Annotated in this window: 35 protein-coding genes and 1 riboswitch (1 of these 36 only partly in view); of the genes, 30 read left to right on the top strand and 5 right to left on the bottom strand. The window is 47.3% G+C overall.

What is annotated here, in order from left to right; all coding sequences use genetic code 11:
- From OB236_RS01845 to OB236_RS01790, 12 genes are all read left to right on the top strand, one after another.
- Positions 1-1,918 (top strand): cache domain-containing sensor histidine kinase (locus OB236_RS01845; protein WP_262682377.1); only part of this gene is annotated, 1,918 nt, incomplete at its 5' end.
- Complete coding sequence (locus tag OB236_RS01840) at positions 1,915-3,081, top strand: response regulator transcription factor (protein ID WP_262682375.1); 1,167 nt, start codon at positions 1,915-1,917, stop codon at positions 3,079-3,081. The genes OB236_RS01845 and OB236_RS01840, both read left to right, overlap by 4 nt.
- A gap of 193 nt (positions 3,082-3,274) precedes the next feature.
- Positions 3,275-5,116 (top strand): ABC transporter substrate-binding protein, encoded by a 1,842-nt coding sequence (locus OB236_RS01835; protein ID WP_262682374.1) that lies wholly within the window; start codon positions 3,275-3,277, stop codon positions 5,114-5,116.
- A 124-nt stretch (positions 5,117-5,240) separates the two neighbouring features.
- Positions 5,241-6,251, top strand: coding sequence for an ABC transporter permease (locus tag OB236_RS01830; protein WP_076229706.1), 1,011 nt, complete (start codon positions 5,241-5,243; stop codon positions 6,249-6,251).
- A 1-nt stretch (position 6,252) separates the two neighbouring features.
- Entirely contained in the window at positions 6,253-7,089 is an 837-nt protein-coding gene (locus OB236_RS01825; protein ID WP_076229707.1) for an ABC transporter permease, read from the top strand.
- Between the two features lie 6 nt (positions 7,090-7,095).
- Complete coding sequence (locus OB236_RS01820) at positions 7,096-8,124, top strand: ABC transporter ATP-binding protein (RefSeq protein WP_262682372.1); 1,029 nt, start codon at positions 7,096-7,098, stop codon at positions 8,122-8,124.
- Positions 8,124-8,924 (top strand): ABC transporter ATP-binding protein, encoded by an 801-nt coding sequence (locus OB236_RS01815; protein ID WP_262682371.1) that lies wholly within the window; start codon positions 8,124-8,126, stop codon positions 8,922-8,924. Before OB236_RS01820 ends, OB236_RS01815 begins: the two co-directional genes overlap by 1 nt.
- Before the next feature lie 573 nt (positions 8,925-9,497).
- The gene (locus OB236_RS01810; protein WP_262682369.1) at positions 9,498-11,141 is read left to right on the top strand and encodes a cohesin domain-containing protein; all 1,644 of its coding nucleotides are present in this window, start codon (positions 9,498-9,500) and stop codon (positions 11,139-11,141) included.
- A 1,269-nt stretch (positions 11,142-12,410) separates the two neighbouring features.
- Positions 12,411-13,490 (top strand): 3-isopropylmalate dehydrogenase, encoded by a 1,080-nt coding sequence (gene leuB, locus OB236_RS01805; RefSeq protein WP_076229710.1) that lies wholly within the window; start codon positions 12,411-12,413, stop codon positions 13,488-13,490.
- 117 nt (positions 13,491-13,607) lie between these two features.
- A complete protein-coding gene (locus tag OB236_RS01800) occupies positions 13,608-14,156 on the top strand; it encodes a peroxiredoxin (protein WP_076229711.1) in 549 nt (182 codons plus the stop codon).
- 258 nt (positions 14,157-14,414) lie between these two features.
- A complete protein-coding gene (gene gcvH, locus OB236_RS01795; protein WP_076229712.1) occupies positions 14,415-14,798 on the top strand; it encodes a glycine cleavage system protein GcvH in 384 nt (127 codons plus the stop codon).
- A gap of 55 nt (positions 14,799-14,853) precedes the next feature.
- A complete protein-coding gene (locus OB236_RS01790) occupies positions 14,854-15,819 on the top strand; it encodes an N-acetylglucosamine kinase (protein ID WP_262682368.1) in 966 nt (321 codons plus the stop codon).
- A gap of 63 nt (positions 15,820-15,882) precedes the next feature.
- On the opposite strand, the gene OB236_RS01785 is transcribed toward OB236_RS01790, so the two are convergent.
- Together OB236_RS01785 and OB236_RS01780 are read right to left on the bottom strand one after the other, a co-directional pair.
- Complete coding sequence (locus OB236_RS01785) at positions 15,883-17,847, bottom strand: glycoside hydrolase family 15 protein (RefSeq protein ID WP_076229714.1); 1,965 nt, start codon at positions 17,845-17,847, stop codon at positions 15,883-15,885.
- 200 nt (positions 17,848-18,047) lie between these two features.
- On the bottom strand, positions 18,048-18,260 hold the full coding sequence (locus OB236_RS01780) for a hypothetical protein (RefSeq protein WP_076229715.1): 213 nt from the start codon (positions 18,258-18,260) through the stop codon (positions 18,048-18,050).
- Positions 18,261-18,518: 258 nt separating this feature from the next.
- Here OB236_RS01780 and OB236_RS01775 point away from each other — a divergent pair, with 258 nt between their 5' ends.
- The 5 genes from OB236_RS01775 to OB236_RS01755 all read left to right on the top strand — a co-directional run bounded on the left by OB236_RS01775 (position 18,519) and on the right by OB236_RS01755 (position 24,662).
- A complete protein-coding gene (locus tag OB236_RS01775) occupies positions 18,519-18,947 on the top strand; it encodes a hypothetical protein (protein WP_076229716.1) in 429 nt (142 codons plus the stop codon).
- Positions 18,948-19,380: 433 nt separating this feature from the next.
- Complete coding sequence (gene sigI, locus OB236_RS01770) at positions 19,381-20,181, top strand: RNA polymerase sigma factor SigI (RefSeq protein ID WP_076229717.1); 801 nt, start codon at positions 19,381-19,383, stop codon at positions 20,179-20,181.
- Position 20,182: 1 nt separating this feature from the next.
- Positions 20,183-21,823, top strand: a complete 1,641-nt coding sequence (locus OB236_RS01765; RefSeq protein WP_262682367.1) for an anti-sigma-I factor RsgI family protein — start codon at positions 20,183-20,185, stop codon at positions 21,821-21,823.
- Between the two features lie 150 nt (positions 21,824-21,973).
- Positions 21,974-22,993, top strand: a complete 1,020-nt coding sequence (locus OB236_RS01760) for an aldo/keto reductase (protein ID WP_076229719.1) — start codon at positions 21,974-21,976, stop codon at positions 22,991-22,993.
- Between the two features lie 16 nt (positions 22,994-23,009).
- Positions 23,010-24,662 carry a leucyl aminopeptidase gene (locus OB236_RS01755; protein ID WP_317259307.1) on the top strand — a complete coding sequence of 551 codons (1,653 nt, stop codon included), beginning with the start codon at positions 23,010-23,012 and terminating at the stop codon, positions 24,660-24,662.
- A gap of 20 nt (positions 24,663-24,682) precedes the next feature.
- Here OB236_RS01755 and OB236_RS01750 read toward each other — a convergent pair whose 3' ends face one another.
- On the bottom strand, positions 24,683-25,264 hold the full coding sequence (locus tag OB236_RS01750) for a hypothetical protein (RefSeq protein WP_262682366.1): 582 nt from the start codon (positions 25,262-25,264) through the stop codon (positions 24,683-24,685).
- A 179-nt stretch (positions 25,265-25,443) separates the two neighbouring features.
- Here OB236_RS01750 and OB236_RS01745 point away from each other — a divergent pair, with 179 nt between their 5' ends.
- Entirely contained in the window at positions 25,444-26,430 is a 987-nt protein-coding gene (locus OB236_RS01745) for a Gfo/Idh/MocA family protein (protein ID WP_262682365.1), read from the top strand.
- Positions 26,431-26,496: 66 nt separating this feature from the next.
- On the top strand, positions 26,497-27,018 hold the full coding sequence (locus OB236_RS01740; protein WP_262682364.1) for a Crp/Fnr family transcriptional regulator: 522 nt from the start codon (positions 26,497-26,499) through the stop codon (positions 27,016-27,018).
- Here the strand turns inward: OB236_RS01740 and hmpA are convergent.
- Positions 26,985-28,190 (bottom strand): NO-inducible flavohemoprotein, encoded by a 1,206-nt coding sequence (gene hmpA, locus OB236_RS01735; protein ID WP_262682362.1) that lies wholly within the window; start codon positions 28,188-28,190, stop codon positions 26,985-26,987. The genes OB236_RS01740 and hmpA overlap by 34 nt on opposite strands.
- Before the next feature lie 390 nt (positions 28,191-28,580).
- On the opposite strand from hmpA, the gene OB236_RS01730 reads away from it, so the two are divergent.
- The 11 genes from OB236_RS01730 (at position 28,581) to OB236_RS01680 (ending at position 42,085) form a co-directional block, all read left to right on the top strand.
- Positions 28,581-29,501, top strand: coding sequence for an ABC transporter permease (locus tag OB236_RS01730; RefSeq protein ID WP_262682361.1), 921 nt, complete (start codon positions 28,581-28,583; stop codon positions 29,499-29,501).
- Between the two features lie 19 nt (positions 29,502-29,520).
- Positions 29,521-30,405, top strand: coding sequence for a carbohydrate ABC transporter permease (locus tag OB236_RS01725; protein WP_076229726.1), 885 nt, complete (start codon positions 29,521-29,523; stop codon positions 30,403-30,405).
- Positions 30,406-30,433: 28 nt separating this feature from the next.
- Complete coding sequence (locus tag OB236_RS01720) at positions 30,434-32,044, top strand: extracellular solute-binding protein (protein WP_262682360.1); 1,611 nt, start codon at positions 30,434-30,436, stop codon at positions 32,042-32,044.
- A 51-nt stretch (positions 32,045-32,095) separates the two neighbouring features.
- Positions 32,096-33,196, top strand: a complete 1,101-nt coding sequence (locus OB236_RS01715; RefSeq protein ID WP_262682359.1) for a sialidase family protein — start codon at positions 32,096-32,098, stop codon at positions 33,194-33,196.
- A gap of 93 nt (positions 33,197-33,289) precedes the next feature.
- Positions 33,290-35,650, top strand: coding sequence for an AraC family transcriptional regulator (locus tag OB236_RS01710; RefSeq protein WP_262682358.1), 2,361 nt, complete (start codon positions 33,290-33,292; stop codon positions 35,648-35,650).
- Positions 35,651-35,767: 117 nt separating this feature from the next.
- Positions 35,768-35,963, top strand: a riboswitch (cobalamin riboswitch).
- Positions 35,964-36,140: 177 nt separating this feature from the next.
- Positions 36,141-37,742 carry an ABC transporter substrate-binding protein gene (locus tag OB236_RS01705; protein WP_262682357.1) on the top strand — a complete coding sequence of 534 codons (1,602 nt, stop codon included), beginning with the start codon at positions 36,141-36,143 and terminating at the stop codon, positions 37,740-37,742.
- Position 37,743: 1 nt separating this feature from the next.
- The gene (nikB, locus tag OB236_RS01700) at positions 37,744-38,685 is read left to right on the top strand and encodes a nickel ABC transporter permease (RefSeq protein ID WP_262682356.1); all 942 of its coding nucleotides are present in this window, start codon (positions 37,744-37,746) and stop codon (positions 38,683-38,685) included.
- Positions 38,682-39,602 (top strand): ABC transporter permease, encoded by a 921-nt coding sequence (locus OB236_RS01695; protein WP_262682355.1) that lies wholly within the window; start codon positions 38,682-38,684, stop codon positions 39,600-39,602. The genes nikB and OB236_RS01695 overlap by 4 nt, the downstream gene beginning before the upstream one ends.
- 134 nt (positions 39,603-39,736) lie before the next feature.
- Complete coding sequence (locus tag OB236_RS01690; protein WP_262682353.1) at positions 39,737-40,633, top strand: ABC transporter ATP-binding protein; 897 nt, start codon at positions 39,737-39,739, stop codon at positions 40,631-40,633.
- Positions 40,596-41,363 carry an ATP-binding cassette domain-containing protein gene (locus tag OB236_RS01685; protein WP_262682352.1) on the top strand — a complete coding sequence of 256 codons (768 nt, stop codon included), beginning with the start codon at positions 40,596-40,598 and terminating at the stop codon, positions 41,361-41,363. Before OB236_RS01690 ends, OB236_RS01685 begins: the two co-directional genes overlap by 38 nt.
- 14 nt (positions 41,364-41,377) lie before the next feature.
- Positions 41,378-42,085 (top strand): class I SAM-dependent methyltransferase, encoded by a 708-nt coding sequence (locus OB236_RS01680; protein ID WP_262682351.1) that lies wholly within the window; start codon positions 41,378-41,380, stop codon positions 42,083-42,085.
- 126 nt (positions 42,086-42,211) lie between these two features.
- Here OB236_RS01680 and OB236_RS01675 read toward each other — a convergent pair whose 3' ends face one another.
- A protein-coding gene (locus tag OB236_RS01675; protein ID WP_262682348.1) for an aliphatic sulfonate ABC transporter substrate-binding protein crosses the window boundary here: on the bottom strand, positions 42,212-42,863 show its 3' portion. 1,274 nt of this gene lie beyond the right edge of the window; the window shows 652 of its 1,926 coding nt (coding positions 1,275-1,926); its start codon lies off the right edge, out of view; the stop codon is at positions 42,212-42,214.

The raw sequence follows: 42,863 nt of genomic DNA, 5'->3' as shown, positions 1-42,863 counted from the left end.
TTTTAGGGAGGGCCTTTCATTGAAAAAATTTCGCTGGAACACCATCAGCGTAAGATTGTTCATTTGGTTCCTCTTCTCAACGCTGTTTCTTGTCCTATTATTGGCTAGCATTTTTTATACATATAGCACGAATCAAATGAGCTTGAGAATTGCTGAGATCGCCAGGAAAAATGTATCTCAAGCTGCTGATAATTTCAATTTGCTGGCACAGGGCTACAACAGCTTGTCCAAATCAATTACAGCGAGCTCTGATGTGCAGCGGGTTCTTGCAGAGGACGAAACGACCCCAGCCCTGCAGCTGATCAACAACCGAACGATTATTAATTTGCTGGAAGCGGCATTTTACAGCAGGAATGATCTTGTTGGCATTCATATCATTACCAATTGGGGAAAGGTGTACAGCTACGAAGCGGCAACTCACCCTTATGTGACAAATCCCTTGGAAAGTACCTGGTATGATGAAATCCGGCATTCTCAGGGCGAGCTGCTGTGGTTTGGTATGAAGCAACCAACATTGACCGTGCAAGACCAGCCGGTCTTTTCGTTTGGTAGACTGATTTATGACCTGTATTCACGCGAGCCTATCGGAGTTCTGCTTATTGAAGCCAGTCCTCGTCCTATACTTTCGACCTTGAGCAATCTTCATATGGGAGCAGGCAGTCTGGCCTTCATCATGAAGCCGGCCGATACGCGCTATCCAGGGATGCCGAATAAAAACGAAATATTGGCTGAGTCCGGGCGAAGCAGTGAGCAATTTCCCGAAATCGATCTTTTGCTCAGTGACAGGGAAGCAGTGCGAATGTCCAAGCAGGTTGATACAGACCCGGAGCATTTGATCGTCATGGAGGAGCAGTCCAATTTGAAATGGTCGATTGTCAGTGTCACACCCAAATCTAATTTTCAGGTGCAGCTGCAGGAGGCGAATCGTTACTTTCTTATCGTTCTCTGCTTTTTGCTATTGGCCGCGGTCATCTTGGCAACGATCATGTCGCGGTCCATTTCAGCTCCTATTATTCGACTGGTTCGTGAGATGAAGGCGCTGGAGCGGGGCCAATTAAATACAATTGTCGAAATACGTTCCTTTGAAGAAATGAATTATTTGGTAGCGAATTTTAATCAAATGGTCAGTCGAATCAAGCAACTCGTTGACAGGGTGCGTATTGTGACAGCCAGTGAAAAAAATGCTCAGCTCTATGCGCTGCAATCTCAGGTAAATCCCCATTTTTTATATAACACGTTGGATATGATTTATTGGGAGCTGGATGATAGGAAAAATGATAAATTAGGGGATGTCATATTGGCGCTTTCGAAAATGTTTCGCTACAGCAGCGAATGGCATCATTCAGACGTCACTTTGCAGGAAGAATTGGACCAAACCCACAATTATTTGCACATCATTCAAGCCCGCTCGGGCGGACGTTTGCAAATTGATCTGAATATTCCTGATGAGTGGCTGCAGGTTCAAATTCCGAAAATGACGCTCCAGCCGTTGATTGAAAATGCCGTAGTCCACGGCCTATCGAAATTAGATCGATCGGGTTTGATATCTGTCCATATGGAAATTGGCGAACAAGACTTACAAATACGTATACAAGACAACGGGAGCGGCATATCCTATCCCAAGCTCGTCGATCTTCAAAAAACACTAGAAAAAGTCATGCTGCTTGAATTGCATCACTTCGAGGAGGAAGAGAAAAACTATCGGATTATGGAACAAGCCAATCCGGTCGGAACGGCTAGTGCCGGCATCGGCTTGGTGAACGTGCATCGCAGGCTTGTGCTGAAATTCGGAGCCTTATACGGTCTGCAAATCACAAGCGAACAAGGTAGCGGTACTACCATTACGATTACTCTCCCGAGAGATATTCCTGTTTCTTCGATGGTTCATGATCCTGTTAGGAGTGGAGGGGCATTATGAATATACTTGTTGTGGATGATGAAAGATCGATTCGTGATGGATTTAAGAGGACGCTCGACAAGGCGTACCCTCATATGAATGTTATGACTGCAGAGTCCTGCCAGGAAGCGATCATTGTGCTGCTGAGTGAACGTATTCATATCCTGCTGCTTGATATTATGATGCCGGCTATGGATGGGTTGGAGCTGCTGGCTGCCCTGCGGGAATCACACCTAAGCACCAAAGTGGTAATTATATCGGCCCATTCCAAGTTTGCGTACGCCCAGGAAGCACTGCGCTTAGGGGTCAAGGATTATGTGGTGAAACCGGTCGGCAAGGAGCCGTTGATCAAGATTATCTCTATGCTGGAAAACGAATGGATAGAAGAAATGAGAGATTTATCGGAAAAGGATTTGATTCATTTAAATTTGAACTATTTGAGGGAGGCTGTATTTCGCCGCTGGGTACGAGGGCTGGATATCGGCAGATTTGACGTATCGCGATTTGTTGAAAGCCATCCTCGTTTTCATCTTGTATTTGTTCAATTGGATACGAATCAGGATATATCTTTAAAGCATTTTGTGATCGAAAATGTATTGTCCGAATGGTTTGAAATGAATGGTAACGGCTTTATCGTCAGCCTGGAAGGCAATATCCTGGTGGGAGTCGTGACGCTGCGGGAGGATACGGGAATCTGCTCATTTGAAGAGGGTGCAAGAAAGCATCTTGATCAATGCTTAAAGGTCCCCTATCAGATGGTTGTCAGTCGGCTGCTGACCGATTTTCATTCCATTCCCGACGAAATTAAAAACCTGCAGCTAACCGGATTCTCAGCCTTGAAGAAAGACGTGCCAGCAAGCAAAAACGATGAGACCATCACTATTGCCCTTCAATATATTCGTGGGCACTTTCAGGATACATTATCACTTGAAAAAGTAGCCTCCATTGTCTATTTAAATCCGATTTATTTTAGCCAGCTGTTTAAACAAAAGACAGGAATCGGCTACAAGGATTACGTGACACAGCTGCGAATGGAAAGAGCCAAGGAGCTGCTGGCTAATCGGGGTCTAAGAGTCACGGATGTCGCCAGACTCGTTGGCTACGACGATCTTCGTCATTTTACACAAGTATTCCGCAAAAATTATCATTGTACGCCAACCGAATATCGAAACGAGCTTACATGAGGGGAAATATCCATTCAAGCCCGCTCGAATTAATGAACAATTTCATTGAAAAAACAAACCAAACTCCTTTAGTTTGTGTCCTATACCAGGTTGGAGGGGTCACGTACAATAACAGAGAAAGCAATAATATGACATTAAAAATCATATTTGGAATTAACAGCGCTTTCAAAACTTAGGTACGGAGGGGAAAACAATGAGGCTCAACAAAATGTCCAGCTTGATCTGTGCATTCGTACTCACGCCAGCTCTATTGGTAGGCTGTAGTTCGGTCACACCACCACCAGCGGCTACGAACCAGCCTGTCAAGCAGGAACCCGCTAAACCCGCAACACCGGCGGTCACACCACCTGCGCCTGCAGCAGCTGCTCCAAGCGGGGATGCCAAGGAAACGCCAAGAAATGAGACTTTGTACATTAATGGTCTGCAATGGGGGGCGCCAACCAACTTCAATTTATTGAGCGGTAATCCTGCCTTTCCGATCAACTACGGCAACTCCCGGGAACTGATCTACGAAACCTTGTTTATGATCAACATGCTTGATGGCAAGCTCGAGCCCTTGCTTGGAACCAAATATAGCTGGACGGATGATTTTACGATGAAGGTCGAGTTGAATAAGGATGCCAAGTGGAGCGACGGGAAGCCATTTACCTCCGATGACGCTGTCTATACGTATATGCTTGGCAAGAAGTATCAGGTGAACTGGAGCAGCTTTTGGACATTCTTGGAGGACGTTACTGCCGACGGTCCGAATGCTTTCAATATTAAGCTAAAGAAAGACAATCCTAACAAGCTTACGGTACTGGACAGTATTGATCTGATCCCGATGCTGCCTAAGCATATCTGGGAGGAGATTGAAAAGAAATCGAATAATGATCTGGCAACGATCCGGAAAGAATTCAATGCAAGCCCTGTAGGTACCGGACCTTATAAAATGTATTTCTACAACGACCAGAAGATCACTGTTGCCAGAGACGATAATTACTGGGGTAAGGCGCTGTTCGGCGGAAAGCTGGCTGCACCGAAGTATATCACTCACGTGATTTACAAGGATAATGCTGCAGGCGATCTGGCTTTCAAAAGCGGTCAGGTTGACGTATCCCAGCAGTTCATTCCTCAGGTTTGGAACATGTGGAAGGATGGGGCTCCCGTCAAAACCTACATGAAGGATGCTCCTTATTATTTGCCGGGCTCGATACCTTCGATTTTCTTCAATATGTCGAAAAAAGGTCTCGACAATGTGGATGTAAGAAAAGCCATTGCGATGGCAATCGACTATAAAAAGGTATCCGATCTGGCGATGAGTGGTTATTCTTCTGCCATGAAGCCATCGATCACATTGGATTCGGATGCCGAGAAGAAATATGTCGATCAGGACGCGATCAAGTCACTCCAATGGACAACGGATGTAGCTGGGGCGAATGCGCTGCTGGATAAAATCGGCGCCAAAAAAGGTGCGGACGGCATTCGTGTACTAGACGGAACCCGACTTGGACCGTACGATGTGGAGTGTCCTTACGGCTGGTCGGACTGGAACGCATCGCTCGAGATTGTCGCGCAAAATGCGAAAGCGATTGGTATTGAAATTAGAACCAAATTCCCGGAACAGCCTGTGTGGAATAACGATCTGCAAACGGGTAAATTCGATATTATCATGAATACACCAGCGGGTGGAATCAGCCCGAGCCAACCGTGGAACCGTGCAAGAACGATTATGTATTCCAAAGGTGTAGCAGCAGCTGGCGAAATGGCGTTCTGGAACTGGGGACGTTATAAAAACGAACAGGCGGATCAAATTATCGACAAAATCCCAACGATCTCGGATGAGGCTCAAGTCAAGGCTCTGTATACGGAGCTTACCAAGATCTGGCTCAAAGACATTCCATCGATTCCTTTGATGTACAGACCGTGGGTATTCCATACCGTTAACGAATCGATATGGAAAGGATTCCCTTCCCAAGGGGATGGTTCTAACATTCCTCCGCAAATCGCGATCGACGGGGCCGGTATCAAAGCGCTGTATCAAATTCACAACTAATCGTTGAATAGGTTTGTGGCAACATCATAAAACTGGGGGCCTATATTTGGTTGAACAACCCGAATATAGGCTTCTTTCTAACCGATCCCTATATGAATAACATCTGCTGAGGAGCGTGTAAAATGTGAACGCTTACACCAAGTATTTTATCAATAAGTTTTTCTGGTATTTTCTTACCCTGGTTATCGCGGTTACGTTGAATTTTGTTTTGCCAAGACTAGTACAGGGAAACCCGATCAGCAGCATCGCCTCACAAATGACGCAGGGCATGACGGACAGTGACAGCATCAAAAAGGTATATGAAACCTTTACGATTGAGTTCGGCATCGATAAGCCTCTGGGTACACAGTTTCTGATTTATGTTAAAAATCTGCTTACCGGTAATTTGGGCACCTCGTTTGGACTTTATCCGAAAAAAGTAACCGATATTTTGGCATCCGCCATTCCATGGACCTTGGCACTTCAGCTTCCGGCGATCCTGACTGGATGGATTATCGGCAATATTCTTGGAGCTGTTGCAGCTTATAAAAAAGGCGTTTTCGACAAAGCACTCTTTCCGATCGCGCTGTTTGTCAACTCGATTCCTTTCTTTACGCTGGCCATCATTATGCTCTATGTTTTTGCACTTAATCTCAAATGGTTTCCTTTATCGGGAGGATATGATTTCCAGATGATCCCTCGGTTGAGCTGGGATTTTATCGGCTCCGTGATTCGACATCACACGCTTCCTTTTCTGTCGATTGTATTGGTTACCATTGGCGGTCAAGCAATAGGTATGAGAGAAATGTCCATTTATGAGTTGAATGCTGATTATGTCCTTTATAGCAAATTATTAGGCATTCGCGATTCCAAAATCGCCCAATATGTATTCAAGAATGCGATGCTGCCCCAAATAACCGGATTGGCTCTGTCGATAGGAACGATGGTCGGCGGATCATTGATTTGTGAAATTGTGTTCAGCTATCCGGGCATTGGAACCTGGCTGTTTACTGCGATCCGGCAATTGGATTATCCGTTAATTTCCGGCTGTACCTTAATTATTGCCTTTACGGTCCTGGTGGCGAACTTCCTGATAGAGATCGTGTATGGTATTGTTGACCCCAGAATCAAGGCGGCTCAAATGGAGGAAAATTAAGATGAATCATTCTGTGAAAATATTGTTGAAGTCGCCTAAGTTTGTTTTTGGCACCAGTGCCCTGCTGTTGATGCTTGCTCTGGTCCTCATCTATCCCTTAATCAACAGAAACGATCCGTTGGAAATGATGGCTATGGCTTTCCAGCCTCCGGATTCCAAGCTGCTCCTTGGCTCGGATAATTTTGGGCGAGATTTATTTCTGGAGCTCATGTACGGTATTCGGACCTCTGTACGTGTGGGTCTGATCGCCGGTATCTGCGCTACGGTAATTGGGCTGATTATGGGATTGCTAGCGGGGTATATCGGTGGTTTGGTTGATAATATCCTCACAGCTGTCACCAATATTTTTATCGTAATTCCTTCTTTTATTATATTGATCCTGATTTCCGTAAGCATCAATTCACGAAGCTCGCTGGTCACCGCAATCATTATCGGGATTACGAGCTGGCCCTGGACAGCTAGAGCAGTTCGTGCGCAAACCAGCTCATTAAGAAATAGGGATCATGTGAATATAGCCAAAATTTCCGGTCATAGCACACCGCGGATTATCATTTTTGAAATTCTTCCTTATATCGCATCTTATGTGGTGATGGCTTTCGTCCTACAGACGGCATCCGGGATTTTGTCGGAGGCTTCCATCTCCATGCTGGGACTCGGACCCTACAATACGATTTCGCTTGGGATCATCATGAACTGGGCATTGACCTTTGAAGCTCCGGTGGCTGGAGCCTGGTGGGCGTTCATCCCGGCTGCTTTTTCCATTGCGATCATTACCTTTTCGCTTTTTATGATGAATACAGGGATGGACGAAATTTTCAATCCCAAGATAAGGAGCTGACGGGCCATGAATAACAATATTCTGGAGGTAAAGGGTCTCAAAACCTATTATAAAACCCGGCTTAAAGAAAATGTGTATGCGGTTGACGGAGTTGACTTCGTGCTGGAGGATGGTAAAACACTGGGAATCGCCGGGGAGTCAGGGTGCGGTAAATCGACCTTGGCCTTAAGCTTGATGGGTATGTATTTGCCACCGCTTAACTATAACAGCGGCTCGATTATTATCGATGGAACCGACATTACAAAGCTGAACACAAGCCAGCTGCGGACACAGGTATTGGGAAGAGAAATCGCTTATATCCCCCAAGCTGCTATGAATGCGTTGAATCCTACACTTAAGATTATTCGTTTCATTGAAGATATGATGAAGGTGCATCGGCCGGAATTATCCAAGAAGCAGGTTTGGGACATGGCTGCTGAACGATTCGAAACCTTGAATCTGACGTCCAAGGTGTTGAATTCGTATCCCAATGAATTGTCAGGTGGCATGAAGCAAAGAACCGTCATCGCTATTTCATCGATTCTCAATCCGAAGGTGCTCATTGCCGACGAACCGACCTCAGCGCTTGATGTAACGTCACAGAAGGCCGTCATCAAGTTGATGAAGGACTTGTTGGACAAAAAGTTTATTCGATCTCTCGTGTTCATCACCCATGAATTGCCCTTGTTGTATCATGTGACGGACGATATTGTTGTGATGTACGCTGGAGAAATCGTTGAGAGAGGTACAGCCAAGCAAATGGTGTTCGATCCTTTGCATCCCTATACGAAAAAGCTGATGGGCTCGATCATCGTTCCTGAAGAGGGCATGAAGGGTCATAAGCTTGAAGCGATTCCAGGAGCACCGCCGAATCTGAAAAATGTGCCCCCAGGCTGCCGGTTCGCTGAACGCTGCTCTTACGCAACAAGAGAATGCAAAGAAGGCAAGATTGACAATAAAATCGTGGATGAGCGGATTTATCGTTGTATATATGATGCCAAGACTTTGCGCAAGTGGTATGAAGACGAGCAGGAAGTCAAGGGAGTGATCGCATAATGATTCGGAATAAGGTCCTGATCAGTGGCACCCATATGAGCAAGGTGTTTGGCTACGGATTAAACAAGACAACGGCTGTCAATGACGTCAGCTTTAAATTCCATGAAGGTGAAATTATTTCCATCGTTGGGGAAAGCGGCAGCGGGAAAACGACATTGGCCAAGGTGATTATGGGTCTGTTGAAGGAAACCAACGGTGAAATCGAATATAAAGGCAAGCCAAGAAAGCTTAAAAGCCACAGGGACAGGAAAGAGTATTGGAAAGACATCCAGGCGATTTTCCAGGATCCGTTCTCTTCCTTCAATATTTTTCATAAAGTCGATAAATTATTAATGGACTGTATCAAATTGCAGGGGTTAAAGCTATCGAAGGATGAGCAATTTTTGAAAATGAAAGAGGCTTGTTCCTTCGTCAATCTGAAATTTGAGGAATTGTATAATAAATATCCGTTTGAGCTCTCAGGGGGTCAAATGCAGCGTCTCATGATCGCCAGGATTTTCATGATGCATCCCAAAGTGTTAATCGCCGACGAACCCACATCGATGGTGGACGCTTGTTCCCGCTCCACGATTCTCGATATGCTGATGAAGCTGCGTAATGAAAACAATATGACGATCATTTTCATTACCCACGACGTCGGACTGGCTTATTACGTAAGTGACACTATTTATATTATGGAGAAAGGTAAAATCGTGGAAAGCGGCAATGCGGAGAAGGTGATTCTGAATCCCCAGCATAAGTACACCCAACAGCTGATCTCGGATGTTCCCAAAATTCATGAGGCTTGGAATTTGGGATGAGAAGCAGAGGTGGCATTTGGTAGGATCATAGATCAATATGGAAACCAAACATCCTTGCGGTGTTTGGTATTTTTCCCTTTAAGTAGACACTCAAAAAAATCTTCATGTTAACATGAAGGGAACGAGTGAGCTTTGAGGGGATTTTTTATGGCTAAAAAGGAACAAGTATTTCAATAGTATACGAAAGAATTCAAAGCAGCAGCAGTCAAGGCTTACTTAGAGGGGACAGAGTGCTATAAAGCGGTGGCAGAAAAGAAGGAATAGAAATTTCATGCAATTAAAGGTTTGGGTAAGGAAATGGCGGGTATGGATTTATTCTGGTTAACAGAGGTTTAATCGCGGAACGGACCTCAAGGGTTTCAGTAGTAGGCAAAATTTTTCTGACCATAATCCCAAGCGCTGGGGATTACTAAGCAACTCCCTTAACCGAAGTGGTTTGTTTTACAAAATCGTTACAGTTTTGGATCCTTTAATTACAATAAAAGGGAATATAAGTTTTGACAATACATGGAATATATTGTAATCTATGTTTTGAATTTATATATAAAATTGGTTAATAAGGGAGAGATTTGATTGAGAAAAAGTTTGTCAGTTATATTGTTCGCAGTAATTATATTTTTAATGATTCCGGCTTTCTCAGCTCTAGCTGCTGACTATCCTCCATCTCAAGCAACTGGGGCAAAAGTTGATCCGGTAATTGTTAGTTATAACAACTATCTGGGCCAAACGGGGGCAGGGTTATTTGATGGAACAACAATTAATGATTGGATAACTAATCAGGTGTTCTATTTTTACCAAACCGATTATGTTGAAATTGAGCTTCCTGTTACTGTTAATTTATGGCGATATGGAACAACAACTTGGGCAGCCGACTACAACACCTTAAAAATTTTGAAAAAAGAGGGTTCTACTTACACAGATGTGACCTCAATTTATTCTGTTCCTACTTCGGCTATTACACAAAATCAATCTCAGAAGTTTGCTCAACATTTACCTCCAGGGGTATATAAATTCCAAGCGCCTGGCAACGGTATGTACCGTATGGATAGCGAGTGGTACGCAGAACAGGACGACACGCAACCACAAGTTCCAACTGGATTACTCGCAACCGCAGATGATTCACAAGTAAATCTTGTTTGGAACCCAATTCCGGGTGTTACAAGTTATTCTGTTAAGCGTTCTACAACTTCAAATGGTCCTTATTCAGTCATAGCGTCTGGTGTAACTACTGCTACATATACCGACATATCTGCAGTCAATGGCACGTCTTATTATTATGTGATTTCGGCAATGATTACTGGCGCTGAAAGTGCCAACTCTACTCAATCATCGGCTACACCACAAGCAGTATTGCCAACAGCACCGATACTGGCAGGCCAATCTGGAATCGGGCAGAATACATTGACTTGGAACACAGCGGCAGGAGCAACCAGTTATCAGGTAAAACGCTCCACAACCGCTGGTGGCCCCTACTCCGTTCTTTCTGCAAGTGTAACATTGACAACCTATGCTGATCCTAATATCGTCAATGGTACGACTTATTATTATGTAGTCTCTGCTTCTAATGCTGGAGGTACAAGCGGTAATTCCAATGAGGTCTCCATCACATCACAAGCACTAGAACCTACCTTGAATGTAGTAATCGCCCAAGAAAAAATAAGTGTTGGCCAAGAATTTATAGCTGATATCGTATTAAAGAACGTGGCCAACATTTATGCAGAAGACTTTACGGTAAAATACGATAATACGCGTTTTGATTATTTGGGATTCGAAACGGTTACAGGCCACCAAATCTACAATCAACCAACAGACCAAAACGGTAGCCTTCGCTTTATTGTCGCGAGCCAAGGCGCAAATTACGGGATTACAGGTGAGAAGGTTTTTGTTAAGCTCAAGCTTCGGGCTAAAGCGGTAGGTACAGGTAAAGTGGACGCACTCAAATGCCGAATTGCGGATACAAATAGCGAGTTTGATTTAGGAGCACTGGCATGCGGAGAAGATACCGTTACCGTTGAAAACCAGGACGTTAATAGGTCCGGCGAGTACACTCTTTTAGATTTAGCCATTGATGGATACTATTATGGACAGCTTGCTTCAAGCGCCAACCCAACCGTATACACAGCAGACCAAGCTGGTGACGAATATGTAAGCAATGATGACCTTGTGTTTATTGTGAATCAAATGCTGCTGAACACCAATTACGCACCTAACTTTTAATTCAAACAATTGGGCTCACTGAGTATACACCAGAACCATAGACGGAAAGAGCCGCATAAGCTGCGGCTCTTTTTTGAGAACAATCTATGTAAGGGCCCAACTCAGAGTGGTTTTCCTCGACGGCTCCTTCAAGATGAAGAAACGCTTTCGTCTGCTTCCACGGAAGACTATCAGGTGGCATGTCATTTAATGAAGAGCAATGCAAGGATTATCAAACTGATTACAAACGAAGCAATTGGCATTGAATGACCCCGTTACGATACATTACGCTTGAGACCGTTCTTTACGCTTTTCATGTGCAACTTTTCTTAGTATCCTGATATAGCATTTCTCGTGAATGGTAGATATACTCTTTCAAGGCTCCCACTCAGTCGTAATGGCTTTAAAATTCGCTGTACTTTCCTATGATAGGCTAGGTTACCTCCATCAAACCATAGGCAATAGAATGGTTGGTCAATTAATTTCAAATAAATACGATTCAACAGACTCTGTTCGATTGTTTTGGATTTAGAAGCCGACTCGCCGAGTCTTCCACGGAGGAGAGCCATCGGCATGTGAATCAACAAGAGGTCATTTGTGTCTAATTAGCCGAAGACGAAGAAGGAATTATTGAGGACAAAGGATGGTCAACAAGCGATAAAGCAAACTGTTACACCAAGATGCGAATTGCCCCTCTCCGTATGGGAAAACCGGTTATAAAGCATATCCCGGGGCCTTTTAGTTGAAGGATAAGCGCCAATCACTGGTTAAGAAGAGAATATAATGGAGAATGGAGACATAAAAATCAAGCCGATAGTCCTGTTCAAAATTATGTTAGTGTGAATAATAAAAAGGTAATACCTACGGACAGCAACATTAAGGATACATTGACCATATCTAAAGACCTTTAAATCTATCGAAACCATGTTACCTTTATGTATGTTCCTAAGAATGGTATACAAGTGGCCTCCACGGATTACAGAGAGTATCTAAATGCGCGGGTGAATAAAGAGCGGAGCGGCCAAATGGTCCTGGAGAAGCGTCAGCGTTCGCCTTTGTTTTCGTACTTTTACCGCTAAATCTCCTATAAAATCAAAAAAATACGGAAACAACAGCGATCGGAAGGATATTTGGCCGTGCAGCGGGACTTATTCACCAAACTTCTGAAATTGAACTTATTATGCTTATAAGATTCCCCTATGAAGATCATAGCTTTTATATCTTTGTAATGGAGGCCTGAATATGGTACAAAGAAGAGTATAATACATGAAATATGGGAGTGAACCTACAATGGCAGATGTTAAAAAAATCGCAGTAATCGCTGGAGACGGTATCGGACCTGAGGTTGTTGCCGAAGCATTAAAAGTATTGAAAAAAACCGAGGAAGTATTTGGCTACCGTTTTGAAACGGAGCATGGTTTATTCGGTGGTATCGCAATCGATGAAAAGGGAACTCCTCTTCCGCAGGAAACATTAGAGCTTTGTAAAAAAGCGGACGCTGTACTTTTGGGTGCTGTAGGCGGTCCAAAATGGGATAATAACTCGAAGGAATTGCGTCCGGAAACAGGACTTTTGGGTATTCGTAAGGAGCTTGGCTTATTCTCGAACATTCGTCCCGCTGTTATTTTCGACTGCTTGAAGGATGCTTCTACTTTGAAGCCGGAGGTTCTGGAAGGAACTGACCTGATCGTAGTTCGTGAATTAACAGGTGGGATTTACTTTGGCGAAAAATTCCGCCGCGAAAGTGCAAACGGTGAGGAAGCAGTCGATACTTGTGCATATAACGTAATGGAAATCGAGCGTATTGCCCGTCAAGCGTTCGAGATTGCCCAAACCCGCAGCAAAAGACTGGCTTCGGTTGATAAAGCGAATGTTCTTGAAACATCCCGTCTATGGAGAGAGACCGTTAATCGTATTTCCGCTGACTATCCAGATGTAGAGCTGGAGCACATCCTAGTTGATAACTGTGCTATGCAGTTGCTGCGTCGTCCTTCAAGCTTTGATGTTATCGTTACAGAAAATATGTTTGGCGATATTTTGAGCGATGAAGCAGCTATGCTGACAGGTTCAATCGGTATGTTGTCATCCGCTTCGTTGGGTGAAGGTGCGTTCGGTTTGTACGAGCCGGTACATGGCTCCGCTCCTGATATCGCAGGTCAAGGCATTTCCAATCCAATTGCAACCGTGCTTTCCGTTGCTTTAATGTTCCGTTTGACGTTTGGCTACCATGATGCTGCGGAAGCTATTGAACGCGCAGTTAAAGAAGTTCTGGATGCAGGACACCGTACAGGTGATATTGCAGTCGATAAGAGCAAAGCGATTGGTACAACAGCAATGGGCGATTTGATCATCAACGCAATCAGAAAATAATTGTGTCACAGATTGTAATAATTATAAAATAATAATCGTTTTAATATTGACTTTGAACAGGTCAAATGTTACGATTTTAAGTGAAAAAATCATACAATTCCGGGAGGTAATAAGAAGATGGCAGAACGTTTAGTAGGTAAGCAAGCTCCTGATTTCACGCTAGAAACCGTATCAGGTGATGGTGCTGAGTTCGGTAAAGCTTCTCTATCCGATTACAAAGGCAAATGGTTGGTATTGTTCTTCTATCCACTCGATTTCACATTTGTATGCCCAACGGAAATTACAGCTCTGAGCCATGCTTATGAAGACTTCAAAAAATTGGATACTGATGTATTAGGCGTATCCATTGACAGCATTCATTCCCACCGCGCTTGGATCAACACACCAGTGGACAGCAATGGTCTTGGCAAGTTGAATTTCCCATTGGGTGCGGATATTACGAAAAAGGTTGCACGCGATTATGGCGTTTTGATCGAAGAAGAAGGTATCGCGCTTCGTGGTCTATTCATCATCAACCCAGAAGGCGAATTGAAATATCAAGTAGTTAACCATAATGATGTAGGCCGTAGCGTTGAAGAAACTTTCCGTGTACTGGAAGCTCTTCAATCCGGTGGTTTGTGCCCGATGAACTGGAAAAAAGGCGACAAGCATCTGGTTGCCAAGTAAGCTTACGATTCGGACTTACTTCCTCATCATTCAAAAAATCCCTTTAGTCTGCTATACTGCAGCTAAAGGGATTTTTGTTAAGAGATAAGACTGTATACGTTTTCAACGAAGCTGAAGGATTCTTATGTTTCAAGAAAACATACCTCTGAACCGCGGTCGCTCATCTTTGAAAGTCCTCGATAAAGGTTTTCTTACAGGAAGCGGCTTACGCTTACAAAGTCAGTTTTGCTTCGCAAAACTTTTAGGAGGAACAACATAGTGGAAATCGAACAAACCTTGAAATACAGTGAGAATCATGAATGGGTTCGCGTCGAGCGGAATTTGGCTGTGATTGGCATGACGGATTTTGCCCAGGAGGAGCTGGGTACGATCGTATTCGTGGAGCTTCCAGAGGTCGGCGATCTGTTGAAAGCAGGCGAACCGTTTGGCAGTATGGAATCCATCAAAACCGTATCGGAAATGTATGCGCCTCTATCGGGCAAAGTCGTGGACATTAACCGTAAGCTTCAAAAGGATCCCGGAGCAATCAACATCGCGCCCTATGAAGGTGGCTGGATGATTGTTATCGAAGTTGCTGATGAGGCAGAGCTTGAGCAGCTATGGGATTATGACAAGTATCAGGATACTTACATACGATCATAAAAAGGTGAGTTTGCTTACGAAGTAAGCTTCCTGCGGAAGCTCTTAGGAGGTTCAAATGAAAATTATTGTCGGCTTGGACGGAGGAGGCAGTCACACCAGAGCCATAGCTGTAGATGTGACTGGACGGGTGGTTGCTTATGTTGAACGCGGAGGCGCTAATCCTAATCACAATCCGGATGCTAGAGAGAACGTTCAAGGTGCAATAGCAGCTGTCATAGCGGAGGCGGGTTGCTCACCGCAGGATGTAGTCGGTCTGACCGCAGGATTTGCGGGATATGACAGGCCAGAGGATGCAATATGGGCAGAGCAATACATAAATCAGAACGGTTTGGTCTGTCCTCGGAAGGCAGTTAATGATGCCGTTATAGCACACATAGGCGCTTTGCGTAATCAAACTGGGATTATAGTGATATGCGGAACGGGCTCTGTAGTGTTCGGGATTAATGAAGCTGGGGAGCATGTACGTAATTATGAATATCATCATTATGCAGCTACAGCCGCTCGGCATTTGGCCTATAATACCATGTTCAGGATGATTGCCGGAGATGTGTTGAAAGAGGATCAGGTGCTGATTGATCAGATCTTAATGTATTGGCAAGCGGGACAAATCATGGATTTGGCAAAGCTCGCCAAGAACGGTTTCATTACCGATTCCAAAGTGAGGAACCACCGCTTCGGCGGAATGGCACCTCTCATCACAGAAGCAGCGCTGCAAGGAATACCGCTAGCTTGCTCGGTATGCGATAATGCGGCTCGTGATATCAGCATCGGAATTCGTTTGATTGGCACCAGCTTTTCCGCAGAGACCATACCTGTAACATTAATCGGCAGCGTTGCACAAAGCGACTACATAGCCGCCAGGATAAATAAGGAGCTGCGGAGCGAGACAATCCGGCGTTATCATGTCAAGGAACCAGCGCTATCACCGACTATGGGTGCGGTGTTGATAGCTATGGGGTTGGCAGACATTAATATTGACGAGCATCTGATTAATCGGTTGAAGGAATATCCGCAGGCATGATTGCAAACTATCGAACCAAATAAAAACAAGGAACCGAGGGCAAGATCCCTGAGTTCCTTGTTTTTATTTTTCGGATAGCTTTTTAAATTTCTCTCTGTATTTCACGACAGTCAGTACATAGGTTGCATGTGACCAGGTAAGCGGTGCTACCGAAACCGGGCCTCCATCGAATGGATCCAGCTGTTCAGGTAAAATTCCGCTCTCAATCGCGTGCTTGACGACCCACTCGAGTGTGCGGCGAGGAGCTTCCAGCTCGGCTAACGACTTCGCACATTCGATCTCCCATTCGGCAATCCACAGCGTACAGATAATCCACGGATTACCGGGTACCTTTTCGATGTCGGAGGAGCGTTGGAAATAGTAATCGTGATAGTAACGGGCTACGCCGCCGATATCGGTTTTGATCGTCAGCTTTTCTTTGTTGGCTTGCATCGTTTTGACGACACGTTCATCATCAGCCGGCAGCACTCCAAATTCGAAAATACCGTAGACACTGCTCTCGTAAGTCAAGTCCTTGACCCATTGTTCGTTTTCCTGATGCATGCCGCGGACGAAACGCTGCTCTTCTTCATCCCACAAATGCTTGATTATGCCTGATTTGATCCGCTCTGCCGTGTGTCGGTAGCGGCTGCTGCGCTCCTCGTCACCGAACAGGCTGCAGAAGTTGGCAGCAGCGATTAAACCGCCATAAACTGCCGAGGTCGTAAATGTAAATATACCGTACCTTTCCTCCCATAAATCGTAGCTGGGCTTAGGCAGATTCAAATCCTGATCAATGTAGCTGGACATAAACCGTGCCGCGCGGCGGATCAAAGTCCGATACAACGACTGCGGCAGCTCAAGCACGCCATGCTTCTCAAAATCTTTCCAGAGCGCGAACAGAACAAGCGCGGTTTCATCCTCCTGAATAGGAAGCTGCTCATTACCGGCATGAATATAAGGATGCCAGCTGGAGCCTACGGTTCCATCAGGGTTGTATTTATGGTGCAGGTAACCTTCCGGCGACAGCACGTTGGCACAGAAATGGAAAAACGGTGTGATCATACCCTGATAGCCGGCCATCGACATGGCGTAAGCGATCAATGCGCCGTCTCTTGGCCACATGTAGCTGTAATGATCACGATTGCTGTGCATGATGTCAGAATCGTTAGCAGCGATAATCGCGCCGTTGACGTCCGTCTGAGTACGGACAATCAGCAGGCTATGCTTGTACATGCGGATAACCTCGGCAGGCAAATCGCCGTAATCCTGCTCCGATTTGTTCACCCAACGCTGCCAGTACACTTTAATGCGATCCAGCAGCTTGCCGGGGTGACTGTCTTTTACGTAGCCATCCAGCTTTTTGACTTCCTCAAGGTTTTTGCCGGCAGTCATCCAATAATACATCGTTTCATCGGAATTCGGGGGAACGTGCAGCTTGAAGCTTATCGTGCTGTCGACGGAGCCCTGCGCAATGGCATTGCCCATCAAATGACCGTCTTCCGCATCCCGCCAGGTTCCCTCGGCATTGTAGAACCGTTTGACACCTGTCGTGTATTGATAGATGCCATCAGGGCCGGTAGTACCGCTGAACATAAAATATTTATCTTTTTTATAATGAAAAACGGTGTTGTTAGCAGGGTAATAGGCAGCGGTATCGCCAACCTCAGTTTCGTTAATGACCAAATCCTGATTGAAAAAGACGCGAACCTCGCGTACGGTATCCCGGTTGTTGTGGATATTGATTCTTTTTAAATAAATATCCTCGCGTTGATGAACACCATCATTGATCAATAAGGTAATACCCAAGCGGGGGTGTGTGGCTGTTACTTCTGTAATCAGGGATTCTTCCACATAAGACAGCTTGAAATCCCATTCAGGATCGCTGAGCCAAGCAAAGTCACCATCGACCCATATGCCTACTCTGCATTGATAACCACCAACATGGTTCAATTGCCCCACGTAGGGATAATACAAATCTCGCATGTAAGTATGATTATCCAGGTTGATCAAAAACTTTCCGTTCCCGATGACTAATTGGCGCGGCATCCACCCACATCCTTCCCTCTAGCTGGAGTTTACTTCTTTCCCTAGAGTACCTTTTTCTTTATGGACGGTCAATCCCGCGGCCTCAATGAAAGCGGATACGTGTCATTTTTTTGCATAAATTTTCAAGGATCGATACCAAATAACGGTAAAATACCCGGGCAAAAAGAAATCTCCAGCCCGAAAGCGGAGATTCCTGGTAGTTATGATTGCTGTGCCGGTTCATCAGGCATACGGGTTAACTCCATTATAAAGTCATAGGAATTTCCGGAAAGCAGAAGCCGCTGGACCTGATCCTGATGAATGCCTTCACACACTTTGGTTACTCCGGTATGGTATTGAATATGCATCTGCGCAGCTTGGTCATCGTAGCGGATAAAAGCAATTTGCTTGGAGCTGATTGGAATATGCTGCATGTAACCCACTCCCTCAAAATGAATATGAACCCTCTAAGCACATAAAAAGTTTATTGGCATGATCATGACATGGAGCAACCGAATTTCGTTAATATAGTTGAGTTTATGCATGGTCATTCTCCTTTAGAATGGATAGTAGGGCTGCTGTGAAAACGTTTCAATGGTTTTGTCCTGCTCAAAAAAGAGGATTTATAGGACTGAAGGTCGAATATAGTGTAGAGTATCGCTTTTGCAGGCTAAATGAGGAGGCGTGAAATTATGAGTTTTTGCTGCGGCGCCAGTATGATTGGAACTAAAGGAACACTTAAGTATATCAGAACGCAAATTCATAACGTACCGATATTGTTTTGCCCGGTTTGTCATCGTGTGGAAGTACATCATCTGGTTGAAAGCGAATATGGGATTTTGGCCGAATACGCGCATGGAGATGGTGCGTCCGAGGTGGATTTTCATGAATATGTAGATAACCGCAGTCAAGCGGAATTATATGAGAATTGTGTCAATAATGAAGATGAGGACCCGATGGATGTCGTTCGCTGCCAGATTGATATGTCTCTGGATCTGCTGATCGTAGCCAAGGAGCTGAAGGATAACGAATGGGAAGAACAGCTTAAGAAGCGGCTCAATACCTTAAGCAAGCGCAAAGCCAAGCTGAATGGTAAAAAGACGTCCAAAGGAGCCGTTTAAACCCTTATTGGTATGCCCCGTAAGAGATGGAAGCGCCCCGGAACGGAGTAGTATGGCATCCCGTCCATATCCAACAGATAAGTGTGACCTGAAAATGAACCGGGTATACAAGGAAGAAGAAAGTGTATCCGTATAATAATTGGAGTCCAGATACAGGGCTTAGCATCAAGCTTTCTTAGGAGCGTATGCTTAGTCCTCGGGGACAGTCCCTATCGGGAGAAGTTTGGAAGGGTCAAGCACAACATATTGGCACAAACCAACGTCTCTAATAGGGGGACGTTTATTTGTTTGCATGAAAACCAGGGATAATTATAGTAGGAAAATGAATAGGATATGGCTTTAAATAGCTGTAATATTTTGTGAAATAAGTCCTATCCCGACCCCCCTAACCTACGTCCTAATAACGAAATTATATAGTGTGAGGTGGAAAAGATTGCTGCTCGTTTTATTTAAGAAATTTCTTGGAAAACGTCAATCTCCCCACCCGGATTCTGCGGAACCACAACCGCCTGAACAATTGGTGATTCGAATTCAAGAGGGTGATTTACGGCTTCGCAACCAATTTATTACGGACTATCAACCGTATGTTGCAAAGGTAACAAGCCGTTTTTGCAAGCGTTATGTAGATCCTGCAAGAGATGATGAGTTCAGTATTGCTTTAGGTGCCTTTAATGAGGCGATCAATCAGTTTTCAACCGAGTCCGGACGTTCGTTTCTCGGATTTTCCGAGCAGGTCATTCGTCGGCGACTGATTGATTATGTGCGTAAGGAGCAGCGATTTTCACAGCAGCTGCCGTATAGTACGTTTGATGTGGAGGATGAAGAGGATAACATCATTAATCCCGTTGAAATCCATCAGGCGATGGAGCAGTATGAAAAACAAAAAGGCATGGAGGAGCGGGGCAGCGAAATTATGGATTTGAATCGGTGTTTGGCTGATTTTGGTGTTCATTTTTCGGATTTGGTTGATGCCTCTCCGAAGCATGATGATTCCAGACAAGCTTTGTTTGCCATTGGCAAGCAGCTGTCGGAGAACGCTGAATTTATGGGGGCTATGCTCTCCAAGCGTGTACTGCCTATCAAGGAGTTAATGGGCATCGTCACCGTCTCACGCAAAACACTGGAACGAAATCGTAAGTTCATTATTGCTGTAGCCTTAATTTATAACGGGCCTTATCCATACCTCCGTGATTATTTGCATATCAAAGAGGAATCCAACAAAGGGGGAGAGTAGCATGAATAAAGGCATCGTCATGGAGCTGACGGACAAATACATTATTGTGATGCGTGAAGACGGCAGATTCGATAAAATCTCGCGTCAACGGCATTCCTGCCAACTGGGTGAAGAAATTATCTATGCTGACACCAGACTCAAATGGGCAAGTCCGTCTATAGCCGGCCGCTCAGCAGTAGTAGCGGCAGTTGTGTTTTGCCTGGTTGTTATGGCCAGCTTCGCAGGCAAAATTGGCAGCTCCGAGGTCGTTGCTTATGTATCGCTCGACATTAATCCCTCAATAGAAATGGGCATCGATGAAAAGGAACAGGTGCTCGAGCTTCGCGGCTTAAATAATGATGGGGCGGAACTGATTGAAGCGATGAATTTTAAGGGTCTGACGCTCGAAACCGTTACAGCTTCGCTATTGAACAAAGCGGAGGAGAAATCGCTAGCCAAGGGTGAAGGGGATATTGTAATCGCAAGCACGGTAGTCCTTGAGAAAAGCACCGTGGATGACACGAAAATCGCTGAAAAACTGCGTCAGCAGGTAACCGATCACATTAAGCAAACCCATCCTGAGCAAGTCAATGCTTATCAGGTAGAAGCGTTTGCAGCACCTCAGGAGGTTCGTGAAGAAGCGAACAAGAGTGGGGTTTCAATGGGGAAATACTCGGTTTATTTGAATGCCAAAAATAATGGGGTAGCAGTGACGGTCGATGACTTGAAGAAAGAATCGATACATCAGATCGTCAAGGATAACGCGAAGGACAACGTAGATAAACAATCTGCGGTTATTCAGCCTAACAAGGTACCAACCAAGGAATCAATGAAGAAGCTGGTCGAAGAAGAGAAGTCGGGAGAATTGGATAAGAAGCTGGACGATAAAAAGAAAGAGCAGCTCGCCAAAAATAACGACAAAAATAATAATAATACGAACAAAAATGATCCCAAGAAGTCCGGCAATTCGAATGCCAACGGTATAGGCAGTAGTGGGAACAGCAGTAATAACAACAATAACAACAGTAGTAACAATAATAATAAAAACAACAATACGAATACGAATTCGAACAACACGAAGGATAAAAAAGACGATAAAAACGACGATCACAAGGACGACAAAAAACCGTCAACGCCTGTGATCAAACCGAACATACCCGCGTCAATAACCGGTGGAGCCAAGCCGGCAGGGACAAATTCAGGTGCAGCCCGTCCGGGTGACAACAGCAGCAAGTCCGACCCGAAGAAGGACGATGACAAGAAAAAAGATGACGATAAGGCCGATGATGACAAAAAGAACGATGATAAAAAAATTGATGACAAGAAAAAAGATGATGATGTAAAAAAGTCCGATGATCTTCAAAAGGCCGACGAGAAAAAAAGGCTGGCCGAAGAGGATCGTAAGCGTGAGGAAGCCAAGCGTCTGGCGGATCAGAAAAAACGTGAGGATGACCTCAAAAAGCAGGAAGAGAAGAAGAAAGAACAGGATAAGAAAACGAACGAGGATGATAAGAAGACAGACAGTACCAAAAAATCGGATGACAGCAAGAAAGACAGTGACAGCAAGAAAGACAGTGACAACAAGAAAGATACTGATAGCAAGAAGGAAACTGATTCTACCAAAACGGATGATTCCAAGCGGGACGATTCCACTAAAAGATAAGGTAGTGTAAAGGTAAGAACCTCTACATGGTATAAGTGAGCAGCTTGTGCGGGAGACCGTATAGGCTGTTTTTTTATGGTCTGTTGTTCTATAATATCAAGGAGATCAGATGGGAGAATCATAGGGAGAGAGCGGAGGAGGAACAGAGCAATGAGATACAGTACATTCGGTCAAACGGGGTTCAAGGTGTCTGCATTAGGTTTCGGAGCGATGAATTTGCCAGGAGTTCCATTGGAGCAGGCAAGGGAAACACTTAATTATGCGCTTGATCATGGGATTAATTATATCGATACAGCCGCGGGCTACCGCAATAGCGAGGAAATTATCGGGGAAAGTATTTCGCATCGCCGCGATGAATATTTTTTGGCAACCAAAACGAACAAAAGAAGCTATGCCGAGGCCAAGGAAGAAATCGAGCGAAGCCTTGTCAGACTGAAGACCGATGTGATTGACCTGCTTCAAATTCATTATGTGAATTATGTAAGTGAATATAAGGCAGCGATGCAAAATGAAGGTGCATATGAGGCAGCCTTGGAGATGCAGGCCAAAGGCAAGGTACGTCACATCGGGATTACCGGTCATCGTCCTGAGCTGCTGGCCAAGTGGATCAGCAAAGGGCAGTTTGCCCAGGTCTTGTTTCATCTAAATCTGGCACAACCTTTTTCTCTTGACGAGCTGATTCCAATGGCAACAAAGATGGGCATGGGTAAAGTTGCGATGAAGCCATTATCGGGTGGATTTATTCAACCTGTTGAAAAGGCTCTGCGTTATCCATACAGTCAAAATGTAGATGTCATTATATCAGGTATGATCAGTGTGGATGAGGTGAAGCAGAATCTCGCGGCTTTTGAGCTTGAGGTTGGAGATGCCGAGCGTGTTGAATTGGAAAATCTGGCTACAGAGCTGGGCAGCCATAACTGCCGCCGCTGCAACTATTGCTCTTGTCCGATAGGCGTAACGATTCCTGATATTATGATATCCAGCCAGATTCGTAACACATTTGGCTTGCTGCCTAAGGGTGATGGATTTTATGAACGGCAGAAGGGGAATATTATGTCCTGTGCCGATTATGAGCCCTGTAAGGAGCGGCCTCTGTGCGAGGAAAAATGTCCTTACCATCTGCCGATGCGTAAGGTCGTCATGGAGTCTGCCTCTTACTTTGGAGCCTAAGCTATTCGTGTGGTGAATGATTAATTATGGGAACCTATGGAGGCTATCGTTTATGGATGTGCAGCAATTGTTAAAGAATGAGCTGGAAACGCATATACATATGGTCGTACAGGATGCAATTGAAGATGCTGCTCTGATGATACCGGATACCGTCACGGAAGCTGATGCGCTGGTGCTGCTGCTAACGCCGGCGGAGCTGGACGACGCGGCGTGGAGCTTGAGGCTGCCTGCATCGCTGGCAGCCGAGGTTCAGGGATTGCGCGAACGAGGGCTGTTCGCGGCTGGTCTTGGCCAGACGGAGGTCATACCGACGCTTGGCCTGCTGCCTTGCCGCTCGCTGGTGCTGAGCGGCCTTGGCGCCGCGGCTGGCGGCGCTGACGCCTGGCGTGACGCCGGCGTATACGCGGTCCGCGCAGCGCTGGGCCGCGGGCTTGAGCGGCTCGCCGTGGCGCTGCCGCGTGAAGCAGCGAGCGCCGACGATACGGGCGCTAACGCGGCTGTAAACCTGCGCAAGCGTGTCCACGCGCTGGCGGAAGGGCTCTTGCTCGGCGGTTACCGCATGCCGAGCTATGCTGCTGCGACTGCGCAGCCGCCCCGGACCGCGCTTCGCGAGGTCGCCCTGATCATCGATCAGGCGACACTCGCGGCGGCGGGCTGCGGCAGCGCAGTCGAGACGTTTGCGCAGCCGCTGGCAGCTGCGCGAGCTTTCGCGATCGCGACGCAATATGCGCGCGATCTGACCAACCTGCCCGGCAATGTGCTTGTGCCGGATACACTGGCCCAGGAGGCCGCACGGCTGGCCTCCCATTATGGCATGTCCTGCACGGTGCTGGACGAAGCCCAAATCGTTGAGCACGGCATGGGCGGCCTTCATGCCGTAGGCAAGGGCAGTGCCAATCCGCCGCGAATGATTGCCATTCGTTACGAAGGCGCCGATGCTTCAAGTGAAGTGATTGGACTGGTTGGCAAGGGGATTACGTTTGACACCGGAGGCATTTCATTGAAGAAGCCGGACGGTATGGAAGAAATGATCAGCGATATGGGCGGTGCCGCTGTGCTGCTTGGGCTGCTGCATGTAATCGGCCGATTAAAGCCGAAGCTGAATCTGCAGATTGTGATTCCTTCCGCAGAGAATATGCCTTCAAGCAGCGCTTTTAAACCGGGTGATGTGATTAAGATGATGAGTGGGCATACCGTGGAAATCTTGAATACCGATGCGGAAGGACGTGTCGTGTTAGGGGATGGTGTTCATTACGCGCTGCAGCTTGGGGCGAAGCGGATTGTGGATATCGCGACCTTGACAGGAGCCGTGCTGGTTAGCTTCGCGGATGTGGCAACCGGTGCGATAGCGAACAATGAGGAGCTGCAGAAGGAAATTTTGAACGCAGCCAAACAAGCGGGAGAAAAGGTGTGGCCATTCCCGAACTATCCGGAATACCATGACATGCTCAAAAGCGATGTGGCAGACATCAAAAATGCTGCCTCGCGCGATAGATGGGCGGGCAGCATAACAGGCGGACTGTTTATTGGATTTTTTGCCGGTAATGTACCTTGGCTGCATCTGGACACGGGCGGCACAGCCTGGTTGTGGAACGAGCGCGGGACGGAACCCAAGGGAGGGACCGGCGCGATGGTTCGCACACTGGCGCATTGGCTGTGCAAGTCTTAATTGTAGCCTTCAAGAGCGGCTTAGGCTGACAGGCTGTTGCTTTTGCTGCTGCTTTTGCTTGCAACCAAAGGTGTGGCTGAAGCCATCATCAGCAGCGCAATCGCTTCGAGATCTTTCATTTGAATGATAAAACGGTTCACTTCCTGGGTGGTATAAGAAAGATTCACCGTACGCTGTGATAATTGGGCAAGATCGATACCGAACCAGCCAGTGCGGCGCGGATGTGCCGACAGATCGAACGAGAGTACGGGTATCGATGCTGCATTTTCGGTTGCAGGCAGTACATCAATAGGCTCAGCATGCAGTTCATTTAAATCGATATACAGCTTTCGGCAGTGCCAGCGTACAAAGCCAGGTTGAAAAGAAATAACGAGCAGCGGATCTTCCTCATTGGCAATCTTATATACCTGAATACCATTTTTAATCTTGTTTCGTTGAATATATTGGTGCTGTCTAATATCGGGCAGTACCATCACAATGAGAATCGGAATCGCACTTGCTGCATATATGAAAAGCTCGGATTCAAATAACAGGGCCAAACCAAGAAGAGCGACGAATAATAAAATAGATCCAACCAAACTCCATTTTTGCTTTTTTGACATGGAACCAGCAATCCCCCAGATGAAATATAGAGTGATAAATCGACATACTACTTCTATTTTACCATAAGACAGGCGACAAGTTAAATAGTAGTTTCTTCATGGCTGCTTCTAGCATAGTCGTTACCGTTATGTTCAGCAGTATCCTGAATGATCATATCTCAGAGTACGGAGGTGCCCGGATGAAAAAAAGAATAGGTTTAATCGGTTTAGGCGATATTGCCCAAAAAGTATATTTACCGCTGTTAGCTGCTCATGAGCAGGTCGAGCTTATAGGCGTCACCAGCCGTACGGAAGCTACGGTGAACCGGATTGCCGACCAATACCGGATTAACGGGCGGTTTTATGCATTGGAGACACTGCTGGAGGCCAGACCGGATGCCGTATTTATACATAGCCCGACGGAAACCCATTATGAAGTGGTAATGACTTGTTTACAAAGAGGAATAGCCGTTTATGTCGATAAGCCGCTCTCCTATGAGCTGCACGAGTCGGAGGCCATGGCTGCCTACGCCCAGGAGCAGGGCGTATTGCTCGCGGTAGGCTTTAACCGCAGGTTTGCCCCGATGTATATGAAAGCACGTACGTGGCTTGAAGAGGCTGGGGGCTTTGAGCTATCTGTAGTGCAAAAGCAACGAACCAAGCTTCAGGCGCACAGTGCCAGGCATACGTTGTATGACGATTTGATTCATATGCTTGATTTGCTGCTCTGGCTCGGTGGAGATCTGGCTGAGATCGGGCATTATTACGAGCGTGTGGATGAGACAGGCAAGCTGCTGGTTGGAGCGGGGAGTTTGCTATTTGCCAATGAGCAAGCGGACAAATCATTAGAAGAACAAATAGCACAAGCCCATACTGGCCCAGAACGACTTGGACAGTTCAGTATGGTACGCCGTGCAGGGGCAGATCTGGAAAAGCTGGAGCTGCATGGGGCCTATCGTTCTGCCGAGGTGCTCAATATGGAATCGCTCATCCTTTCAGAGCGTTCCCAAGAGCCGCAGCATATCGGCTTCGGAAGCTGGGATACGATTCTGCATCGGCGGGGCTTTGCCGGAGTGGTTCAGCATTTTCTCAGCAGCCTGGAAGAACCGGGGGATTGTTCGATTCGCGCCGATCAGGTGCTGCCTGTACATCGGCTTGTGGAACGGCTGACACAAGCTTTGGACTGATTTTCGATTTTACATTATATTATATTGTATGAAGGCAATTGGCAATTTTGGATTCAGGAGGCTGTTATGATTATACATAAAGGCGAGACCTTATTTCGTCAAGGCGAATCTGGTCCGCTGTATCATCTGAAAAGCGGGATATTGAAAATCGTTCGTGTTCATGAGGACGGGAATTCGATTCTGCTTAATATAATCGTACCCGATGAAATGATTCCGCATCATTCCCTGATCAGTCCTAATCCTTATCATGGAACGGCGGTCGCTCTGTCCTCCTGTGAGGTTGATGTACTGCCAGCAGCGGACTGGTACCGGGAGTTAGAGCGCAATCCGGAGCAATTTCGTCATATAGCCGTTCAGCTGCAAAATAAATTGCGAATGATGCAGCAGCGTATCGACCAGCTCACCGAGGCTGCGCCTGCCGAGAAGCTCAGCAAGCTGCAGCGTTGGTTTCAGCTGTATATTGGTTCGGATGCCATCACGGATGTGCTGACCCAGGACGAAATCGGTCAGTTTCTCGGCATCCGCCGCGAAACCGTGAATCGTCTGCTGAGAGCTCACAAAACATCGGCAGGGCCAAAAAACTCATAATGAATAGCAGTATCGGGTACATCCCACTCTTTGAGCATTCCATTGACTGCTCTCATAAAAGGCGTGGGGCCGCAGAAGTAGAAGCTGGCTTCCTTCGACGGGACTACGCTCTTCAGCCAAGGCAAATCCAGGTAACCTTTTTTATGATAGGTAGCAGGGTCACCCAGCGGCGCGGCATAACACCAGTAGGCTGATAGCTGGGCGTGATTGCTGACAAGCTTCTCCACATGCTCACGCATGGCATGCATCTGTTCATTGTGCGCGGCATGAATAAACGTTACCTGCCGGCCGGGCTCCGTTACAGCCAGTGTGTTCAGCATGCTGACCATCGGGGTCAGCCCTACGCCGCCACTGATGAGTACGACTGGCTTGGTGTCTCCCGATTCCAGGATAAAATCACCCGCCGGTGCGGACAGCCACAGCACACTGCCCTCCTCAATATGTTTGTGCAGGTGATTGGAGATTTTCCCTGCTGGACGTTCCTCAAATGCTTCCTCCCTTTTGACTGAAATCCGATAATAAGGTTTGCCTGGCGCATCCGAAAGACTGTATTGGCGTATATGCGTATACGGTTCGCCAGGAATAGTGATTTTTACACTGACATACTGTCCAGGCGCAAAATCAGCAATAGGCTGACCATTCACCGGCATCAAATAGAACGAAGTAATGACCTCGCTCTCACGCACTTTACGCTCTACACGAAAAGCTCTGAAATCGCTCCAGCCTCCTGACTGCTCCGCCGCCTGTACCTCCAAATCCCTTTCAATCCCTATGAATGCATTCGCTATCACCCCATAGGCTTCACCCCAGGCTTCAATAATCTCGTCAGTTGCCGCATCACCCAGCACGGTTTTGATAGCACCCAGCAAATGCTGGCCGACAATAGGATAATGCTCGGGCTGAACTCCGAGACTGCGGTGCTTCTGGGCAATTTGCCTGACGACGGGCAGGATTGCTTCCAACCGATCGATATGAAGCGCCGCGGCATAGACAGCATTCGCCAAAGCGGCCTGCTGCTTGCCTTGTTGTTGATTAGCATGATTAAACATATTCAGGAGCTCAGGATGCGCGTTGAACAGCGACTTGTAAAAGGTTGTTGTAATTTCGGCCCCATATACTTCCAGAACCGGTACGGTAGATTTGATAATAGTAATCGTTTGTTGACTTAACATATCGGATGTCCTCCTTGTGAGTGATAGTTATGGGCTAAGTATACATACTGCGAAAGTGCAGACTTGTGATTTGAATCACATCAAAAAGCAACGATTTGTGGACAAACCTTGTTTTGAAAATGGAAGCAGAAGGGTCATGTAAGTAAAATCCGATGTATGACAAGAAAATCTGCAGCACAATCAGCTTCTTGGCAGCATCATTGTAAAAAATCACCCTGTCCAGGTCAACAGAGTCCGATATACAGCACACGCGGATACGCCTTAAGCTTAAAGCCAGGAGAGGTGAAAGGAGGTAAGAGGCTGACTATGAAACGAAACTCATGTTGATGAGACTCGTCCAATAGCCGCGAACAAACGAATAGATGAATGGATGAAGAGAGGGGGAGGACCATGGCGGCAACAGGCAATAAGCCATCCATTAAAATCATCAAACGGAACTGGGACTTATACCTGCTGATTTTACCGGTAGTGATTTATTATGCAGTATTTGAATATTTGCCGATGTATGGGGTACAGATTGCTTTTAAGGATTTTATCGCAGTCAACGGAATTTGGGGCAGCCCATGGGTAGGACTGAAGCATTTCGAACGTTTTTTCCAGGGCTATTATTTCGAAAGGCTGCTGTTGAATACGCTTTTACTCAGCGTTTATTACCTGCTGATCAGCTTCCCGCTGTCTGTCCTGCTGGCACTCTTGATGAATGAGCTGCGGCTGGCGGCATTTAAGAAAGCCGTACAGCTCGTCACCTATGCTCCCCATTTTATATCGACGGTGGTGCTGGTCGGGATGCTGTCGATCTTTCTGGCGCCGAAGAGCGGCCTGGTCAATCAGGTGATTGCCTGGTCGGGGGGAACGCCGATTGATTTTCTGGCGGAGGCCGGATGGTTTAAAAGCTTGTATGTATTTTCCGGGGTATGGCAAAATACAGGCTGGAACTCGATCATCTTTATAGCTGCCTTAGCCGGTATCGATCCGCAGCAGCACGAGTCGGCTATGCTGGACGGAGCTAGCAAGCTGCAGCGTATCTGGCATATCAATATCCCCGCTCTGCTGCCGACGATGGCTATCCTGTTTATTTTGCAGTGTGGACAAATTATGGCGGTAGGCTTTGAAAAAGTATTTTTAATGCAAAATAATGCTAACATCAGCGCATCCGATGTGATCTCCACGTATGTATACCGTTCGGGCGTGCTCGGGGCGCAGTACAGCTTTTCGGCTGCCGTCGGTTTGTTTAATTCAGTCATTAATCTGATTCTGCTGTTTGGCGTCAACCGGATATCCAAAAAACTGACCCAGACGAGCCTGTGGTGAGAAGGGAGGGGAAGCTATTATGGCCAAGCTGGCCCAAACCAAAGGCGACACGCTGTTCGATATCGTCAATTTGATCGTTCTGAGCGCTGTAACCTGCATCGTCCTGTACCCCCTGCTGTTCGTGGTCGGTGCTTCATTCAGCAGCCCGGCGGCCGTGATCGAAGGCAGAGTCTGGCTGCTGCCCCAGGGATGGAACGTGCAGTCCTATATCCGTGTGTTTCAGGACCGCGGCATTATGGAGGGGTATTTAAATACGTTTATGTATACGGCAGTAGGCACTACGTTAAATATTGTATTGACGATATGCGCGGCTTATCCGTTGTCCCGCAAGGATTTTGCCGGTGGTTACACATTGACGCTACTTTTTGCCTTCACGATGTTTTTCAGCGGAGGAATCATACCGACCTATTTACTGGTAAAGGATCTGGGCCTTATCAATTCATTTTGGGCCGTCATATTGCCAAATGCGGTATCGATGTGGAACATTGTCATTATGCGAACTTTTTTTCAAAACATTCCGATAGAGCTGCAGGAATCGGCGCAAATCGACGGCTGCTCGAACACACGGACGTTGTTCAGTATCATACTGCCGCTGTCGTTACCGGTGATCGCGGTCATGGTGTTATTTTATGGAGTCAGTCACTGGAATGCATTTTTTAATGCGCTTATGTATGTATCCGATGTTCATAAATATCCACTGCAGCTGATTATTCGGCAAATTCTGCTGCAAAATCAGATGGGTGACATGGTCAGCGCTTCAGAAACCTCGACGGATCAAATTTTGCTTGTCGAAGGGATTAAATATGCGGTCATTGTCGTCTCCAGCTTGCCGGTGCTGCTGCTGTATCCGTTCTTGCAGCGTTATTTTGTAAAAGGTGTTATGATCGGCGCTATTAAAGGCTAACGGTGGAAATCAGAGAGGATGGGTTAGAATGAAACCAACAAAAAGAAGGTTCACTTCGCTGGGTACGGTGCTTTGTGCAAGTCTGGTTCTACTGGCCGCCTGCACGAATGGGCAGGATACTCAGCCTGCTGCAAAAGCTCCGGTTAAGGAGGGGGACAGTACGCTGAACACGTCAGGGCTGCCGATTGTCAAAGCGCCATTGACCTTGAATATGCTGGCTGGACAGTCTCCGCTGCACGGGGAATGGAAGGATAAGCTGTTGTGGAAGGAAGCCGAGAAACGGACCGGGATTCATATCGAATGGACGCTGGTGCCGCAGGCTAATCTGGAGGAGAAAAAGAATTTGCTGCTCGCGAGCGGTGAAATACCCGACGCCTTTTACGGGGGTGGCATCACGTCGCAGGATATGATTTCGTATGGACAACAGGGTGTCTTCCTGCCGTTAAATGATCTGATCGACAAGTATGCGCCCAATTTCAAAAAAATAACGCAGCAGTACCCCGAGGTGCTGAAGGGAATTACTTCACCTGACGGCAAAATTTATGCGCTGCCCAAAATGTCGACCAATCCCACGCACAGACTCAACAACAAGCTGTTTTTGAATCAGAAGTGGCTGGATGAAGGCTCTTTGAAAATGCCTGGGACCCCGGATGAGCTGTATCAGGTGCTCAAAGCATTCAAAGCAAAGGATGCGGCGCGGGTTCCGCTCGGCGGTACGGATATCGGTGGAATTATCCGCACGCTGACAGGAGCATGGGGGCTGCAAAACCGCGGTTCATCAAATTCTTATCTGGATTACAACGAAAAAACGAATGAGCTGCGCTTTTTCCCGACGGACCCGAATTATAAGGAAGTATTGGAGTATGTGCGCAAGCTGTATGCGGAGGGCTTGCTGGATTCGGAGATTTTCACGAATACCGTTCCAATCCTGACCGCCAAAATCAATAAAGGGATCATCGGTGGCTTTCCATCGATTAATACGGTACCTGCAGGTCAAAAACGGACGGATTATGCGGGTCTGCCACAAGCGTTAAAGGGGCCATATGGGGATCAGCTGTGGTCGGGAATGACATCGGTTCTTCAAAACCAGGGTGCTTTTGTCATTACCAAGAAAGATAAAAACCCGGAAGCAACCATGCGTTGGGCTGATTATTTCATTGATGGTGAAGGCGCTGTCTTGTACTGGATGGGGGTAGAGGGTAAAACGTATGAGATGAAGGACGGCAAATACCGCTTCGTTCAGGATATTGTTAATAATCCTAATGGTCTCACGCTGGATCAGGGGATTTCCCGCGATCTGGTTGCTCCTTTTACGACTCACCCGATTGTACGTGAGGAAAGGTTCGCCTGGGATACAGGAGAAGGACTACCCGAGGTTATACAGGCGGCCAAAAATCTGCAGCCATTTGCCCCCAAGGAAATATGGCCGGCATTCCTGTACACAAAAGAAGAGAACGAGCGGATGATTGCTCTCGGCAACGATATCCATACTTATATTTTTGAAATGCAGACCCAATTCATTACGGGCAAGGCTCCTTTTACAAAGTGGGATGAATACGTAACGACCATCAAGAAGATGGGGCTGGATGAGTACATGAAAATCAACAAAGCGGCTTATGATCGATACAAGAGCCGATAAAATTTTGATTAGTTTCCATCATCTATACCTTGAAGGAGGATATCGTATACAATGATAGATAACAAAACGATTGATAACCCAATGATAGACAAAGACGTATCCTTGATTTCTTCACCGGTTAAAGCGGTGTCGAATAGGGATGAAGCTTTTCAAAACAGGGCATGGCAGGGTATTCCGGGAATCGAAATGGCTCCGAACGGACGGCTATGGGCTACCTTTTATAGCGGCGGCGAGGATGAGGGACCTGATAATTATGTAACGCTTGTCACCAGTATGGACGGAGGTCAAACCTGGTCGGATCTGAAATCTGTGATTGATCCTCCAGGACAGTCGAGAGCCTATGATCCCTGCCTGTGGCAGGATCCATCCGGACGCTTGTGGTTGTTCTGGGCGCAGAGCTTCGGCTGGTTCGACGGACGCTGCGGCGTCTGGGCTTCCATCTGCAGTGACTCCACCCAGGCTGATCCCGTCTGGTCCGAGCCGCGTCGCATTGCGGACGGGATTATGATGAACAAGCCTACTGTACTGAGCAGCGGTGATTGGCTATTGCCGATTGCAGTATGGGCGTGCAACGAATCGGACGTGAACGATCTGCCGGAGGAACGGTATTCGAATGTATACCGCTCAGACGATCAAGGAGAAACCTTTCACAAGTGGGGCTCGGCCGACATTCCCAATCGCCACTTCGACGAGCACATGGTCGTCGAGCGCAGGGACGGCAGCTTGTGGATGCTGGTACGCACTTTCTACGGGATTGGTGAGAGCGTATCTGTTGACGGTGGCAGGACGTGGTCTCCCGGGAAACCGACAACGCTTGGCGGTCCCGACTCGCGATTTTTTATCCGCAGGCTGCTCTCAGGACGGCTGCTGCTGGTGAACCATTATGGCTTCAAGGGCAGAAGCCACTTGACGGCGATGTTATCTGAGGACGAAGGACTGACCTGGACAGGGAGTCTGCTGCTGGATGAACGTCCGCACGTCTCTTATCCAGATGGCGTTCAGGCCGAGGATGGCCGCATTTATATCATTTACGATCGGGAACGCAAAGAGGCCAAAGAGATTTTGATGGCTGCTTTTACGGAAGAGGACATTGTTCAAGGGGCATGCGTGACACCGCACTCCGTATTACAGGCAATCGTTAATAAAGCATAATCGGGTAACAATAAGAATAAATCAGTCAGGCACAATAGACCGATTGCAAGGTTAGGTTTCAGTCAGAAGGATTCCCCCGAGAGGAGCGCGACTATGGCAGACACGAAAAAATCCGTTATCTCCCCACGTCTGTATTCACGGATGAAAACTTATTTTTTCTCCTATATGCTTCTGGTCGTGCTTCTGCTGGTGGGTATTGGCGGGTATATGAATACGAGTTTTTTCCATACGCTGCAGGGAGTTGTCGAGCAATCGAATGTGGCTTCCCTGCAGCAAATTCGCGATCAGATCGATCAACGGCTCGTGGAGCTGCAGCGGATGTCCGTGCAGATATCCCGCAACACGAAGCTGCTGCCCTATATGATTACCCAAGGGGGCTTTGAAGCGGCTCAGGCCAATCAGGAGCTGAGATCGTACGGCTCTACAAGCTCATTCCTGCTCGATATCGGCGTGTATTATGCGCAAGCACAAGCGAACAAAGTGTATGCTGCCAGCGGTGTGTATGATCTCGATACCTTCCTGGAGCAGATTTATCCATTTGAAGGCTTGAACCAAAGTGCATTTGAAAGACTGGTCTCGGACTTAAAAGGTCCACTCATCATGCCCGTTCAATCGATTGTTATCAACGGTACCAACAATACGGATGCAACACTCTATTTGTATCCCGTTCCCAATAACGGCACGAAGCCGTATGAGGTTATTATTTATGTGATTAATGGGGCAGAGATCAAAAAAACAGTCGGAGGCGCACTGAAGCAATTCGAGGGCATGGCGGTTGTGATTGATAAGCAGGGTCAGCCTATCGTGTCCGTATCCAGTGAAGCCGTCGGGAGTCTCGATTCGGCACAGCTTCTGGCCCACCTTCCAGATCAGCCTTCAGCCTCGGTTCAGACCGTTCGTTTATCGGAGGGGAGCTACTCCTCGGTCCGACTCGATTCCAGCGTTGTGCCGTGGTCGTATTATGTCGTGATGCCGACGGAACAATTTCTCAATCGGGTACGCCATACACAAATGATTTTCTATGTGACCATTCTTACGACCTTGCTGCTCGGTATCGTGCTATCCTACATGCTGGCTACACATAACTATAAGCCGATCAAACGGCTGCTGGAATCTCTCCGTAATAAAGGTACAAGTGATTCTTACCAAGGCAAAGACGAGCTGGGATGGATCTCCAGAACGATAGAGGATATGAGCATTGAAAACAGCGGTCTGCGTTCACGGCTGCGGACGAAGTCGGCGATGATTAAGGAGAAGCTGCTCTCCGATCTGTTGAAGGGCAACGTGAAATCGAAGGCAGATATCGCAGAGCTATTGGATACAGCAGGCATGAAGCTGGGAGATGATCATTTTGCCGTGCTGTTGTTCATCATTGATGATTATCGGCGGTTCGAGGAAACGAATACGACTATTATTCAAAATCTGCTCAAATACAGCATTATTAATGTAGCGGAAGAGATTTCGCTTGAAGCCGGATACGGGTATGGAATCGATATGACAGAAAATAACGGTGTCGTGGTGCTGGTCGGAATGGAGCAGATGGTTGATCCCTTGCACATGATAACGGAGGTAGCAGAGAAAACGAGACAATTTTTCGAGCAGAGCTTTCCTTTTACGGTGACGGTAGGGGTCAGTGATATTTTTGAGGATGCGCTTGCTATTCCTAAATATTTCAGGCAATCGTATGAATCGGCCCAATACCGGTTTATGAAGGGACACAATTGTGTGATTCAATACCAGGACCTTCCTTCCCCAACTTCGTTGTCTCAGCCTATGCATGAATTTGAGGAACAGCTTGTTAAAGCACTAAAGCAGGGGAGTAAAGAAGGGGCCATCCGTGCCATTCATGACGAGATGATTGAAATTCGCAGGTATGATCTTGCGGTTTCTTTTGTGCAAAGCATCTGTTTTCGCTTATTCGATGGGGTAGTCAAGCAGCTGGAGGAGATCAACCTGCCGCTTAATCACGAAGGGGAGAGGGAAAAGGTTGCACTGCGTGCCTTTGAATTTGAGACGTTGGATGAGTTTGAGCGAGCCTTTGTGAGGTTTTGCGGTCGGCTGGCCGATGACATTTCTATGAAAAAGGAAAGCAAAAACTTTGAGCTGCGCGACAAGCTGTCTACGTACATTCATGATAATTACATGGACGGTACGCTCAGTCTGAGTAAAATCGCAGAGCAGTTCTCGCTATCGCCCTCCTATTTGTCCCGTTATTTCAAGAATCAGATGGGGATTGGCATCAGTGAATATGTAGACGAGCTTCGAATGGAAAAGGCGAAGGAACTATTGCAAACGAACAACTGGACGGTAAAAGAGGTGACAGAGCAGGTTGGTTACGCTGATCAGACTTATTTTATCCGTAAGTTTAAGAAAAGGGAGGGGATTACGCCTCAGCAATACAAGCTTTTGTCAACAACCGGGGAGCCAGCCGGCAGCAACTCCGATCCCACATGATTATGGTAAGAGTCAGGTCGGCTTCGTATATAGCTGGCCTATTTGCTGTTTCTTAAATACTTGTACACCTTCCATTGATTAATAGAGAATAGTAGTGTATATTCTTAATAGTAACAATTACATATTATGTGAATAGGTGCTCTGTATCGCAATCTCGCTCAGAGCTTAATAGGGAAGTTCGGTGAAAAACCGATGCGGTCCCGCCACTGTAACAGAGGAGTCAAAGCGTAAATGCCACTGATCGCAAGATCGGGAAGGTGCTTGTCGACTATGAATCTGGAGCCAGGAGACCTGCCTATTCGACAGACACTGCTTAACCTACGGAAGATAGGAAGGTGTTAAAGACAGCCATCGTTAGCAATAGCCTATACGATCACGGGCATCGTTTACCTTTGTACGGCAGAGGTGAACGATGTCTTTTTTGTATCTGTATCTGTATCTGTATGTAATGAAAATAGGTAACTACTAAATGAGAGAAGGTTTAAGAAACATGATAAGCAAGTTGTACCAGCAAACACGACAATATGCAAAGATAGGACTGTTAAGCGCCGGCATGGCAATCGCTTTATGGGGCTGCAGCAGTCCGAGCCCGCAAACGGCGGAGCAGCCACCGGCAGCACCCAGCCAAGTACAGCCAACTGAGGTCGTATTGGCGGCTCCACGCGACCTGGCTCCGGGTCCACAGGATGCTTATTACACGAGCACAATTCTCTATGTATGGGAACCGCTGATTACAGCAGGCGAAGACGGTAAGCCTGCGCCTAAGCTCGCTGCTTCCTGGAAAATGTCGGAGGACGGCAAAGAGTGGACGTTCCAGCTTCGCCCTAATGTAACTTTTCATGATGGAGAAAAGCTGAATGCCGATGCAGTTATCGCCAATTTTAACCGTTATAAGCTTGCCAGTCCCAAAAGCTCACCCTTTTATACACTGGACATTAAAAGCTCGTACCCCGGTTTAAAAGAGGTAACCAAGGTTGACGACATGTCGTTTAAGCTGAGCTTCGAGACGCCGCAGCCAACCCTGTTGTATTCGATGGTTAACTTCTCCAGTCCGATCTACAGTCCCAAAAATTTTAACGAAAAAGGTGATTTTAACGGATTGCCGCAAGGGACAGGACCTTTCAAGCTGATCAAGCACGAGAAGGATCAATATGCGCTGCTGGAAGCTTATGATGGATATTATGGCGATAAAGCCAAAACGAAGACGATTCGCGTCCGTGTTATTCCCGACCCGGATACAAGATTGTCGGCTCTAAAATCAGGTGAAATTATGGGTGTTATGGATTTGGGTGCAATTCCTCCTGCCTTGGCCAAGGAGCTGTTGAAGGACAAGCAGTTTGAGGTTTCAGTAGCGAAATCGACGATTTCCCACTACCTGCACCCGAACGGCAAAAAGCCGCCTTTTGACAATCCAAAGCTGCGGCAAGCGATTTCGCTGGCGATTGATCGCCAACAATTGGTGAAGGAGCTTTATTTGGGCTACCCTACCGCTACGGTTAATTTCCTGAATGTAACGTCTCCTTTCTATAAGGATTTTAAAGTGGACTATAATTTGGCGGAAGCCAATAAATTAGCTGCTGAAGCGCTTGGCGGCAAACGTGAAAAGGTCGATTTGATCGTACCGACCTATGGGCTGGACCGTTATCCTTATAAAGCGCAGGCCGAGCTGCTGCAGGCGGTATTCAAGGAGCTTTCCCTTGATGTGGACATCCGTATTCTGGATGGCGCTGCATTCAAGGAAGCACAGAGTAAGGGCGAATATAATCTGGCTTTGGCCACACAAGGACTTCCCAACGGAGATCCGTTCACACTGTTCACCAATTATTTGGGCAGTACAGGTTCAAGCAACAAGAGCTATAGTCTGGGCTACAAAAATGACCGTGTGGATCAATTGCTTAAAGAGGCTAAGGATGCGCTTGGCATGGATGAGAGAGCCAAGATTTATAATGAGCTGCAAGCTTTGGCGGTACAGGACTTGCCAACAATTCCGCTGTTCAATGATGCCAGCCTGATTGCTTACAACAAGAAGATTAAAGGCTATCAAGCGACGATTTATGGCACTACTCTGCCGCAATTGGAATGGGCTAAGTAGCATGCTATATGTGTTCCGCCGAATAACGGCCGCTATTCCTGTGCTGATCGGTATATCGCTGATTGCTTTTATGCTGAATCTGGTCTCTCCCGGCGATCCTGCTGTAGAGGCGCTGAGCTTAAGCGGAATTAAAGAGCCTACCGAGCAGGAGGTTGCAGTGAAGCGGGAGGAGCTTGGGTTGAACGACCCGATCCCCGTTCAATATGGACGATGGCTTAACAGAGCTGTACAAGGCGATCTGGGCACCTCCTACATGACGAAGGATTCGGTAAGCGGTGAGATTATTCGCCGTCTGCCTGTCACACTTTCTGTAGCTCTGCTTGCTGTTGTGTTGGCGGTCGGTACAGGGATTCCGGCAGGCATGCTGATGGCCTTAAAGAAAAACGGCTGGATTGACCATGCTGGACGTGCCGCTGCCATGCTGCTGGTATCGATTCCCGGCTTTTGGATGGCCATCCTGCTGATTACGTTATTTTCGGAAAAGCTCCATCTGCTGCCGACCAGTGGATACGGTACATGGAAGCATCTGGTCATGCCGGCGATTGTGCTTGCTTCAGGAACGAGCGCCGTATTGATGCGGTTAACACGGTCTACCTTGCTGGAAACGATGAACCACAACTATATATTGACGGCAAGGGCCAAAGGGCTGCGTGAAGGAAATATCGTCACCTGGCATGCGCTTCGCAATGCGTTAATCCCGTTAGTTACCGTAATCGGTACGTATTTTGGCGCGATCATGGGCGGTTCTGTCATTGTGGAGGTCATCTTCGCTTTGCCTGGAATCGGCAGATTTGCGATTGAGGGGATTCTGCGCAGGGATTACCCGGTCATTCAAGGGTATGTCGTGTTCACCGGGTTTGTCTATGTCGTATTTAATTTGCTTACGGATTTTTCATATTTGATTATTCATCCGCAGATGAGGCTGGGAGGAAAGCTGAAGTGACCTTAAAACCTGACAGCACAGCATCCCGAAGTCATGCCTCAGCTGCATCCAGCTTCTCCGTGATGAGGAGTCGGCTGTCTGCCATTGTCAGCACGCTGTCTCCACTTGGTATCGCTGCGGTTCTTATTCTATTCACGATCCTGACAGCGAGCATTCTTGCACCGTGGATTGCTCCGTATGACCCGAATCAGATCGATATGTCTGAGCGGCTTGCACCGCTGTCCTTCAGTCATTGGCTTGGTACGGATACACTGGGCAGGGATGTGTTCAGTCGTATTTTGTATGGCGGGCGGATTTCTATTGTGCTGGCCCTTGTAGTGACGATTGCCACAATGCTGATCGGGCTTATTATCGGGACGATAGCGGGATATTTTGGCGGTTGGTTGGATGATTGTATTCAGATCGGTATCAGCATTTTCCAGGGCTTGCCTGGACTGAGCTTTATGATCGCGATAGCGGGTACGCTTGGGCCGGGTGTCAACAGCTTGTTTATTGCGCTAGTCGTCACTTCCTGGGCGGATTTTTCCCGAGTCGTGCGTGGCGAAGTGATGAAGATACGTGAGGAATCATATGTCGAGGGCATTCGGGCAATGGGTGGAAAGCATGGCTACATTGTGCTTAAGCATGTAGTACCGAATATGATAGGTCCCATTATTGTACTGTTTACCGTGAGGATTGGGCGGGTGATTCTGTCTATTGCATCCTTAAGCTTCCTCGGCTTGGGGCTGCAGCCGCCATCTCCGGACTGGGGAGTTATGGTGAACGATGCGAGACCCTACTTCCGCAGTTATTTTCATCTGATTGTTGCCCCTGGACTGTGTATTGCGCTAGTTTCTTTGGCGATTAACTGCTTGGGTGACGTATTCAGAGATGTTTTCGATACAAAGGCAGAAAAAGATAAATTCTGGGTTTCCTGATGGTGACAGGGTAGCGGTACTGGCGGCGTCGGAAGCTCGGGGTAGCAGAAGGAGGAGGGAGACGTATCAGTACGCTTTTATCGATTGAACAGGTATCCGTCGGGTTTCAGACAGCGGTCGGTACAGTCAGGGCAGTGGATAATGTTACCCTGGAGCTGCAGCAGGGACAAATTCTCGGTCTGATCGGGGAAACAGGCAGCGGTAAATCGGTACTGGGGCTCTCAATTCCCGGTCTGCTGCCATATAATGCATCCATAGCGGGAGCGATTCATTACAAGGGACGTAATTTACTGGATTTGGATTCGGAGCGTATGCGCAAGCTGCGTGGAACGGAAATTGCCTTCATCCCGCAAAATCCTGCTTCTTCCTTGAACCCCGTCATGCGAATAGGCCGACAAATGATCGAAGCGATCAAGGGTCGTGGATCACGGGCAAGCAAGCGTGAGCATGCGCTGCGTCTGCTGCAGGAGCTGCAGCTGCCAGATCCTGAGCACAAGCTGCGGCAGTATCCTTTTCAGTTGAGCGGCGGTATGAAGCAGCGAATTCTCGCAGCAATGGGGGCAGCAGGCAGCCCGTCGCTCCTGATTGCCGATGAGCCAACCAAAGGACTGGACGCTTTGGTACGCTATCAGATGGTTGAGCTATTGCGGAGGACTGCCAAGCATACGGGAGCGGGCATGCTCGTCATTACCCATGATCTGCAGGTAGCCAAGTCGTTATGTGATGTAGTTGCTGTCATGTACGCCGGACAAGTGGTCGAGATGGGTGCTGCGCGGGAGCTGTTTCAACAGCCGCAGCACCCGTATACGCAAGGCTTGCTGCGTTCGATGCCCGTTCATGGGATGGTGCCGATTCCGGGCTCAAGCCCCGGACTTTCGGATGTACTGCCGGGCTGCAGATTTTATCCGCGCTGCTCGATAGGTGTTCCATCTTGCAACAACAGTATTCCTGAGCTGGTCACGTTACAATCGGGCAAGGTGAGGTGTTGGTTACATGATCCGAGTGGAGGGCTTGTGCAAGACGTTCACTAGCGGCTGGCTGCGTCGAAGAAGGGTGGAGGCCGTAAAGGACGTTTCTTTTTCCATAGCCAAAGGAGAGACTTTGGGCCTGGTTGGGGAGAGCGGCTGCGGTAAATCGACCTTATCACGGCTAATGGTCAAGCTGCTGCCTGCCGATCAAGGCCGTATATATATGGAAGATCAAGATATTACGAATTATACAATGACGCAAATGCTTCCGCTGCGAAGGCAGATGCAAATTATATTTCAGCATCCTGACTCTGCACTCAACCCCCGCCAAACGATGCAGCAAAGTTTGATCGAGCCGCTGCTGCTGCATCGTTTGATGGGCAAGGACGAAGCCCTGCATAAAGCTGTAGAGCTGCTGGAGCTTGTAGGCTTGGGCAGCGATATGCTGATTCGCTATCCGCATCAGATCAGTGGTGGACAAATTCAACGGGTCGTGATTGCCAGAGCCTTGACTTTGAATCCGAGGTTTCTTGTATTGGATGAGCCAACCTCGATGCTTGATGTATCTGTGCAAGCGCAAGTAATGGAGGTGCTGCAGCAGGTGCAAAGTCAATTCGAGATGGCGTATTTGTTCATTTCTCATGATCTGGAGCTCGTTGCCCATGTCTGTCAGCATATGGTCATTATGCATCAGGGGGAAATTGTAGAGCAGGCATGTAGTAAGGTAGTCATGGAGCAGCCGCAGCATCCTTATACAAGACAATTGGTACAAGCTTTTGGAGATATGAGATAAAGGAGCGATTTCGAATGAACGATAAACCACATGAACTTGCTCCATCAACCTACTGGATACAGGCCTGGGAGCAGGCCGTGTTATCCAACACGCGTACCGCAAGCGATGAGGAGGAAGAGCAGTATTGGCAGGAGCATGCATCAGTCTATGATGAGCGCAATCCACTGGCGCCTTACACCCAGGTTATTATGGAGCGAGTAATAGCGGACTTGAAGCCAAGTGATCATCTGCTGGAGGTTGGACCGGGTACAGGCGGATTTACTCAGCTATTGGTTCCTTATGTAGCCTCGATTACATTGGTTGAGCCATCAGCCGCCATGTATAAGGAGTTCTGTCTCAGCTGGGCAAGCATGAGCTATCCGCTGCCGAAAGCGATTGCGCTGAAGTGGGAGGAAGCGCCTCCGCTTCAAGCAGACATCCTGTTCAGCGCAAATGCGGTTTACCGGATTCGTGATATGAAGGCATGTTTGATCCAGATGAATCAGACGGCTACACGCCATGTGTTTCTCGTGCAATCGATCGGAAGACCTTTTGCCGGGCCGCTGCAGGTCGAGCTGGATGGAGCAGCGACGGAGCGGGAGCGTGCAGCTGCAATCTCTGATATATTAACGGAGCTTGGGCTCAAGCATCAATATCGAACTTTTCCGATACAACGTAAAAACGGTGCTGTGCATGATGTCGCTCTTATTCATTGGGAGCCGCAGGTTGTATCTACCGATTAGATCAGCACTAGCGTTGAGCGGATTAGATCGCTGCGATTATTTGTGCTGATTCGTTTCCCGATGTAGACTCGGTGTGACATATTGTGTACATAAGAATAGTAGAGATTCAGATGTAACGTCTCTGGATTATTTGACCAGCAGGAGATCGAAGTCTATGTCTTTGTTCAGAAAGCCTTCCTGTTTAATAAGCTGGGCAAAGCCCCGTAGCGTGGATAGATCGGTTGTGGAATTCCAGATTATTCGTTGTAGCGCGCGCTCAATTGCATCTACGGATAGTGATTGTCCGGTTAACTGCTCAAGGGATTGGGAAAGCGTGTGATAGGTGCCCGGTCTCTTCTCGCTGATGGACAGCATGGACGCATTGTGTGCTTGCAGGAATCGGGAGACGGTTTGAGGGTGATTGTGAACAAAATCGCGATTAACGGCAATGACTGTATTCGGGTACTGCCCCCCATTATACAGCTCCTGCCAATCGACGAGTACGCGTGCTGCCGCTTTATTTTCCAGAAGGGTTACCCATGGCTCCTGCACCAGAGCCGCATCGACTTGATTGCTTGCAAACATGGAAATGAGAGCGGAGGGCTTCGCTTGAATAATACGAATATCGCCTCCACGAAAGATGTCCTTTAAACCGTGGCGACCCAGCAGCTGCCGAAGCAGTATATGCTGGCCATTGCCGTATTGCGGAATCGCAATGGTTTTTCCTCGTAACTGTTCGGCCTGCTGAAGGTTTGAGTCTGTTCGTACAAGAAGTGCGGCTCCTCCTTGATTGACGCCG

It is taken from the genome of Paenibacillus baimaensis (assembly GCF_025567575.1).
This window is presented reverse-complemented; position numbering and strand designations above follow the sequence as displayed.

Excerpts from the sequence above, each read along its gene's own strand:
- OB236_RS01720 (WP_262682360.1), top strand. The coding sequence starts at position 30,434 with ATGAAACCAACAAAAAGAAGGTTCACTTCGCTGGGTACGGTGCTTTGT.
- OB236_RS01715 (WP_262682359.1), top strand. The coding sequence starts at position 32,096 with ATGATAGATAACAAAACGATTGATAACCCAATGATAGACAAAGACGTA.
- hmpA (WP_262682362.1), bottom strand. The coding sequence starts at position 28,190 with ATGTTAAGTCAACAAACGATTACTATTATCAAATCTACCGTACCGGTT.
- OB236_RS01825 (WP_076229707.1), top strand. The coding sequence starts at position 6,253 with ATGAATCATTCTGTGAAAATATTGTTGAAGTCGCCTAAGTTTGTTTTT.
- OB236_RS01755 (WP_317259307.1), top strand. The coding sequence starts at position 23,010 with ATGATTAATTATGGGAACCTATGGAGGCTATCGTTTATGGATGTGCAG.
- OB236_RS01780 (WP_076229715.1), bottom strand. The coding sequence starts at position 18,260 with ATGCAGCATATTCCAATCAGCTCCAAGCAAATTGCTTTTATCCGCTAC.
- OB236_RS01750 (WP_262682366.1), bottom strand. The coding sequence starts at position 25,264 with ATGTCAAAAAAGCAAAAATGGAGTTTGGTTGGATCTATTTTATTATTC.
- OB236_RS01760 (WP_076229719.1), top strand. The coding sequence starts at position 21,974 with ATGAGATACAGTACATTCGGTCAAACGGGGTTCAAGGTGTCTGCATTA.
- OB236_RS01730 (WP_262682361.1), top strand. The coding sequence starts at position 28,581 with ATGGCGGCAACAGGCAATAAGCCATCCATTAAAATCATCAAACGGAAC.
- OB236_RS01835 (WP_262682374.1), top strand. The coding sequence starts at position 3,275 with ATGAGGCTCAACAAAATGTCCAGCTTGATCTGTGCATTCGTACTCACG.
- OB236_RS01790 (WP_262682368.1), top strand. The coding sequence starts at position 14,854 with ATGAAAATTATTGTCGGCTTGGACGGAGGAGGCAGTCACACCAGAGCC.
- leuB (WP_076229710.1), top strand. The coding sequence starts at position 12,411 with ATGGCAGATGTTAAAAAAATCGCAGTAATCGCTGGAGACGGTATCGGA.
- OB236_RS01775 (WP_076229716.1), top strand. The coding sequence starts at position 18,519 with ATGAGTTTTTGCTGCGGCGCCAGTATGATTGGAACTAAAGGAACACTT.
- nikB (WP_262682356.1), top strand. The coding sequence starts at position 37,744 with ATGCTATATGTGTTCCGCCGAATAACGGCCGCTATTCCTGTGCTGATC.
- OB236_RS01815 (WP_262682371.1), top strand. The coding sequence starts at position 8,124 with ATGATTCGGAATAAGGTCCTGATCAGTGGCACCCATATGAGCAAGGTG.
- OB236_RS01765 (WP_262682367.1), top strand. The coding sequence starts at position 20,183 with ATGAATAAAGGCATCGTCATGGAGCTGACGGACAAATACATTATTGTG.
- OB236_RS01725 (WP_076229726.1), top strand. The coding sequence starts at position 29,521 with ATGGCCAAGCTGGCCCAAACCAAAGGCGACACGCTGTTCGATATCGTC.
- OB236_RS01820 (WP_262682372.1), top strand. The coding sequence starts at position 7,096 with ATGAATAACAATATTCTGGAGGTAAAGGGTCTCAAAACCTATTATAAA.
- OB236_RS01800 (WP_076229711.1), top strand. The coding sequence starts at position 13,608 with ATGGCAGAACGTTTAGTAGGTAAGCAAGCTCCTGATTTCACGCTAGAA.
- OB236_RS01685 (WP_262682352.1), top strand. The coding sequence starts at position 40,596 with ATGATCCGAGTGGAGGGCTTGTGCAAGACGTTCACTAGCGGCTGGCTG.
- OB236_RS01840 (WP_262682375.1), top strand. The coding sequence starts at position 1,915 with ATGAATATACTTGTTGTGGATGATGAAAGATCGATTCGTGATGGATTT.
- OB236_RS01745 (WP_262682365.1), top strand. The coding sequence starts at position 25,444 with ATGAAAAAAAGAATAGGTTTAATCGGTTTAGGCGATATTGCCCAAAAA.
- OB236_RS01740 (WP_262682364.1), top strand. The coding sequence starts at position 26,497 with ATGATTATACATAAAGGCGAGACCTTATTTCGTCAAGGCGAATCTGGT.
- OB236_RS01785 (WP_076229714.1), bottom strand. The coding sequence starts at position 17,847 with ATGCCGCGCCAATTAGTCATCGGGAACGGAAAGTTTTTGATCAACCTG.
- OB236_RS01710 (WP_262682358.1), top strand. The coding sequence starts at position 33,290 with ATGGCAGACACGAAAAAATCCGTTATCTCCCCACGTCTGTATTCACGG.
- OB236_RS01680 (WP_262682351.1), top strand. The coding sequence starts at position 41,378 with ATGAACGATAAACCACATGAACTTGCTCCATCAACCTACTGGATACAG.
- OB236_RS01705 (WP_262682357.1), top strand. The coding sequence starts at position 36,141 with ATGATAAGCAAGTTGTACCAGCAAACACGACAATATGCAAAGATAGGA.